This is a genomic window from Georgenia alba (assembly GCF_042665525.1).
GTDB classification, from domain to species: Bacteria; Actinomycetota; Actinomycetes; order Actinomycetales; family Actinomycetaceae; genus Allobogoriella; species Allobogoriella alba.
The window spans coordinates 229,110-285,284 of the sequence record NZ_JBHTCQ010000003.1; the positions used below are offsets into that span (position 1 = coordinate 229,110).

At 73.6% G+C, this 56,175-nt stretch carries 54 protein-coding genes (2 of these 54 running past the window's edge); 13 read left to right on the forward strand and 41 right to left on the reverse strand.

The annotated features are described in order from the left end of the window. From ACFQQL_RS14965 to ACFQQL_RS14980, 4 genes are all read right to left on the reverse strand, one after another. Nucleotides 1–1,355 carry the beginning of a PD-(D/E)XK nuclease family protein gene (locus ACFQQL_RS14965; RefSeq protein WP_382395797.1) on the reverse strand. The gene continues 1,840 nt to the left of window position 1, outside the view, so only the first 1,355 of its 3,195 coding nucleotides appear in the window; it begins with the start codon at nt 1,353–1,355; its stop codon lies off the left edge, out of view. Between the two features lie 87 nt (nt 1,356–1,442). Further along, nucleotides 1,443–2,474: an RNA polymerase subunit sigma-70 gene (locus tag ACFQQL_RS14970; protein WP_382395799.1), complete on the reverse strand. Its 1,032-nt coding sequence runs from the start codon at nt 2,472–2,474 to the stop codon at nt 1,443–1,445. After that, nucleotides 2,471–3,007 (reverse strand): dihydrofolate reductase family protein, encoded by a 537-nt coding sequence (locus ACFQQL_RS14975; RefSeq protein ID WP_382395801.1) that lies wholly within the window; start codon nt 3,005–3,007, stop codon nt 2,471–2,473. Before ACFQQL_RS14975 ends, ACFQQL_RS14970 begins: the two co-directional genes overlap by 4 nt. A gap of 121 nt (nt 3,008–3,128) precedes the next feature. Next, the gene (locus ACFQQL_RS14980) at nt 3,129–4,001 is read right to left on the reverse strand and encodes a DUF3152 domain-containing protein (protein WP_382395803.1); all 873 of its coding nucleotides are present in this window, start codon (nt 3,999–4,001) and stop codon (nt 3,129–3,131) included. A gap of 130 nt (nt 4,002–4,131) precedes the next feature. Here ACFQQL_RS14980 and ACFQQL_RS14985 point away from each other — a divergent pair, with 130 nt between their 5' ends. Beyond that, nucleotides 4,132–4,380: a DUF3107 domain-containing protein gene (locus tag ACFQQL_RS14985; protein WP_382395805.1), complete on the forward strand. Its 249-nt coding sequence runs from the start codon at nt 4,132–4,134 to the stop codon at nt 4,378–4,380. Between the two features lie 237 nt (nt 4,381–4,617). Then, on the forward strand, nt 4,618–6,189 hold the full coding sequence (locus ACFQQL_RS14990; protein ID WP_382395807.1) for a DEAD/DEAH box helicase: 1,572 nt from the start codon (nt 4,618–4,620) through the stop codon (nt 6,187–6,189). A 38-nt stretch (nt 6,190–6,227) separates the two neighbouring features. Here ACFQQL_RS14990 and ACFQQL_RS14995 read toward each other — a convergent pair whose 3' ends face one another. The 3 genes from ACFQQL_RS14995 to ACFQQL_RS15005 form a co-directional block, all read right to left on the reverse strand. Beyond that, entirely contained in the window at nt 6,228–7,460 is a 1,233-nt protein-coding gene (locus ACFQQL_RS14995) for an aminotransferase family protein (RefSeq protein WP_382395809.1), read from the reverse strand. A 184-nt stretch (nt 7,461–7,644) separates the two neighbouring features. Then, a complete protein-coding gene (locus ACFQQL_RS15000) occupies nt 7,645–8,274 on the reverse strand; it encodes a MarC family protein (protein WP_382395811.1) in 630 nt (209 codons plus the stop codon). Continuing rightward, entirely contained in the window at nt 8,271–9,122 is an 852-nt protein-coding gene (locus ACFQQL_RS15005) for a PHP domain-containing protein (RefSeq protein WP_382395813.1), read from the reverse strand. The genes ACFQQL_RS15000 and ACFQQL_RS15005 overlap by 4 nt, the downstream gene beginning before the upstream one ends. 163 nt (nt 9,123–9,285) lie before the next feature. Between ACFQQL_RS15005 and ACFQQL_RS15010 the strand changes: the two genes are divergently transcribed. After that, nucleotides 9,286–10,830 (forward strand): aminopeptidase P family protein, encoded by a 1,545-nt coding sequence (locus ACFQQL_RS15010; RefSeq protein WP_382395815.1) that lies wholly within the window; start codon nt 9,286–9,288, stop codon nt 10,828–10,830. A 22-nt stretch (nt 10,831–10,852) separates the two neighbouring features. Here the strand turns inward: ACFQQL_RS15010 and ACFQQL_RS15015 are convergent, their stop codons facing one another. After that, nucleotides 10,853–11,704: a sugar phosphate isomerase/epimerase family protein gene (locus ACFQQL_RS15015; protein WP_382395817.1), complete on the reverse strand. Its 852-nt coding sequence runs from the start codon at nt 11,702–11,704 to the stop codon at nt 10,853–10,855. Further along, nucleotides 11,701–12,450 carry a YflT domain-containing protein gene (locus ACFQQL_RS15020; RefSeq protein ID WP_382395819.1) on the reverse strand — a complete coding sequence of 250 codons (750 nt, stop codon included), beginning with the start codon at nt 12,448–12,450 and terminating at the stop codon, nt 11,701–11,703. The genes ACFQQL_RS15015 and ACFQQL_RS15020 overlap by 4 nt, the downstream gene beginning before the upstream one ends. 173 nt (nt 12,451–12,623) lie before the next feature. Here ACFQQL_RS15020 and ACFQQL_RS15025 point away from each other — a divergent pair, with 173 nt between their 5' ends. The 3 genes from ACFQQL_RS15025 to ACFQQL_RS15035 are packed head-to-tail and all read left to right on the forward strand — an operon-like array spanning nt 12,624 to nt 15,650. Beyond that, nucleotides 12,624–13,925, forward strand: coding sequence for a magnesium transporter MgtE N-terminal domain-containing protein (locus tag ACFQQL_RS15025; RefSeq protein WP_382395821.1), 1,302 nt, complete (start codon nt 12,624–12,626; stop codon nt 13,923–13,925). Beyond that, nucleotides 13,918–14,523 (forward strand): DUF1003 domain-containing protein, encoded by a 606-nt coding sequence (locus tag ACFQQL_RS15030; protein WP_382395823.1) that lies wholly within the window; start codon nt 13,918–13,920, stop codon nt 14,521–14,523. The genes ACFQQL_RS15025 and ACFQQL_RS15030 overlap by 8 nt, the downstream gene beginning before the upstream one ends. Beyond that, nucleotides 14,520–15,650, forward strand: a complete 1,131-nt coding sequence (locus ACFQQL_RS15035) for a P-loop NTPase (RefSeq protein ID WP_382395825.1) — start codon at nt 14,520–14,522, stop codon at nt 15,648–15,650. Before ACFQQL_RS15030 ends, ACFQQL_RS15035 begins: the two co-directional genes overlap by 4 nt. A gap of 82 nt (nt 15,651–15,732) precedes the next feature. On the opposite strand, the gene ACFQQL_RS15040 is transcribed toward ACFQQL_RS15035, so the two are convergent. Together ACFQQL_RS15040 and ACFQQL_RS15045 are read right to left on the reverse strand one after the other, a co-directional pair. After that, nucleotides 15,733–16,839 carry a C45 family autoproteolytic acyltransferase/hydolase gene (locus ACFQQL_RS15040; protein WP_382395827.1) on the reverse strand — a complete coding sequence of 369 codons (1,107 nt, stop codon included), beginning with the start codon at nt 16,837–16,839 and terminating at the stop codon, nt 15,733–15,735. Nucleotides 16,840–16,849: 10 nt separating this feature from the next. Next, nucleotides 16,850–17,374, reverse strand: a complete 525-nt coding sequence (locus tag ACFQQL_RS15045) for a VOC family protein (RefSeq protein ID WP_382395829.1) — start codon at nt 17,372–17,374, stop codon at nt 16,850–16,852. 27 nt (nt 17,375–17,401) lie between these two features. On the opposite strand from ACFQQL_RS15045, the gene ACFQQL_RS15050 reads away from it, so the two are divergent. Further along, a complete protein-coding gene (locus tag ACFQQL_RS15050) occupies nt 17,402–18,271 on the forward strand; it encodes a helix-turn-helix domain-containing protein (protein ID WP_382395831.1) in 870 nt (289 codons plus the stop codon). A 3-nt stretch (nt 18,272–18,274) separates the two neighbouring features. Here the strand turns inward: ACFQQL_RS15050 and ACFQQL_RS15055 are convergent, their stop codons facing one another. From ACFQQL_RS15055 to sigE, 4 genes are all read right to left on the reverse strand, one after another. Further along, entirely contained in the window at nt 18,275–19,021 is a 747-nt protein-coding gene (locus ACFQQL_RS15055) for a twin-arginine translocase TatA/TatE family subunit (protein ID WP_382395833.1), read from the reverse strand. Nucleotides 19,022–19,085: 64 nt separating this feature from the next. Beyond that, nucleotides 19,086–20,432, reverse strand: a complete 1,347-nt coding sequence (locus ACFQQL_RS15060) for a S1C family serine protease (protein WP_382395835.1) — start codon at nt 20,430–20,432, stop codon at nt 19,086–19,088. A 28-nt stretch (nt 20,433–20,460) separates the two neighbouring features. After that, nucleotides 20,461–21,387 carry an anti-sigma factor family protein gene (locus tag ACFQQL_RS15065; protein WP_382395837.1) on the reverse strand — a complete coding sequence of 309 codons (927 nt, stop codon included), beginning with the start codon at nt 21,385–21,387 and terminating at the stop codon, nt 20,461–20,463. Further along, nucleotides 21,384–22,007 (reverse strand): RNA polymerase sigma factor SigE, encoded by a 624-nt coding sequence (gene sigE / locus ACFQQL_RS15070; protein ID WP_382395839.1) that lies wholly within the window; start codon nt 22,005–22,007, stop codon nt 21,384–21,386. The genes ACFQQL_RS15065 and sigE overlap by 4 nt, the downstream gene beginning before the upstream one ends. 130 nt (nt 22,008–22,137) lie before the next feature. Between sigE and ACFQQL_RS15075 the strand changes: the two genes are divergently transcribed. Next, on the forward strand, nt 22,138–22,770 hold the full coding sequence (locus ACFQQL_RS15075) for an O-methyltransferase (protein ID WP_465254065.1): 633 nt from the start codon (nt 22,138–22,140) through the stop codon (nt 22,768–22,770). A gap of 16 nt (nt 22,771–22,786) precedes the next feature. Here ACFQQL_RS15075 and ACFQQL_RS15080 read toward each other — a convergent pair whose 3' ends face one another. From ACFQQL_RS15080 to ACFQQL_RS15140, 13 genes are all read right to left on the reverse strand, one after another. Further along, nucleotides 22,787–24,349, reverse strand: coding sequence for a leucyl aminopeptidase family protein (locus tag ACFQQL_RS15080; protein WP_382395843.1), 1,563 nt, complete (start codon nt 24,347–24,349; stop codon nt 22,787–22,789). A 105-nt stretch (nt 24,350–24,454) separates the two neighbouring features. Continuing rightward, complete coding sequence (locus tag ACFQQL_RS15085; protein WP_193314316.1) at nt 24,455–24,622, reverse strand: DUF3117 domain-containing protein; 168 nt, start codon at nt 24,620–24,622, stop codon at nt 24,455–24,457. 92 nt (nt 24,623–24,714) lie between these two features. Then, a complete protein-coding gene (locus tag ACFQQL_RS15090) occupies nt 24,715–25,548 on the reverse strand; it encodes an LOG family protein (RefSeq protein ID WP_465254062.1) in 834 nt (277 codons plus the stop codon). Nucleotides 25,549–25,564: 16 nt separating this feature from the next. Next, on the reverse strand, nt 25,565–26,659 hold the full coding sequence (gene dapE / locus ACFQQL_RS15095; protein WP_382395847.1) for a succinyl-diaminopimelate desuccinylase: 1,095 nt from the start codon (nt 26,657–26,659) through the stop codon (nt 25,565–25,567). 141 nt (nt 26,660–26,800) lie between these two features. Next, on the reverse strand, nt 26,801–28,264 hold the full coding sequence (locus tag ACFQQL_RS15100; RefSeq protein WP_382396151.1) for an NAD(P)H-quinone dehydrogenase: 1,464 nt from the start codon (nt 28,262–28,264) through the stop codon (nt 26,801–26,803). A gap of 100 nt (nt 28,265–28,364) precedes the next feature. After that, complete coding sequence (locus ACFQQL_RS15105) at nt 28,365–28,739, reverse strand: hypothetical protein (protein WP_382395849.1); 375 nt, start codon at nt 28,737–28,739, stop codon at nt 28,365–28,367. A 7-nt stretch (nt 28,740–28,746) separates the two neighbouring features. Then, entirely contained in the window at nt 28,747–29,502 is a 756-nt protein-coding gene (locus tag ACFQQL_RS15110; protein WP_382395851.1) for a glycerophosphodiester phosphodiesterase, read from the reverse strand. Continuing rightward, complete coding sequence (locus ACFQQL_RS15115; RefSeq protein WP_382395853.1) at nt 29,499–30,896, reverse strand: ABC transporter substrate-binding protein; 1,398 nt, start codon at nt 30,894–30,896, stop codon at nt 29,499–29,501. The genes ACFQQL_RS15110 and ACFQQL_RS15115 overlap by 4 nt, the downstream gene beginning before the upstream one ends. Nucleotides 30,897–30,963: 67 nt before the next feature. Continuing rightward, on the reverse strand, nt 30,964–31,872 hold the full coding sequence (locus ACFQQL_RS15120; protein WP_382395855.1) for a carbohydrate ABC transporter permease: 909 nt from the start codon (nt 31,870–31,872) through the stop codon (nt 30,964–30,966). Further along, nucleotides 31,869–32,807, reverse strand: a complete 939-nt coding sequence (locus ACFQQL_RS15125) for a carbohydrate ABC transporter permease (RefSeq protein WP_382395857.1) — start codon at nt 32,805–32,807, stop codon at nt 31,869–31,871. The genes ACFQQL_RS15120 and ACFQQL_RS15125 overlap by 4 nt, the downstream gene beginning before the upstream one ends. 252 nt (nt 32,808–33,059) lie before the next feature. Continuing rightward, complete coding sequence (locus ACFQQL_RS15130; RefSeq protein WP_382395859.1) at nt 33,060–33,809, reverse strand: IclR family transcriptional regulator domain-containing protein; 750 nt, start codon at nt 33,807–33,809, stop codon at nt 33,060–33,062. A 2-nt stretch (nt 33,810–33,811) separates the two neighbouring features. After that, the gene (locus ACFQQL_RS15135) at nt 33,812–34,816 is read right to left on the reverse strand and encodes an ABC transporter substrate-binding protein (protein ID WP_382395861.1); all 1,005 of its coding nucleotides are present in this window, start codon (nt 34,814–34,816) and stop codon (nt 33,812–33,814) included. A gap of 8 nt (nt 34,817–34,824) precedes the next feature. Beyond that, nucleotides 34,825–36,000 (reverse strand): FAD-dependent monooxygenase, encoded by a 1,176-nt coding sequence (locus ACFQQL_RS15140; protein WP_382396152.1) that lies wholly within the window; start codon nt 35,998–36,000, stop codon nt 34,825–34,827. 136 nt (nt 36,001–36,136) lie between these two features. Here ACFQQL_RS15140 and ACFQQL_RS15145 point away from each other — a divergent pair, with 136 nt between their 5' ends. After that, nucleotides 36,137–36,967, forward strand: a complete 831-nt coding sequence (locus ACFQQL_RS15145; RefSeq protein WP_382395863.1) for a purine-nucleoside phosphorylase — start codon at nt 36,137–36,139, stop codon at nt 36,965–36,967. A gap of 11 nt (nt 36,968–36,978) precedes the next feature. Further along, nucleotides 36,979–38,748 carry a phospho-sugar mutase gene (locus tag ACFQQL_RS15150; protein WP_382395865.1) on the forward strand — a complete coding sequence of 590 codons (1,770 nt, stop codon included), beginning with the start codon at nt 36,979–36,981 and terminating at the stop codon, nt 38,746–38,748. A gap of 60 nt (nt 38,749–38,808) precedes the next feature. Here ACFQQL_RS15150 and ACFQQL_RS15155 read toward each other — a convergent pair whose 3' ends face one another. From ACFQQL_RS15155 to ACFQQL_RS15210, 12 genes are all read right to left on the reverse strand, one after another. Further along, nucleotides 38,809–39,048: a hypothetical protein gene (locus ACFQQL_RS15155; RefSeq protein ID WP_382395867.1), complete on the reverse strand. Its 240-nt coding sequence runs from the start codon at nt 39,046–39,048 to the stop codon at nt 38,809–38,811. Next, nucleotides 39,045–40,019, reverse strand: a complete 975-nt coding sequence (locus ACFQQL_RS15160) for a hypothetical protein (protein WP_382395869.1) — start codon at nt 40,017–40,019, stop codon at nt 39,045–39,047. Before ACFQQL_RS15160 ends, ACFQQL_RS15155 begins: the two co-directional genes overlap by 4 nt. Before the next feature lie 60 nt (nt 40,020–40,079). Then, a complete protein-coding gene (locus ACFQQL_RS15165; RefSeq protein ID WP_382395871.1) occupies nt 40,080–41,375 on the reverse strand; it encodes a thymidine phosphorylase in 1,296 nt (431 codons plus the stop codon). A 26-nt stretch (nt 41,376–41,401) separates the two neighbouring features. Then, the gene (locus tag ACFQQL_RS15170; protein ID WP_382395873.1) at nt 41,402–41,812 is read right to left on the reverse strand and encodes a cytidine deaminase; all 411 of its coding nucleotides are present in this window, start codon (nt 41,810–41,812) and stop codon (nt 41,402–41,404) included. Nucleotides 41,813–41,825: 13 nt separating this feature from the next. Continuing rightward, nucleotides 41,826–43,103, reverse strand: coding sequence for an ABC transporter permease (locus ACFQQL_RS15175; RefSeq protein ID WP_382395875.1), 1,278 nt, complete (start codon nt 43,101–43,103; stop codon nt 41,826–41,828). Next, nucleotides 43,100–44,401, reverse strand: a complete 1,302-nt coding sequence (locus ACFQQL_RS15180; RefSeq protein ID WP_382395877.1) for an ABC transporter permease — start codon at nt 44,399–44,401, stop codon at nt 43,100–43,102. Before ACFQQL_RS15180 ends, ACFQQL_RS15175 begins: the two co-directional genes overlap by 4 nt. Before the next feature lie 16 nt (nt 44,402–44,417). After that, nucleotides 44,418–45,998, reverse strand: coding sequence for an ABC transporter ATP-binding protein (locus tag ACFQQL_RS15185; RefSeq protein WP_382395879.1), 1,581 nt, complete (start codon nt 45,996–45,998; stop codon nt 44,418–44,420). Nucleotides 45,999–46,111: 113 nt separating this feature from the next. After that, nucleotides 46,112–47,203: a BMP family lipoprotein gene (locus tag ACFQQL_RS15190; RefSeq protein WP_382395881.1), complete on the reverse strand. Its 1,092-nt coding sequence runs from the start codon at nt 47,201–47,203 to the stop codon at nt 46,112–46,114. Between the two features lie 229 nt (nt 47,204–47,432). Then, the gene (locus tag ACFQQL_RS15195) at nt 47,433–48,665 is read right to left on the reverse strand and encodes an amidohydrolase (protein WP_382395883.1); all 1,233 of its coding nucleotides are present in this window, start codon (nt 48,663–48,665) and stop codon (nt 47,433–47,435) included. 50 nt (nt 48,666–48,715) lie between these two features. Next, nucleotides 48,716–49,819, reverse strand: coding sequence for a mannose-1-phosphate guanylyltransferase (locus ACFQQL_RS15200; protein ID WP_382395885.1), 1,104 nt, complete (start codon nt 49,817–49,819; stop codon nt 48,716–48,718). A 120-nt stretch (nt 49,820–49,939) separates the two neighbouring features. Then, nucleotides 49,940–51,172: a YihY/virulence factor BrkB family protein gene (locus ACFQQL_RS15205; RefSeq protein ID WP_382395887.1), complete on the reverse strand. Its 1,233-nt coding sequence runs from the start codon at nt 51,170–51,172 to the stop codon at nt 49,940–49,942. Between the two features lie 104 nt (nt 51,173–51,276). Then, a complete protein-coding gene (locus ACFQQL_RS15210) occupies nt 51,277–51,849 on the reverse strand; it encodes a 2'-5' RNA ligase family protein (RefSeq protein ID WP_382395889.1) in 573 nt (190 codons plus the stop codon). A 182-nt stretch (nt 51,850–52,031) separates the two neighbouring features. On the opposite strand from ACFQQL_RS15210, the gene galK reads away from it, so the two are divergent. Both galK and ACFQQL_RS15220 read left to right on the forward strand, forming a co-directional pair. Next, on the forward strand, nt 52,032–53,342 hold the full coding sequence (galK, locus tag ACFQQL_RS15215) for a galactokinase (RefSeq protein WP_382395891.1): 1,311 nt from the start codon (nt 52,032–52,034) through the stop codon (nt 53,340–53,342). 193 nt (nt 53,343–53,535) lie between these two features. Next, complete coding sequence (locus ACFQQL_RS15220; RefSeq protein ID WP_382395893.1) at nt 53,536–53,910, forward strand: ClpX C4-type zinc finger protein; 375 nt, start codon at nt 53,536–53,538, stop codon at nt 53,908–53,910. Nucleotides 53,911–53,918: 8 nt separating this feature from the next. On the opposite strand, the gene ACFQQL_RS15225 is transcribed toward ACFQQL_RS15220, so the two are convergent. After that, nucleotides 53,919–54,635, reverse strand: a complete 717-nt coding sequence (locus ACFQQL_RS15225) for a PIG-L deacetylase family protein (RefSeq protein WP_382395895.1) — start codon at nt 54,633–54,635, stop codon at nt 53,919–53,921. A 334-nt stretch (nt 54,636–54,969) separates the two neighbouring features. Here ACFQQL_RS15225 and ACFQQL_RS15230 point away from each other — a divergent pair, with 334 nt between their 5' ends. Next, nucleotides 54,970–56,175, forward strand: partial view of a DUF222 domain-containing protein gene (locus ACFQQL_RS15230; protein ID WP_382395897.1) — the 5' portion only. The gene runs 165 nt beyond the window's last position; 1,206 of the gene's 1,371 nt are visible here — the first part of the coding sequence; its start codon is at nt 54,970–54,972; the stop codon falls past the right edge of the window.

Below are 56,175 nucleotides of genomic sequence, written 5' to 3' on the forward strand. Positions count from 1 at the left end.
CGGACCGCGGGCTCCTCCCGCAGCACGCCGGGCGAGGACTGCCCGCCGGCGGGCACCCGCCATGCCCTCAGGGCGCGCTGGAGCTCCCGCACATGGCCGGCCGAGCGGGCCACGACCGCCATCTGCGACCAGGCCGTCCCGTGCCGCAGGTGCTCCTCACGCAGGCGACGGGCGATCCACGCCCCCTCCTGGGGTCGGGAGCGCAGCACGGTGGCCTCCAGACCGCCGGGCGCGGTTCCGTCCGGCACGGTTCCGTCGGCCGCAGGGCGCCCGGCGACGGCGCGGCGCTGCCCGGCCGTCCCGGTCGTCGAGATCGCCGCGGTCACGGTCATCGTCACGGCACGCAGCGCCTCGTCCTGCCGGTGCGCGGTGCCCAGCTCGATGCGGCCGGCACCGAAGCCGCCGAGCGACTCCCGGGTCTCGGCGAGCCCGACCAGCGCCGGGGTGCCGCCACGGAAGCCCTGGACGCCGGCATCGGGGTCGCCGTGGAGCAGCAGCTGCGCACCGTCGTCGGCGAGCACGCGCAGCAGCCGCGCCGTGGCCAGCGTGGAGTCCTGGTGGTCGTCCACCACGACGGTGCTCCAGCGCGGCCGGGGGTGGTCGGGGACCTCCGCCTCCCAGCTGCGCAGGGCGGCCGTCGCCTCGTCGACGATGCGTGCGGCGTCGAGCCGGGCACCCCGGTCCGGGGTGAGCTCGCCGAGGGCGGTGACCTGCTGGTACTCCTCGAGGAGGACGGCGGCGGCCACCCACTCCGGCCGATCGTGCCGGTGTCCGCGGTCGGCCAGCTCCTCGGGCCCGAGGCCCAGCTCGGCGGCCCGCATGAACAGGTCCCGGACCTCGTCCCGGAAGGCGCTCATCGCCAGGGTCTCGGCCCCGATCGACGCGGGCCAGCGCACCGGCGCGCCGAGGCCGGCGCGGTGGCCTTCGAGCAGCTCGGCGATCACCTGGTCCTGCTCGGGACCGGTGATGAGGGTGGGCGGGGGCTCGCCGAGCAGGGTGGCTCGCATCCGCAGGACCGAGTAGGCGAAGGAAGCGGGCGTGCGCACGAGCACGCCGGTGGTGGTCCGGCCCAGCCGCGCGGCCACGGCGTCCCGTACCCGGGCCGCACCGCGCCGAGTGGGCACGAGCAGCAGCGTGCCCTCGTCCGAGGTGGCCGCGGCGCGCGCGAGGAACGACTCCACGGCCGCCGTCGTCTTGCCGGTCCCGGGGGCGCCGACCACGAGCAGGTGGCCCGCGTCGGCCGGCCAGGTGACCGCCTCAGCCTGCCGCGGGTCGAGGTCGGGCGGCGCCGGCGGGGCCTCGGGCAGGGCGAGGCGCATCGTCGTGCGCGTCCGCTCGCCGAGGCTCTCTGCCATGACCCGATCGCATCACGTCCTACCCACACCGCGCTCGACGCCGCGCGGGCGGGGCAGGCGGCACCGGTCGCGCTCGCGCCCCACCGGTCACACCGTCATCGTCCGCAACGGCAGCCCGAACGCCTCGAACAGCTCCGCGCCGAAGGTCGAGATCTCCCGCACGAGGCCGTCGCGGACGGTGAGCGCGTCCAGGGCGAACGCCTCCCACTCCCCCGTGCTGCCCGGCTCCCGGATCCAGACCGCGATGCCGACGTCCCCGTTCATCGCGACCGGGCGCATCGCCATGGCCTGCCGGCTGCGCTCGTCGTGCAGGATCGGCGCCCACCCCTCGAGCACCGTGGCCACGCCGGCGTACCAGGCGACGTCGTCCGTCGTGTTGCCACCCGCGCCCGGCGCGTGGCTGACCCGGATCTCCTCGTGCAGGAGCCGGGCGATGCGGGTGTCGTCGGCAGACTCGACGGCGGCGATGTACTCCGCGACGAGCGGCCCGGCATCGGAATCGTCGTCCTGCCAGCGGTCCGGGTCGACGTCGAGCACGTCCCGCATGGTGGCCCGCGCGCGCTGCAGCGCGGAGTTCACCGACGCCGAGGACGACTCCAGCGCCTCGGCGCACCGCCGGACCGGCCAGCCCAGACCGTCCCGCAGCAGCATGGCGGCGCGCTGCCGTGGTGGCAGGTACTGGACGGCCGCGACGAAAGCGAGGCGGAGCGTGTCGCGGGAGACCGCCTGCTCCTCGGGGCCGGGCCCCGGCTCGGGTGTCGCCGTGGCGACGGCGTCGACGTCCCCCGGGTGGTCGGCGTAGGGCTGGAGCCACGGCACCGCCACCTGGGCCGGGACCTGCGGGAACTCGGCAGCCGGGACGCGTGGTCGGCGTTCCCGGGCACGACGGCGCAGGTGGTCCAGGCACACGTTGGTGGCGATCTGGAACAGCCAGGTCACCAGCGACGACTCTCCCGCGAAGGACCCCAGGTGGCGCCAGGCGCGCAGCGACGCCTCCTGGGTGAGGTCGTCGGCGTCGTCGAGCGAGCCGACCATCCGGTAGCAGTGCAGCCGCAGCCGCGCCCGCTGCCGCGTGAGCTCCGCCTCGAAGGTGGCCGGGTCGGTCGCCGCGGGGCTCATCGTGCCGGCCTGCGGTAGGTGAGGTGGACGACGCCGTGCGGCAGCTCCCGCGTGCCCGTCAGCGTCAGCCGGGTCTGCCCGACGTCGCCGTCGAAGAGCCGCTCACCCGTACCGAGCACCACCGGGTCGAGGAAGAGCTGCATCTCGTCGACGGCGTCGGCGGCCAGCAGCGCCCGGGTGAGCCGCGTGGCGCCGGGGACCCCGACCGCCAGGCCCCGCCGGTTGACCTCGCGGACCGCGGTGGCGACGTCCGCGGCGATCACCTCCGCCGGCTGGTAGCCGACCTCGTCGCGCGAGGAGACCACGAGCTTGTGCAGGCCGTTCGTCTCCCGCGCCAGCGGGACGTCGTCGCCCTGCTGCGGCCAGTAGGCCGCGAACTCCTCGTAGGTCCGCCGCCCGAGAAGCAGCGCGTCGAGCCCGGCCAGCTGGTCGCGCAGGGCGTCGATCTGCTCGTCGGAGTCGAACGAGGTGTGCCACTGCTCCGGGGCCTGGACCACGCCGTCGAGGGTGATGAAGTGGCTGGTGAGGATCATCGGTCTCGTCCCTTCCGTCCGGGGCCGCCGATCGGCCCGTCAGAGTCTTGGACGTCGATGCGACCGCTCTGTCATCGGTCGCGGGCGAGGCCCGGCCTCACCAGCCCTCGGTGGCTGTGCGTCAGTGGGCCACGGACGGCCAGCCGTTGGGCTTGCAACCGCCCAGGCTGATCGACTGCTGGACCATGATCTGGGCGTCGTCGCCGCTGCCGCTGCACTCCACGTGCGGATGGCCGAGCAGGTGCCCGACCTCGTGGTTGACGAGGTACTCGCGGTAGCCGGTCATGGTGCCGCCGCCCTCGAGGAACGGGTCGGCACCCTCGGACCAGCGCACGGCGTTGAGCACGGCGCGGCCGTTCCGGCCGCAGGAGTACTCCCCGGCGGTGTCGAGCGGCACGCACAGCTCGTCGGTGAGGTCCGGGGACGCGAGCACGACGTCGATGTCCGCCGAAGGGCTGCTCGTCCGCTCGAAGCGGACCGACCCGTCGTACCCCCAGCCCCGCTCGTCGTTCAGGGTGTCCATGACGAAGCGGCCGAAGGCCTGGCCGTCGACCTCGAGGCCGCGCTCGACCCTCACCCGCACGGTCCGCACCTCCGCGGCGTCGACGGCCTGCTCCGCCCGCACCTGCGCGTCCTCGCCGGAGGCCCCGTCTCCGCGCGCACGGACGGTCTGCAGCTCGCCGGAGGCACGCTGCGGCATGGGCTCGGTGGACGGCAGGCCGGCCTTCGCGCGCAGGTCGAGCGCCAGCTCCTCCAGCGTCTGGCTCAGCCACGGGAGCCCGACCCGTTCTTCCGACACCCCGGCCTCGTCCTCGAGCACGTCCTCGCGGTCCTGGGGCGAGCGCGGGCCCGTCCCGCCGTCGCCAGGGTCCTCGGCGTCGTCCGGGACACCCGGGGCCTGCGGGACAGGCACGGCAGGCAACATCGCCACTGCGGGCACGGGCAGGAGCACGCCGAGCAGCACGGCGAGCGCGGCGATGACGGAGCGACGCACGTACGCCATTGTGTCACCACCGGTCGTCCGAGCGCTCCGTGGGTCCCCGGTGTGCGCGGCGACACACCGTCCGCACCACCTACGATGACGTCAGCACCACAGGGCCCGCCGTGCGGAGCCCGGACCGAGCGTGAGAGAGCAGGAGGCCACCAAGGTGGACATCACCATCGGAGTCAAGCACGTCGCCCGCGAGCTGACGCTGGAGTCCGAGCAGAGCCCCGAGGAGGTCCAGTCCGCGGTGGACAAGGCCATCTCCGAGGGGACCTCGCTCGTGCTGAAGGACGACAAGGGGCGCCAGGTCGTCGTGCCCTCCGAGTCCCTCGCCTACGTCGAGCTCGGCCCGTCGGAGCAGCGCCGCGTCGGCTTCGGCATCGTCTGAGCTGGCGCGCGGCACTCCCGGACGTCCGCCGGCGCGTGGTGAGCCTGCTCACCCCTGGGTGCGCCGCGCCCACCAGCCGCTATCCTGGCCGCGTACACGGTTGCCCGGTCGTCTCGTAGCAGCCCTTCCGCGTGACGCACGCGGCGAACTTCACGATCGGCTGCCGAGAAGGATGCGCGACGTCGCCGCACCGGATCCGGTGCCCACGCCGGCACGCGCCCCGAGACGAAGGTTCGTATGTCTGACACCAGCACGGGCGTGCTCGACACGAGCAACGCCGCAGTCCCCGCCGACACCACCGACGCGACCCCCGACATCACCGACGAGGTCACCGCCGCGGACCTCGAGCAGAAGACGTTCGCCGACTTCGACGTCGAGGAGGCGATCGTCGGGTCGCTGCGCGACGTCGGGATCACCCACCCCTTCCCGATCCAGGCCCTGACGCTGCCGGTCGCGCTGAGCCGGCACGACATCATCGGGCAGGCCAAGACCGGCACCGGCAAGACGCTCGGCTTCGGCATCCCCCTGCTGCAGAACGTCACCGGTCCCGGCGAGCAGGGCTGGGAGGAGCTGGACGACGCCGGCAGGCCCCAGGCGATCGTCGTCGTCCCCACGCGTGAGCTCGCCAAGCAGGTCGCGGACGACCTCACGGCCGCCTCGCGCCGCCGGAAGGTCCGGATCGTCCAGGTCTACGGCGGCCGCGCCTACGAGCCGCAGATCGAGGCGCTCGCCAAGGGCGCGGAGGTCGTGGTCGGCACACCTGGCCGCATGATCGACCTCATGAAGCAGCACGTCCTGGACCTGCGCCAGGTGCGCACGGTGGTCCTGGACGAGGCGGACGAGATGCTCGACCTGGGCTTCCTGCCCGACGTCGAGACCATCCTGGCCGGCACACCCGCCTCCCGGCACACCATGCTGTTCTCCGCCACCATGCCGGGCCCCGTCGTGGCGATGGCGCGCCGTTACATGACGCGCCCGACGCACATCCGTGCGCAGGACCCCGACGACACCGGCGCCACCGTCAAGGAGACCCGTCAGGTCGTCTACCGGGCGCACGCGCTGAACAAGATCGAGATGCTCGCCCGGATCCTCCAGGCCGAGGGCCGGGGTCTGACCATCGTCTTCACCCGGACCAAGCGCACCGCGGCCCGCGTCGCCGACGACCTCGCCGAGCGGGGCTTCGCGGCCGCGGCGATCCACGGCGACCTCGGGCAGGGGGCGCGCGAGCAGGCCCTGCGCGCCTTCCGCACCGGCAAGGTGGACGTCCTGGTCGCCACCGACGTCGCCGCCCGCGGCATCGACGTCGACGACGTCACGCACGTGGTGAACTACCAGTGCCCCGAGGACGAGAAGATCTACCTGCACCGCATCGGGCGGACCGGCCGGGCGGGCAACGCGGGCACCGCGATCACGTTCGTGGACTGGGACGACATGCCGCGCTGGGCGCTGATCGACAGGACGCTCGGCCTCGGTGTCGCGGAGCCGGTGGAGACCTACCACACCTCTGCGCACCTCTACACCGACCTCGGCATCCCCGAGGGGACCGGTGGCCGGCTGCCCCGCTCGGCGCGGACCCGGGCAGGCCTGGACGCCGAGGAGATCGAGGACCTCGGCGAGACCGGCAAGAAGCACTCCCCCCGGGGCGGACGCCGCGACGGCGGACGGGGTCGTGGCCCGCGCGACGGCGGGTCGCGTGAGGGCGGTCAGCGTGAGGGCCGGCGCAGCGAGGGTGGCGAGCGTCCGCGCCGGCGGCGGCGCCGTCGCACCCGTGGCGGCCGGCCGTCCGAGGGCGGCGGCACCCAGTCCTGACCGGGCCGAGTCGTCACTCGGCCCGGCACGCGACGGGCTCAGAGCCGGGCGATACCCGCCCGCAGCCCGTCCGCGAGCTCACGCACCTGCGCGTCGGTCATGACGAACGCCGGTGAGATCTGGACCGCGCCGGCACCGACCGCGCGGGTCGCCACGCCGGCCGCACGCAGCGCCAGTACCAGTCGCGGCGCCAGCGCGGGCTCCACGAGCTGCACCGCGGCGAGCGCGCCGGTGCCGCACCGGACCTCCGCGACGGCGTCGAGGTCGGCCAGCGGCCCGAGCTCGCGGGCGATCGTGGCCTCGAGCCGCGCCGCCTCCTGGACCAGGTTCTCCCGCTCCAGGATGTCGAGGTTCGCCAGGGCGACGGCGGCCGCCACGGCGTGGCCGGAGTACGTGTACCCGTGGCGCAGCCAGGTGCCGGGCTCGCGGAAGAACGGCTCGGCCACCCGCGGCGCGACGAAGACCGCGCCCATCGGGACGTATCCGGAGGTCAGGCCCTTGGCCGTGGTGACCATGTCCGGCTCGAGGCCGAAACGGGTCGAGGCGAACCACGAGCCGCCGATGCGGCCGTAGCCGGTGACCACCTCGTCCGCGACGAAGAGGATGTCGTACTCGGTGCAGACCTTGCGCACCTCGGTCAGGTAGCCCTCGGGCGGCGGGTAGACCCCTCCGGCACCGATCACCGGCTCGCAGAAGAACGCCGCGATCTTCTCCGGCCCGACCCGCTCGACGGTCTCCCGCAGCGCCTCGGCCGAGTCCCAGCCGACCGTCTCGGTGCGCGGCCCGAGGTCGCCGTACCCCTCGCGGTTGCCGGGGATCCCGGCCAGAGCCGTCCCGGCCACATGCATGCCGTGGTAGGCCTTCTGGCGCCCGACGACGACGGTCTTCTCCGGCCGTCCCGCCTCCACCCAGTACCGGCGGGCGAGCTTCGCGGCGGTGTCGACCGAGTCCGAGCCGCCGGAGGTGAGGAAGATGCGGCTGCCTGGCACCGGCGCGAGACCGACGAGCCGCTCGGCCAGGTCGAGCGCCGGACGGCTGGCGTTGTCCCCGAACGTCGAGTAGTGCGCGAGCGACGACATCTGCCGCGCCGCCACCTCGGCCAGCTCGGTGCGGCCGTGGCCCACGTTCGTGAACCACAGACCCGCGGTGGCGTCGAGGTACCGGGTGCCCGCCTCGTCCCACACGTACGCGCCCTCGCCGCGCGCCAGCACGAACTCACCGTCCCGCTCGACCGCCGCCATGTCCGAGAAGGGATGCCACAACGCGCCCATGGGCCGCCTTTCGTGTCGCTGGCTCGCTCGCCTGGAACCCTACCGGCGAACCATTGCCCGGCCGTGCCGCCGTCCGGCGCCTGCTCGACGTGCTCGCCTGGAAACAAGGTCTTGAACAACGAGACGTATGTTCCAGGCGAGCGGGCAGCGACGTTGCGGCACCTGATAACGGGCCCCGGTCGCCTCATGCACCCTGCTCGACGAACGCGAACACGGCGTCGGCCATGAGCTGGACCGCAATGGCGGCCAGCAGCAGACCGGCGAGCCTGGTGACCAGCGTGGTGCCGCTGTCACCGAGGACGCGGTGGAGCACCACGGAGAACCGCATGGCGAGCCACAGGCACACGTGCACGGCCACGAGGGCGACGCCGATCGCCACCCAGCCCGCGACGTCGCCGCCCCCGTCCTGGACCGCGAGCATCGCCGCGACGATCGCGCCCGGTCCGGCGAGCAGCGGCGTGCCCAGCGGGACGAGCGCGACGTTCACGGGTGCGCCGCCCTCCGCCGGCTCGGGCTGCTTGCCCCACCCCATGAGCAGCTCCATGGCCACGAGGAGCAGGAGCAGCCCGCCGGACAGCTGCAGGGCCGGCAGCGAGATCTGCAGGAAGTTCAGGATGTACTGCCCGAACACGGAGAAGACGAGGATGACGCCGAAGGCGACGGCGGTGGCCTGCAGCGCGGCGCGGCGCCGCTGCGCCGCCGTCATGCGCGAGGTCAGCGCGAGGAACACCGGGACCGTGCCGAGCGGGTCCATGATGACGAAGAGCGTGAAGAACGTCGTCGCCAGCAGGCTCAGGTCCACGACGCCGCTCATGGACGCACCACCGGGAGGCGGCCCTCGTCCTCGAGCCGCTCGAGCACCTCGGCGGCCGTGAGGTGCTCCCCCAACCGGTTGTGCTTGCCCGTGCCGTGGTAGTCGCTGGCTCCCGTGCGTTCCAGGCCCAGCCGTCGTGCGAGCGTCGCGAGCTCAGCCACGGCGGCGTCCGTGTGGTCGCGGTGGTCGATCTCGAGCCCGAACAGCCCGGCGTCGACCATCGACGCGATCGTGGCCTCGGTGACCACGCGGCCGCGGCTGGCGGCCCGCGGGTGCGCCAGCACGGGCACCCCGCCGGCCGCGCGGATCCTCGCCACCATCTCGACGGCGTCCGGCGCGCGGTAGCGCACGTAGTACGGCCCGGAGGCGGCGAGGATCGTCCGGAAGGCCTCCGTGCGGTCGGCGACGACGCCCGCCTCGACGAGCGCGTCGGCGATGTGCGGCCGGCCGATCGTGGCCTCGTCGGTGGCCTGCGCGCGTACCGACTCCCAGGTGATCGGGTAGTCCCCGGCGAGGCGCTCGACCATCGTCTCGGCCCTGCCGAGCCGGGCGTGCCGCGAGCGCTCCAGCTCCTCCAGCAGCGCCGGCTCCGCCGGGTCGTGCAGGTAGCTCAGCAGATGGACCGAGACACCGTCCGCGCGGCAGGAGATCTCCGCGCCCCGCACCAGTGCAACCCCTGTCTCGGGCACGACGGCGGACGCCGCCTCCCAGCCCCGCACCGTGTCGTGGTCGGTCAGCCCGACCGCCGCCAGGCCGGCGCGGCCGGCCGCCCGCAGCAGCTCGGCCGGGGCGTCGGTGCCGTCGGATGCGTCGGAGTGGGTGTGGAGATCGATGCGAGGGCCCGGCACAGGCTCAGCGTACGGTTCGCGCCGCCGGCCGAGACGGGGTCGCGGCGTGACGTTGACGACTCGGCGCGGGCGTGACCTCGGCGGCTCGGCACGGGCCGGGAAGCCCCGTCCGCCCGGCGACGGCGTTGTCTCGAGGTGCCTGCGGCGGTGCGAGGATGAGCACATGACGGACCCGCAGGCCACGACCCACGACCAGCCCCTCGAGGACCGGGTGAACAACCGGTCCCAACGCCCCTCGAGCCGAGCGTTCCGGGAGTTCATCGCGGACGGCTGGGCACCGCGGCCCGACGCGCTGCCGGACCGTTCGCCCGCCGCAGACCACGCCGCCGAGCGGCGGGCGGCCGTCGGGCGCCTGTTCCCCGGCGAGCGCCTGGTCGTCCCGGCCGGACAGCTCGTCACCCGGAGCAACGACACCGACTACCGGTTCCGCCCGCACTCGGCGTTCGCGCACCTGACAGGCACCGGGACCGACTTCGAGCCCGACGCCGTCCTCGTGCTGCACCCGGTGGCGGCCGGCGGCGAGGGCCACGGGGAGGACGGGCCGACCCACGAGGCCGTCCTGTACTTCCGGCCGCGGGCCGGGAAGGACACCGAGGAGTTCTACGCCGACGCCCGCTACGGGGAGCTGTGGGTGGGCGAGCGGCCGTCGCTCGAGGAGGTCGCCGCGCAGACCGGCCTGCGCACCGAGCACATCGAGAACCTCGGGGACGCCCTGGCCAAGGACGCCGGCGCCGGCCAGGTGCAGCTGCGCGTCGTGCCCCAGTCGGACTCCGCCGTCGAGGCGCAGGTCGCCCAGGTCCGGTCGGCCGCGCAGCTGACCGAGGGCGCCGCCGAGGCGGACGCAGGCCTCGCCGAGGCACTCTCGGAGCTCCGGCTGCGGAAGGACCCCTACGAGATCGAGCAGCTGCGTGCGGCGGTGGCGGCAACGGCCCGCGGGTTCGAGGACATCGTCCGCTCCCTGCCCCGGGCGGTGGAGCACCCTCGGGGCGAGCGCGTGATCGAGGGGGCCTTCGGGTCCCGCGCCCGCGAGGACGGCAACGGCATCGGGTACGACACGATCGCCGCGGCAGGCAACCACGCGAACACGTTGCACTGGATCGGCAACGACGGCGAGGTCCGGCGGGGGGACCTGGTGCTGATCGACGCCGGCGTCGAGGTCGACTCCCTCTACACCGCGGACGTGACGCGCACCATCCCGGTCGACGGCGTCTTCACGCCCGCCCAGCGCCAGGTGTACTCGGCCGTGCTGGAGGCCGCCGACGCCGCGTTCGCCCGTGCCGGACGGCCGGGGACGCGGTTCCGGGAGGTGCACGCCGCCGCCATGAAGGTCATCGCGCGGCGGCTCGCCGAGTGGGGCATGCTGCCCGGTTCGGCGGAGGAGTCGCTGGACGCCGAGGGCCAGTACCACCGGCGGTGGATGGTGCACGGCACCAGCCACCACCTGGGGCTCGACGTGCACGACTGCGCGCAGGCCCGGCGCGAGATGTACCTCGATGCCGAGCTGCAGCCCGGCATGGTCTTCACGATCGAGCCGGGCCTGTACTTCCGGGCGGACGACCTGAAGGTCCCGGAGGAGCTGCGCGGCATCGGCGTGCGGATCGAGGACGACGTGCTCGTGCGCGAGGACGGCTCGGTGGAGAACCTCTCCGCCGGCCTCCCGCGCACCCCCGAGGACATCGAGGCCTGGATGGCACGCCTGCGGGGCTGACCCGACTCCCGACCCGGCGAGGCTAGGACTCCTCGGGGACCTCGACCAGCTGACGGGAGCGGGTGCGCAGCCCGGCCTGCAGGTGCTCGCGGGCGAAGTGCAGCGAGTCGGCGAGCGCGGAGCGCCGCCCGACGGCGGACATCTTCCGGGTGTTGACCTCCACGACCACCGAACCGGCGTAGGCCTGGCTGCCCAGCATCTGCAGCACCTCGGCGCAGGGCTGGTCACCGGCACCGGGGATCAGGTGCTCGTCCATGAAGCTCGACGTGCCGTCGGCCAGGTGGAGGTGCGCCAACCGGTCGCCGAGCTCGTCCGCCATCGCCAGGGCCGCGTCCCGGTCGAGGCCTGCGGTCGCGGTGTGCGACAGGTCGAGGGTCACCGACCGGTAGTCGTGCTCGAGCGGGTCCCACCCGGGCAGGTAGGCCTGCATCGTGCGCTCCCGCTTCCGGGTCCGGGCCCGCCACGGGAACATGTTCTCCACCGCGAGGCGCATGCCGTCGAGACGTTCCCGTTCGGCGATCGCGCCGACGAAGTGCTCGGCGTAGTTGCGCTGCCACCGGAACGGGGGGTGGAGGACCACCACGTGCGCGCCGACGTCGTGCGCGAGCTCCGTCGCGCGGTCGATCTTGTCCCACGGGTCGTTGCCCCAGACGCCCTGCGTCAGCAGCAGCGTCGGCGCGTGGATCGCCAGCACCGGCAGACCGTGGTCCTCGGAGAGCTGACGCAGCCGGCCCGCGTCCTGGCTCTCGGGGTCGCGCAGCACCATGACCTCGACGCCGTCGTACCCCAGGTCCTGTGCCAGCGCGAAGGTCTCGCCCACGCTGCCCGGGTAGACCGACGAGGTGGACAGCCCGACCGGGATCGACCGCGTCATCCGCGGCTGCCGGCCTCGCCCGAGGCGCCGTCACGGTCGCCTCCCTGGTCCCGCTGGCCGTGATGTCCCTGCTGGCCCTGGACGTCCTCCAGCCGCAGTCCGTACCGCGGCCGCTCGCGCTGCTCGGGCGCCTGCGTCGGCGAGCCCGCCCCGGCGGTCGGGCTTCCGCCCGGCTGCTCGGGCGGCGTCGCGAAGGACGGCTGCTGCGGCGCGTTCGGCTGCTGCGGCGTCGACGGCTGGCCCGCGCTGGGGCGCACCCGCCCGGCGAAGCCGCCCTCGGTGAGGACCTCACCCGCCCGGGAGGCCTCCTCGGGCTCGCAGAGGACGGCGTACCGCGAGGCCACCACCTGGCTCGCGGAGGTGAAGTCGCGACGGCCCCCGGTCAGGGCGTACGAGACCACGCCGGCGAGGATGCCGAACGCGGCACCCATGAGCACTCCGGCGAGGATCGGGAACTGCTGTCCCGACGGCGTGAACAGGAGCAGCAGCAGCGAGATCAGCAGGCCGAACCAGGCGCCGCTCATGGCACCGGCGCCGGCCACGCGCGCGTACGTCAGGCGTCCGGTGATCCGCTCGACGAGCCTCAGGTCGGTGCCGACGATCGTGACCTTCTGGACGGGGAAGGCCTTGTCGGAGAGGTAGTCGACGGCCTTCTGCGCCTCGAGGTAGGTGGAGTAGGACGCCACCTCCACGCCGGTGGGCATGGTCGGGACCGAGGCGCCGGGTGCCTTGCCGCTCAGGGACATGCCTCGATCTTCCTCTGCGGCAGGGCCCCGTGCCAACCAGTGGCGGACGTGCCGCTCGTCACCTGGGCAGACGGGCCGCAGGTCGCACGCGTGCCGCACATCCGCGCGGCCGCGCAGCCGCGGGTACCGCCAGACCCGCGGCCGAGCAGGTCGCACGTGGCTACCCTGGCCTGGTGAGTCAGCCCACGCCCCGCGCCGCGACGACCAGCCGCGTGTACCTCGCGCGGCTCAAGGGCACGCCCGTCTTCGACCCGTTGGGTGACCAGGTCGGACGCGTCCACGACATCGTCGTCGTGATGCGGCTCAAGGGCGCTCCCCGCGTGGTCGGGCTCGTGGTCGAGGTGACCGGCAAGCGGCGGGTGTTCGTCCCCCTCACCCGGGTGACGAGCATCGATCCCGGCGCCGTCATCACCACCGGCCTGCTGAACATCCGCCGGTTCGAGCAGCGTGCGACGGAGACGCTGGTGGTCGCCGAGCTGCTCGACCGCCAGGTCACCTTCCGCGACGGGTCGGGCACCGGCACGGTCAAGGACGTCGCGATGGAGCTGCAGCGCAATCGCGACTGGGACCTCACGAAGGTCTTCGTGCGCCGCGGCGGGCGCGGCGGCCTCATGGGGCGCCGGCGCGGCGAGGGCGTCGTCGTCGACATCCAGGACGTCACCGGCCTCGCCCGCACGGCCGCCCAGCAGGGGGCGACGTCGCTGCTCGCCACGCTCGAGGACCTCAAGCCGGCCGACCTCGCCGACGTCCTGCACGACCTGCCGGACGCCCGGCGCCTGGAGGTGGCCGCCAGCCTGCCGGACGAGCGGCTCGCGGACGTGCTCGAGGAGCTCGGGGAGGACGACCGCGTCGCCATCGTCTCCGCGCTCGACGCCGAGCGGGCCGCCGACGTGCTCGACGCCATGGAGCCCGACGACGCGGCAGACCTGATCGGCGAGCTGCCGGAGGCCAAGGCCGCCGAGCTGCTGGAGCGGATGGAGCCGGACGAGGCGGAGGACGTCCGCCGGCTCCTGGAGTACGAGCAGTACACGGCCGGCGGCCTGATGACCACCGAGCCACTGATCCTCCCGCCGGAGGCCACCGTCGCGACGGCGCTCGCGCACGCCCGCAAGGAGGACGTCACGCCGGCGCTGGCGGCCATGATCTTCGTCGTGCGGCCACCGCTGGAGACCCCGACCGGGCGGCTGCTCGGCGTCGTCCACCTGCAGCGCGCGCTGCGCGAGCCGCCGCACGAGCTCATCGGCGCCATCCTGGACAAGGACATCGAGCAGCTGCTGGCCGAGGACGACATCGGCAAGGCGACGCGGCTGCTCGCGACCTACAACCTCACCGCGCTGCCGGTCGTGGACGAGGACCGGCGCCTCCTCGGCGCCGTGTCGGTGGACGACGTCCTGGACAACCTCCTCCCGGACGACTGGCGGGGGGCCGACGAGGAGGTCACCGACGAGGCGATGACGAGGACGGCGCATGGCTGAGCGGCTCGACACCCCGTCCGAGGGGGGACGGTTCCGCCGACCGCGCGTGGACCCCGAGTTCTTCGGCCGTGTCTCCGAGGCCATCGCCCGGTTCATCGGCACCCCGCGCTTCCTCTTCTACCTCACCGTCTTCTGCGTGACGTGGATGCTGTGGAACACCCTGGCGCCGGAGCAGCTGCGGTTCGACACCGCCGACCTCGGGTTCATCGCGCTGACCCTCATGCTCTCCCTGCAGGCCTCCTACGCCGCCCCGCTGATCCTGCTGGCGCAGAACCGGCAGGACGACCGGGACCGCGTCAGCGCCGAGCAGGACCGGCAGCGCGCCGAGCGCAACCTGGCCGACACCGAGTACCTCGCCCGGGAGATGGCGTCCGTGCGGCTGGCCCTCGGCGAGGTCGCGACCCGCGACTTCGTCCGCTCCGAGCTCCGCGGCCTGCTCGAGGACCTCGTCGAGGAGCGTGAGCAGCGCATCCGGGAGCTCGAGCTGGAGATCGCGCAGATGACCCGGGACCACCAGGGCGAAGGTTCCCGCGACGACGGCGGGGACGCGAGGCCGCCCCGCGACGATGCCGGTTCGCCACCTACGATGGGGGCATGAGCGCTCCCACCGTCGAGGCCGTGCAGGCCGAGCTGGTCAACGTCATCGACCCCGAGATCCGCCGCCCGATCACGGAGCTGAAGATGGTGCGGTCGGTCGAGATCGAACCCGGCGGCCGGGTGGTGGTCGGCGTCGACCTGACGACGGCGGGCTGCCCCCTGAAGGACACCATCACCAAGGACGTGACCGACGTCGTCGGCGCGCTCGACGGCGTCTCCGAGGTGCACGTCGAGATGGGCGTCATGACCGAGGAGCAGCGCAAGGAGCTGCGGTCCATGCTGCGCGGCGGCATGGGCGAGCCGGAGATCCCGTTCACCAAGCCGGGCTCGTTGACCCGGATCTACGCCGTCACCTCCGGCAAGGGCGGTGTCGGCAAGTCCTCCGTCACGGCGAACCTGGCGGCCGCGATGGCGGCGGACGGGATGAAGGTCGGCGTGGTCGACGCCGACATCTACGGCTTCTCCATCCCGCGCATGCTGGGTGTGGAGCTGCCGCCGACCAAGGTCGACGACATGATCATGCCGCCGGTGGCCAAGGACGTGAAGGTCATCTCGATCGGCATGTTCACCCAGGACGGCCGCCCGGTGGTCTGGCGCGGCCCCATGCTGCACCGTGCCCTGCAGCAGTTCCTCTCGGACGTCTTCTGGGGTGACCTGGACGTGCTGCTGCTCGACCTGCCCCCGGGCACCGGCGACATCGCCATCTCGGTCGCCCAGATGCTGCCGAACTCCGAGATCCTCGTGGTCACCACCCCGCAGGTCGCCGCCGCCGAGGTGGCCCAGCGCGCGGGCATCATCGCCGAGCAGACGAACCAGCGGGTGGTCGGCGTCGTGGAGAACATGTCGTGGCTGGCCCAGCCGGACGGGTCCCGCGTGGAGCTGTTCGGCTCCGGCGGCGGCGAGCGGGTCTCGGCCGAGCTGAGCAAGGGTCTGGGCTACGAGGTGCCGCTGCTGGCGCAGGTCCCGATCGAGCAGGTGCTGCGCGAGGCGAGCGACACGGGCACCCCGCTCGTCCTGCGCGACGAGGACACCCCCGCCAAGCAGGCGCTGGAGTCCCTCTCCCGCTCGCTCTCGCACCGCTCGCGCGGACTGGCGGGCCGGTCCCTGGGCATCAGCCCCGTCGGCTGAGCCCGGCGTACCCGCACCGGCATCCGGTGAGGGTGCCGGCCCCTGGTGGCCGGGAACCGACCGGTGGCGTTGCCGTGCCGCGTCAGCGGCTCGTCGCGGCCGCTCCGACCGGCGCCGCGACGCGGTGCCAGCCCTCGGCGGTGACGTCGGCCGGCGCGCCGGGGTGGTACTCGACGGCGTGACGTGCGACGTCGAGCGCGATCGTCAGCTTCGTCTCCGACCTCCGGTGGCGGGGCAGGGTCGGGTCCGGCCGCACGGAGACCGGCGCGTCCGGCACCGCTCCGAGGGCGAGCGCACGCTCGAGCGGATCGGCGATCGCGACCAGCCCGGCGTGCTCCCGGAGGCATTCCATCCGCCGGTAGGTGGTGCTGTCCGCCGCCACGGCCTCGCCGCGGGCGAGGTCGGGGTCGAGGAAGTGGTTGGCGTGCACCAGCGTCTCGCCGGGCACGGCCGTCACCACGCCGACGCCCGCCGGGGAGATCTCGACGCACGCGGCGGCGGGCTCGGCGGTCGCGACGGTCAGGACGGTGGAGGCGCTGACCGGCACCGATCGGGCGATGCGCACGGCGTGCCCGAGGTCCTCCGCCTGCTCGAGGATCATCCGGGCCACCACGTGCACCGGCACCCCGCCGCCGGCCCCGTCCGAGGCGTGGTTGAGGATGTTCAGGTGCACGCCGACGCCGCGGCTGCTCACCCCGATCTTGGCCGCCTGCCCAGGCTCGCCGAACACGGCGAGCCGTGTCCCGTCGGACGTCCGGAACGTGCGCACCACCCCCTCCCGGCCGACCCCGACGTTCCAGTCCCACGTCTGGAGCGTCCGGGGAGCGCGGCCCGCAGACGTCCCGTCGTCGTGCGGGACGTGCACCGCGGTCGAGCACTCCGTGGCCCCGGCGCGTGCCACGGCGAGGATCTCGGTGCGGGCGTTGAGCGCGGCGACCCACCAGGGCTCCAGCCCGCTCCCCCGCGCCACGCCGTCGAGCTCGGCCGCGACGCCGGGTGCGTGGCGGGCGACGTCGACGGCCGAGGCCTCGGCGAGCTCCCGCACCCGCGTCGGCGCCAGCCCGTGGGCGGCGAACAGGTCGTGGTACTCGCGGGTGGCGCCGACGAGCTGCTGCGCCCAGCGGGCGCCGTAGGCCTCGCCGTGCCGGCCCGGGTCGACCTCGTCGGTGGACCAGGTGTGCACCTTCACCCGGTCGACGCTACCGCGCCGCGTCTTGCCCCATGGAGTCCCGCCACTGGTCGAGCGCCCGCTGGATCTGGGCGTCGGAGCGGTTGACGGTCCGGCTCATCACCGTCCAGCGGCGCCCGAACGGGTCCTGGATCGAGGAGTACCGGTCACCGGTGACCTCGAAGTCCGCCGGTTCCTCACGGATCCGGGCGCCGAGCGCCCGCGCCCGCTCGGTGACGGCGTCGACGTCGGCCAGGTAGACCGCGATCGAGGAGCTGACCTCGTCCGTCGCCGGGTCCGACGCGACCACATGGAACTGCGGGTTCGGGTCCATGAGCTGCAGGCGTCCGGTCCCGAAGTCCAGCTCGCAGTGCCAGACGCGGCCGTCCGGCCCGTCCATCCTCGTGGTGGGCGTGGCACCGAAGACCTGCTGGTAGAAGGTGATCGCCTCGCGGGCGGGCTCGACGACGATCAGCGGCGTGAGGCTGGTGAAGCCCTGCGGGCGGTAGCGGGTGGCGGTCGCGTGCGGTGTCTCGTGCTGCTGTGTCTCGTTCATGTCCCCCAGGCTCTCTACGCTCCGGGTGTGGGGCTTGCACATTCGCGACAGCCTCGGGCGGTACGTCGTCCGGCGGGCGTGCTGTGGCCTGCGCAGGGCGCCGACGTCTACCGCGCCGACCGGGCGGCCGTGACCGGCCCCGCGGCGCTCGTGGTGGACCACTACTGGTCGGTCGTCTGGCGCTGTGAGCGGGTGACGCCCTACCGCGCCCAGGTGCTCGGCGACCCGGTCGCGCACCTGACGGTGGAGGACGCCGAGGGAGCGATGCACGGGCACCCGATGCCGTCGGCGCTGGTGCACGGCGTGGTCACCGAGGTCTTCACGGTCGACCTGCCCGTCGCGGGGCGCGTCGCCGGGCTCGCGTTCCGTCCCGGCGGGCTGGCCGCCCTGCTCGAGACGGGCATCGGTGACCTGACCGGCCGCGTGGTCGGCGCCTCCGACCTCTTCGGCGCGGACGTCCGCGAGGTCCGGGACGCCGTCCTCGCCGAGCCCGCGGAGCAGGTCCGGCAGCGGATCCTCGTCGACTACGTCGCCGACCGGCTCCTCCCGCGGGCCCAGCGGGTGGCGGAGGATCGGGACTACGCCACGGTACGCACCGCCGTCGAGCTCATGCGGGCGCGGGAGCAGGTCACACTCGCTCCGGTCGCCGCGGCCGTGAACGTCTCGCCGCGGACGCTGCAGCGGCTGTTCAGGCGCTACGTGGGGGTGTCCCCCACGTGGGTCCTGCGCCGGTACCGGCTGCAGGACGCCGCCCGCGCCATCGACAGCGGCCAGGGCGAGGATCTCGCCGCCCTGGCGGCGTCCCTCGGGTTCGCCGACCAGGCACACTTCACGCGCGCCTTCACCACGGTCATCGGGGTGCCGCCGTCGCGCTACCGGACCGGCCGGGCGCCGTAGGCCTTACGTTGCCTCGTCGTCGTACGGGACGGTGTACAGCTCGGCGGGCACCGTCTCGCCGCCGGGCGCCTTCTCGCCGCCGGGCTCGGCCTCGGCCTGCTGCTCCTCGGCCTGCTGCTCCTCGGGCCGCTCGACGGCGACGGCCGTGGCGGCCGCACGGGTCTGGGTCTCCGCGGCGCCGGCGTCGCCGACCTGGCTGTCCTGCGGGGCACCCGTCGTGGCAGTCCCGGCTGCGGGGGCGGGACCGGGACCTGAGCCGGTCGGTTCTGCCGGCGCGGCGCCGGAGCCGGTTCCGTCCTCGGTCGCGTCTGCCCGAGGGGCGTCCGCCTCCGGCGGCGGTGACGTGGTGGTGGCCGCGGCGGCCCCGGCGCCCGCGGCGGTCGCAGCGGCGGTCTCGCCGGTGCCGGACGCCTCGGTCGTGCTGCCGGGGCTCGTCGACCTCGGCGTGGAGCGCGGCGTCGGTCGGCGCGCGGCTCGTGGCTTCGGCCGGGGCTTGGGCTGCTCGTCCTCCATGAGCGCCTCACGCACGATCCGGCGGGGGTCGTACTGGCGCGGGTCGAGCGCGGCGAGGTCGTCGAACTCGGGACCGAGCTCCTCGCGGACCTTCTCGCGCGCCCCGACGGCGATCCGCTTGACCTCGCGGGTCACCCGTGCGAGCTGCTGCGCCAGCTCGGGCAGCCGCTCCGGCCCGATGAGGAGGAACGCGAGGATGGCGAGCACCACCAGCTCACCACCGTTGATCCCGAACACGTGGCCCAGGATACGGGCCGGCGCCAGGTCCCGGTGCCGCGCGGCCGGATCGTCCGTCCGCCGCTCAGTCGCTGGTCTCCTCGCCGAGCGTCACGGTGACGTCCTCGACGGCGCCGCCCCGGCGGACCCCGAGGACGATCTCGTCGCCCGGGGCCCGCGCACGGATCGCCACGATGAGCTCGTCGGGCGTCGTGACCGGGCGGCCGTCGATGCTGACGATGACCTCACCGGGCCGGATGCCGGCCTGGTCGGCGGGACCGTCGGCGGTGATGGCCTCGTTGCCGTCGACGTCCCCCTGCAGCACCTGGACGCCCTCGCCGTCGTACGTGGCGTCCAGCGTGGCTCCGATGATCGGGTAGGTGGCCTCACCTGTCGCGATGATCTGCTCGGTGGTCCGGCGGACCTGGTTCGCCGGGATCGCGAACCCGAGGCCGATGCTGCCCGCCGGGCCGCCGGTGCCGCTCGCCTGTGCGATCGCGGTGTTGATCCCGACGACCTCGCCGTTGCCGTCCACGAGCGGCCCGCCGGAGTTGCCCGGGTTGATCGCCGCGTCGGTCTGGAGCGCGTTGATGAAGGTGGGCGCCTGCCCGGACCCGGCCGTCACGGGCCGGTTCAGCGCGCTGATGATGCCGGTCGTCACCGTGCCCTCCAGGCCCAGTGGCGCCCCGACGGCGACCACCGGGTCACCGACGACGACGCCGTCGGAGTCGGCCAGCACGAGGGGCTCCAGCCCGCCGCGGTCCACCCGCAGCACGGCGAGGTCGTAGTCGGACGTGCGGCCGACGACCTCGGCCTCCTCCTCGCTGCCGTCCTGGAAGCCGACCGTGATCGTCCCGTCCTCCGCCGCGGCGGCGACGACGTGGTTGTTGGTGACGAGGTAGCCGTCCTCGCGGAGCACGACGCCCGTACCGGAGGTCGCGTCCTGGCCGCCGCTGGCCTCGATGTAGACGGTCGAGGGCAGCACGGACTCCGCGATCCCGGCGACCGAGTCAGGCGGCCGGCCGGAGCCGGACGTCGGCAGCGTGGTGGGTACGGCGTCGGCCTGCTCCTCACCGGGCAGGTACCGCGAGCCGACGCCGCCGAGGATGGTTCCGGCGAGCAGGGAGACGATCATGAGGAGCACGACGACGCCGAACGGGACGCCGCGGCGCCTCGGGCGCGGCGGGGTCTCCTGAGCGCGCTCGGGTTCGGGCGCGGACATCATCGGCGACGACGACGCCGGGTAGCCGTCGTGGCCCGTCCCGCCGCCGGCGCCGTAGCCCCACGAGGTGTCCGCGGGGTAGGCGGGCGGCGTGGGCGCGGACTGCTGGCCGGCCTGCCAGGCCGTCGGCCGTGACCAGCCCTCGTCCGGCGCCTGCCCTTTGCGTGCGGGATCCGGCGATGTCCCGTAACCGGGGGTGTTCGTGCTCATGCTGGCTCCTCGCCGCGACCTGCGCGGGTCACGGGGTCTGCAGGAGGAGGTCCGTCCACCCGACCACGGTGTCCCACCCCTGGTCGAGGCGGTCGGCCATGCCCGGTCCGGGCTCCGTGGCGGGCAGCGCCGCCGCGATGCTCCGCACGAGCTCGGGGTCGTCGCTGCTCGTCACCAGCACCGTCGTCCCGGCGCACTCGAGCACCACGGCGTCGCCCGGGCCGGGGAGTCGGTGCCCCTGGTGCGCGCCGAGGTCGATCCGCTCCAGACCGGTGAGCTCCTCCACGTCCAGGACGCCGCGCTGCTCGAGGAGGGTCGCGGTGCGGCCGAACCGGGTGAACTCGACGACGAGCACCTCCTCCTCGTCCTCGCCCACCGTGCCGACCAGGTTGATCGTGGCGTCCGACGGCAGGGCCTCGGGCGCCGCCCAGCCGTTCTCGCGCAGCCAGGACAGCGCCGACTCGGTCCGGTCGCTCTGCTGCGCCACGGCGGCGGCGGGCTCCGCCGTCGTCATGACGTTCAGGGTGCCGTGGGACGGGCCGGAGACCTCGTCGAGCATCATGACCGGGTCACCGGTGCGCTGGTAGAGCGCCCCGACGATGAGCAGGATCCCCAGGATGCCGAAGGCGCCGGTCATCACCAGCGAGCCGCCGGCCACCATCCGGCGCCGCCCGGAGGCGTAGGTCAGCGGGCCCCACACCCGGTCCACGAGGGCGCGCGGACCGGTCGGCGACTCGGGTACGGGCATGCCCTCGAGCCGCATGAGCCGGTCGGTCAGGTCCTCGCTGGGCCGCACGTCGCGGGCCTGTGCGAGGCGGCGCCGGAACGCCCGCTCCGCGGCGAGCAGCTGGGCGCAGCCCTCGCACGCCACGACGTGCTCGAGCGCGGCCTCCGCCTCCTCGGGTGGGAGCTGCCCGTCGACGAGCGCACTGATCTCGCCGCGCAGGTGGCTCATCGGACCTCCTGCGCCTGAGGGACGCGGGGGCGGCGGTGCTCGAGCTGGTCCCGCAGCATGGCGCGCGCCCGGTGGATCCGCGAGCGCACGGTGCCCATCTTGACGCCGAGCGTCGCCGCGATCTCCTCGTAGGACAGGCCCTCGATGTCGCACAGGACCACGACGGCACGGTACTTCGGCGGCAGCGAGTCCAGCGCCGCCTGGACGTCGACGTCGAGGTTGCCGTGCTCGAACCCGCGCTCCGGCTCACCGGCGTCGTGCGCGGCCGGGAGCCGCTCCCCCGCCTCGCCGAGCGGGTCCATGCGCAGCCGCGACCGGCGGCGGGCCATGTCGAGGAACAGGTTGGTGGTGATGCGGTGCAGCCAGCCCTCGAAGTTGCCGGGCTGGTAGGAGTGGAGTGAGCGGAAGACCCGGACGAACGTCTCCTGCGTGAGGTCCTCGGCGTCCGCGACGTTGCCGGTCAGCCGGTAGGCGAGGCGGTACACCCGCGGCGAGTGCTCCCGGACTATGTCCTCCCAGGACGGCGGCGCCCAGACCGGCTGCTGCTCGGGCGCGACAGGGTCCGCGCCGTCCGCGTGCGGCGCGTCGACACCCCGGCCCGGGTCCCCTCCTGCGTTCATCCCCGCCCATGGTACGCAGGGTTCCTGGACGTCACCTGGGTACGAGCGCCGGCTCCGGCCGGGCCCGCGACGCTCACCGGTACGATCACCAGGCAAGACACGTGCGGGTGCCGGTCACGGGAGGTCCACCATCAGTGCCGACAAGGCCCAGTCCTGGGCCTACACCGAAGAGTTCGTCCCCGAGGACGACGCCATGGCCGAGGCACGCGCCCGCGCCGAGGAGCTCGGCGTCGCGCCGATCTCCGCCGGCGTCGGTGCCACGCTGCGGGTCCTCGCCTCGGCGATCCGGGCCAAGGCCGTCGCGGAGGTGGGGACCGGGACCGGCGTCTCGGGCCTGTGGCTGCTCGGCGGGATGGTCCCCGACGGCGTGCTGACCACCATCGACATCGAGCCCGAGCACCAGCGTGCCGCCCGGGAGGCCTTCTCCGCGGCAGGGCTGCGGCCGGCCCGTACCCGCCTCATCGGCGGCGGCGCGCTCGACGTCCTGCCGCGTCTGGCCGACGGCGTCTACGACCTGGTGCTGCTCGACGGCGATCCTGCCGAGGCGGTCGACGACCTCGCGCTGGCTGTCCGGCTGCTGCGGCCGGGCGGGGTCCTGGCCGTCAACGGCGCGCTGTGGCACGACCGCGTAGCCGACCCGGCCCGGCGCGACGAGGACACGGTCGCCGTCCGCGAGCTGGGCAAGCAGGTGCGCGACGACGAGAACCTGCTCAGCACGCTGCTGCCGAGCGGTGACGGCCTGCTGCTCGCCGTCCACCGCTGAGGCCGCGGCCGGGCTGCTAGGCCAGCGACTCCAGCCAGCTCAGCAGCAGGCGGGCGCCGTAGCCGGTGGGTGCCTGCGCCGGGACCTCGCCGTCCGCCTTGCCGGCCCGTCCCACTCCGGCGATGTCCAGGTGCGCCCACCGTCTTCCGCCGGCGAAGCGCTGCAGGAACAGCGCCGCGACGATCGACCCGCCGCCGACGGACGCGTCGTGCGCCACGTGGCCGACGTCCGCGACGGGGGACTCCAGCGCCGGGCGGTAGTCCGCGACCAACGGCATCCGCCAGGCGTCCTCCCCGGCGCGGGTCCCCGCCTGCAGGAGGGCGGTGGCCAGGTCGTCGTCCGGGGCGTAGAGGGCCGCGTGGTGGCGCCCGAGCCCCAACGTGGCCGCGCCGGTGAGCGTGGCGACGTCGACGATGTCGTCCGCGTCGAGCGTCGCGACGCTCCAGCCGAGCGCGTCGGCCAGGACCATGCGGCCCTCGGCATCCGTGTTGGCGATCTCCACCGTGGTGCCGTCGAAGGTGCGGACCACGTCACCGGGCCGGTACGAGCCGCCGCCCATGGCGTTCTCGGCCAGCGGCAGCACCGCGGTCACCCGCACCGGGAGTCCCAGCTCGGCGGCCGCGAGCACGGTCGCCAGCACGGTGGCGGCGCCGGCCATGTCGGTCTTCATCGCGGCCATCGGCTCGCGGGGCTTGAGCGAGAGCCCGCCGGTGTCGAACGTGATGCCCTTCCCGACCAGCGCGACCGACCGGCGCACGTCCTCCGGCTCCCACGTCACGACGACGAGGCGCGGCGGGGTCGCCGAGCCCGAGCCGACCGCGAGGATCGCCTCCATACCGTTCCGCTCGAGCCACGCCTCGTCGTGCACCTCGACGGCGAGCCGTCCACCGCGCATCGGGGCGTCCGAGGCGAGCGCGGTCGCCTGGCGGGCCACCCACTCCGGGTTCTTCACCGACGACGGCGTCGCCGCCAGCAGCCGGGTGAGCCACGTCGCCCGCGCCGCGGCGCGGGCCTCGGCCAGAGCGTCCTCGGCACCGTCGACGCGGCCGACCACGTGCAGCGCGGTCGCCGGCGGTCTGCCGGGACCGGCCGTCCGCCCGGTCCGCGGCATCCGGTAGCCGGCGAGCAGGAAGCCCTCGGCGAGGCACCGCAGGTCCTCGGCGCACAGGACGTCGCCGACGGGCAGCGCGACGTCGCCCAGCCCGGCGACGGCACGTCCGAGGGACAGACCCGCCGCGCGGGTGGCGGCGGCACCGCCGTCGCCGATGCCGAGGAGGACCAGGGTCTCGGGCAGACCCGCCCAGGGGAGCTCGGGCGTCCCGGGCAGCGGGCGCGGCAGCCGCACGGGCGCCGTCGTGCCCGCGGCGCCGGACAGCCCCTGGCGCTCCGCCTCGGCGAGCAGGTCGATGCCGTACAGGGCGGCCACGGCCTCGCCGGGACCGGCGAGGCGGGGTCCGTCCGCGAGGACGGGGACGGCGATCGCGGCCGGGCCGGCGCTGAGCCAGCGGGCGGACGCGGCCACCGGTTCGTCGGCGAGCGTGATCTCGGCGAGAGCGATCCGGGGCAGCGTGTCAGTCACCTGGCATCTCCATCGGGCCGGGGGCGGGCCTCGTCACGACGTGACGGCGGCGGGCATGCCGACGGCCGGCGGGCGCTTGGCCGGCCGGCCGTCGTCGGCGGGGGTTCAGCTCGCGACTGCGCTGAGGGCCTCGCTCAGCTCGCCGGCCTCGGCCGGGGTGAGCTCGACGACCAGGCGGCCGCCGCCCTCGAGCGGCACGCGCATGACGATGCCGCGCCCCTCCTTGGTCACCTCGAGCGGCCCGTCTCCGGTCCTCGGCTTCATCGCGGCCATGTGGTGTACCCCTCTTCTCATGGATCCTCGACCGCCCCTCCGCAGGGGCGGACGCCGCCGCACGGCGGGGCGATCGCTGGGTCCAGTCTAGTTCACTCGGGGGCGCCGCCCGCCTCGTCCACCGCTGCGGCCTGGGCCTCCGCCTCCTCGCGGAGCCGTGCCATGCCGCTCAGGACGGCGTCGACCGCGGCCTCCGCGGTGTCGACGACGGGGAGCAGGTCGAGGTCGGCCTCGGCGATGGTTCCTCGGCTCAGCATCGTGCCGCGGAGCCACTCGACGAGCCCGCCCCAGTAGTCGGAGCCGACGAGGACGATCGGGAAGGAGGAGACCTTCTGGGTCTGCACGAGGGTCAGCGCCTCGAACAGCTCGTCCATGGTGCCGAACCCGCCGGGCAGGACGACGAAGCCCTGGGAGTACTTCAGGAACATCGTCTTGCGGGCGAAGAAGTAGCGGAAGTTGACGCCCAGGTCGACCCACTCGTTCATGCCCTGCTCGAAGGGCAGCTCGATGCCGAGCCCGACCGAGACGCCGTCGGCCTCGACGGCTCCCTTGTTGGCGGCCTCCATGATGCCCGGGCCGCCGCCGGTCACGACGGCGTAGCCGGCCGCGACCAGCCGGCGCCCCACCTCCTCCGCCAGGGCGTACTCGGGTTCCCCGGCCCGGACCCGGGCAGACCCGAAGACCGAGATGGCGGGTCCGAGGTCGGCGAGCGCCCCGAACCCCTCGACGAACTCCGCCTGGATGCGCAGTACCCGCCACGGATCCTGGTGCAGCCACTCGAAGTCCTGCTCCGGCGCGAGCAGGCGCGCGTCGGTCGTCTCCCGCGGGATCTTGCCGCGGCGCAGGAGGACGGGCCCGCGGCGGTACGAGCGGGAGTCGTTGTCGCGGGTGCTGCGGCCCTGAGGTGTCATGCCGTCATTGTCCATCGTCGTGGCCGGCCGTTCAGGCCAGCCAGGCGTGCAGCGCCTGCGCGCAGGTCCGGATCTGCTCGACCGGGCAGTGTTCGTCGTCCGCGTGGGCGAGCATCGGGTCGCCGGGACCGAAGTTCACCGCAGGCACCCCGAGCTCGGCGAACCGTGCCACGTCGGTCCAGCCGTACTTCGGTCCGGGTCGCCCCCCGGTGACGCCGGTGACGGCGGTGACGAAGCCCTGGACGAGCGGGTCGTCCAGGCCGGGCCGTGCGCCGCCGGCCAGGTCGGTGACCTCCACGTCGAAGCCGTCGAACAGCTGCCGCACGTGGGCGACGGCGTCCTCGGGGGTCAGCGAGGGGGCGAACCGGTAGTTGACGGTCACCACGCACCGGTCGGGGATCATGTTCGAGGCGATCCCGCCGGTGATGCCGACGGCGTTCATTCCCTCGCGGTAGACGAGCCCGTCGACGTCGACATCGCGCGGGGTGTAGGTGTTCAGCCGTTGCAGGATCTCGCCGGCGGCGTGGATCGCGTTGACGCCGCGCCAGGCCCGTGCCGAGTGCGCGGTCCGGCCGGCCGTGGACACCTCGGCCCGGAGGGTGCCGTTGCAGCCGCCCTCGATCCCGCCCGCCGTGGGCTCGCCGAGGATCGCCAGGTCACCGGCGAGCCAGTCCGGATGGTTGCGGACCAGGCGGCCGAGCCCGTTGGCCTCCGACGCCACCTCCTCGTGGTCGTAGAAGACCCATGTGACGTCCCAGCGGGGCTCGGTGAGCACCGCCGCGAGGTGCAGGGCGACCGCGACCCCGCCCTTCATGTCGACGGTGCCGCGTCCCCACAGCTCCTCGGTGCCGTCGAGGGCGTGCTCACGCCAGGTGGGCACGTTGGACACGATCGGGACGGTGTCGATGTGCCCGGCGATGACCACCCGCCGGTCGCGGCCGAGGCTGGTCCTGGCCACGACGGCGTCGCCGTCGCGCAGCACCTCGAGGTGCGTCAGCGGGGTGAGGGCTGCCTCGATGGCGTCGGCCAGCCGGGCCTCGTCCTCCGAGACCGAGGGGATGTCGCAGACGGCGGCGGTGAGGGCGACGACGTCGCCGGTGAGCTCGGGCAGTGCACTGGTGGCCATGCGACGACCCTATTGCCGCTCCCTGCCCCTTCCGCCGACTCGTCAACTCCGTGCCGACTCTGTGCCGACTCGTCAACCTGGTGCACCCGCTCGCCTGTCCGCGACCTGCCGCCCCGCCCTCGAGGCGACCTCGGCCACACCTCAGGCGCGGTGGAGCGTGCGGGCCGCCTCGGAGATGGAGCCGGTCAGGGAGGGGTAGATCGTGAAGACGTTCGCCACCTGGTCCACCGTGAGCCGCTGCGTGACGGCGATGGCGATCGGATAGATGAGCTCGCTGGCCCGCGGCGCGACGATGACGCCGCCGACCACGACGCCCGCGCCGTCGCAGAAGAGCTTGACGAAGCCCTCGGTGATGCCGAGCATCTTGGCGCGCGCGTTGCGGGCGATCGGCAGGTGCGTGACGTCGCCCTCGACCTCCCCGCTCTCGATCTGCTTCTGGGTGACACCGATCGTGGCGATCTCGGGCGCGGTGAAGATGTTCGCGGCGACGGCGGAGAGGTCCAGCGGCGCGACGGCGTCGCCGAGCGCGTGCCACATGGCGATGCGGCCCTGCATGGCGGCGACGGACGCGAGCGGCAGGACCCCGGTGCAGTCGCCGGCGGCATAGATGCGGTAGGCCCGGGTCCGGGAGACCCGGTCGACCTCGATGTGCCCGGACTCCGAGAGCTGCACCCCGGCCTCCTCGAGACCCATCCCGGCGGTCGCCGGGACCCCGCCGACGGCGACGAGGCAGTGCGACCCCGTGACGACGCGGCCGTCGGTCAGCTCGACCTCGACGCCGTCGTCGGTGCGCCGCACCGCGGCGGCGCGGGACCGGGCCAGGACCTGCATACCGCGGCGCCGGAAGACGGCCTCGATGAGCTCGGCGGCGTCCTCGTCCTCCCCGGGCAGGACCCGGTCCCGGGAGGAGACGAGCGTGACGGCCGCGCCGAGGGCGTTGTAGGCGCCGGCGAACTCGGCACCCGTGACCCCGGAGCCGACCACGACCAGGTGCTCGGGGATCTCGGTGAGGTTGTACATCTGCGCCCAGGTGAGGATGCGCTCGCCATCCGGCTCGGCGGTCGGCAGGATCCGCGGGGTGGCGCCGGTGGCCAGGAGGATGATGTCCGCCTCGAGCGTGCGATCCTGCCCCTCGTCGGTCGTGACGTGGACCAGGCGGCTGCCCGCGGAGCTGATGGTCGGCGCGACCCGGCCGGTGCCGGGCACGATGCCGATGCCCTCGCGCTCGAGCCTGGTGCGGATGTCGTCGGACTGGTTCTTGGCGAGCCGGACGACCCTGCCGTCCACCACGCCGAGATCGGCACGGAGGGTGCCGGCGTCGCCGTCGGGACCGCCGTCGGAGCTGATGCCGAGCTCGGGTGCCTGCTCGGTGACGGTGAGCCACTCGGCGGTGGCGATGAGCGTCTTGGAGGGCACGACGTCGGTGAGCACCGCCGAGCCGCCCATCCCCTGCCGTTCGACCACGTGCACCTCGGCGCCGAGCTGGCGCGCCACCAGGGCGGCCTCGTAGCCGCCGGGCCCGCCGCCGATGATGACGACCCGCGAACCCTCCCGGACGGGTGAGGCACCGGCCGCGTGCTCGCGGCGGACCTCGTCGGAGGCGATTGGGGACTCGCTGACCGGGGGGACGGTGGGCTCGTTGCTCACCGGACGCATTGTGCCGAACTCGGACCGCCGGGGCACGGCGCGCACCGGGTGCGCCTGCTCACTGGAGCTCGATGAGGAGCAGGACCGCCACGACGGCGAGGGGCATGAGCACCGCCTCGACGATCGCGACGACGCGCAGCACCTTCCGGCCCCGCGCCAGGATCGCGGCGACGATCGGCACGACGACGCCGCACAGCGCCGCCGACCCGAGGAACAGCCGCGACCGGGTCACCTCCGCCGGCGACGGCTGCTCGCCCCACAGCGCCACGCCCTCCCAGAAGCCGATCCACGCAAGGACCGGCCAGGCCAGCCAGAGGACGAGCAGCACGACGATGACGACGTCGGTCAGCAGCGACCGGTCGCGCTGTCCCGGCCGTCCCGGTCCGGTCCCGGGAGGTGCGCCCGGCCGGGTGGGGACGGAGGGCTCGGTCACCCGGTCGTCATGCCGAAGGTCCGGGCTGCCGGGCGTCGAGCCAGCCCAGCAGCCGGTCCGGCCGGTCGGTGATGATGCCGTCCACGCCGGCGGCGGCGGCCGCCGCCCAGTGCTCGGCCTCGTTGAGGGTCCACACCATGAGCTGGATGTCGCGCCGATGCAGCGTCTCGACGAGGTCGGGATGCTCGAGCAGCAGCCGGCCGTGGGGGTTGCAGGCCATGACGCCCAGCTCCTCGCAGACGTCGAGCACGCCGGGGTCGTACCGGCCGATCAGCAGGCCGCGGCGGACATCCGGCGCCAGGTCGCGCACCAGGGCCATGGTCTCCACGGACGCGCTCTGGACGACCACGCGGTCGGTGAGGCCGTCGAGCGTGCCGAGCAGGTCCCGCGCCGGCTCCGTCGGCCAGGTGCCCTTGAGCTCGAGCAGGAGCTCGAGCGCGGGGTGACGACGCAGGACGTCCAGGACGTCCCCGAGCAGCGGCACGCCCGTGCCGGCGTAGGCGGGTTCGAACCACGACCCCGCGTCGAGGTGCGCCACCTCGTCGACGTCCAGGTCGGCCACGAGCCCCGACCCGTCCGTGGTCCGCTCGACGGTGTCGTCGTGGATGACCACGCCCGCGCCGTCGCCGGCGACCTGGACGTCGATCTCGATCATGTCCGCGCCGGCCAGCGCGGCCGAGACGAAAGCCGGGACCGTGTTCTCCGGCGCCACCGCAGAGTTCCCGCGATGGGCGATGACGCGCGGGTGTGCCGCGGCCGTCACAGGTAGGCCTCCACGTTCTCCTCGTAGGCCCGCTGCAGCTCGCTGGTGACGTTCGGGAAGACGTCCTCGGCGTTCGCGCCCTCCAGCACGATGCGCTCGAGGCCGTCGGTGATGATCTGGTCCCCGCCCGGGGTGAAGACCCGGACGAAGTCCTGCACGCGGGTCTTCTCCTGCAGCTGGTTGACGGACGTGCGGAACTGGGGCGTCTCCTCGTACAGGGCGCTCATCGTCTCGCCCTCGATGGCCGAGGTCCGCACCGGCATGTACCCGGTGGTCTCGGAGAACAACGCGGTGTTCTCGGTGTCGGTGATGAACTTCAGGAACATCGCGGCCGCGAGCTGGCGCTCGGGCTCCTTGTCGGCGATCGCGATGCCGGTGCCGCCGGTGGGCACGTTGGGCCCGGCCACCGGACCGTCGGGCAGGTAGGCCGTGCCCAGCTCGAAGGGGGCAGCCTCCAGCAGCCCCGTCAGCGAGCCCGTCGAGGCGATCAGGGACGCGTACAGGCCACCGGCGAAGTCCGCGTTGGTGTCGGCGCCGAAGCCGGCGAAGGCGTTCTCGCCGTTGTACATGTCCCGCACGAAGTTGCCGGCCGCGAGCGCCTCCGGGGTGTCCAGCGTGATCGTCCACTCCTCGCTCATGGCCCCGCCCTGGCCCCAGATGATGTTGGAGAACCACCAGGCGGACCACGACGGGCCGATGCCGTTGCCGAGCGGCGCGCCGTCGCCCGGGACCACGTCACGCAGGGCCGGCGCCCACTCCTGCAGCTCCTCCCAGGTCTCGGGCCCGCGGTCGGGCAGGCCGGCCTGGGACCAGAGCTCCTTGTTGTAGTAGAAGAGGGGCGTCGAGCGGGCGTACGGCGCGGCGTAGTGCTGCCCGTCGTACACGTAGTCGCTGTAGAGGGTCTCGACGTAGTCGTCGGTGTCGACCTCGAGATGGGCGAACAGGTCGTCGACGGGGACGATCTGCCGGTTGACCATGTAGCGGAACCACCACACGTCCGAGGCGATGACCAGGTCGGGGATCTCGTCGGTGCCGGAGGCCGCCTGGAACCGCTGGGCGACCTCGTCGTAGTTGGCGCCGGCGGTCACGAGGCTGACATTGATGCCGGTCTCCTCGGTGAAGGCGGCGATGTACTCCTCCTCCAGGTCTTTGGTGCTGCCCGGGTGGTTGGACCAGAAGACGAGGTCGGTGGCGGGCTCGACGCCCGCCCAGTCGGTGGCCGCCCCGGTCTCCTCCTCGCCGCCGCCACCACCACCGCCGGCGAGGGACGGACCGCCGCACGCGGCGAGGACTCCCGCGCCGAGTCCGAGGCCGCCGAGCGTCAGGACGCTGCGGCGCGAGGGAAGGCGCATCGATCGGCTGGGGACGACGAGACGGCGGTCGACGGGTCGCATGGGTGCTCCTGGGGTTCTCGGTTCGACAGGTACGGGTGGTGCGCGGGTGGAGCCGGTGACGCGGGCCTCATCCGGTCACCGCACCGGCGGTGAGGCCGGCGACGAGCCGGCGCTGCAGGACGAGGAAGAAGATGAGCATCGGCAGGGTCACCACGACGGTGGCGGCCATGAGGACGCCCCAGTTCTGCATGCCGTCGATGTCCTGCAGCAGGGTGAGACCGACCGGCAGCGTCATGGTGCGGGTGTTGTCGGTGACGAGCATCGGCCAGAGGTACTCGTTCCAGTCGTTCACCAGGGACACCAGCGTGACCGCGGCGATCGTGGGTGTGGACATCGGGACCACGAAGCGCCACAGCCGCCGCCAGTGCCCGGCGCCGTCGAGCTCGGCGGCCTCGAGCACCGAGACCGGCAGGGACCGGAAGTGCTGCCGGAACAGGAAGGTGCCGAAGGCGCTGGCCAGACCGGGCACGACGATCCCGTGGTACGTGTTGAGCCACCCGAGCTCGGCGACGAGCGTGTAGTTCGGGATGATCGTGATCTGGCCCGGGATGAGCAGCGCGAAGATGACGATGACGAAGGCGGCGTTGCGGAACGGCACGTCGACGAAGACGACGGCGTAGGCGCAGCACAGGCCCAGGAAGACCTTCAGGCCGGCGCCGATGAGGGTCACGCCGAGGCTGTTGAGGAACATGCGGCCGATCGGGATGGCCTCGGCGACCCGCTGGTAGTTGTCGGGCAGGAAGGCCTCGGGCAGCCACTGCAGGGGCAGGTTCGCCAGCTCGGCGTTCGTCTTGAAGCTCGCCAGCACCATCCAGATGAGCGGGACGGACATGACCAGGACGGCGAGGACCAGTCCCACGTACAGGCCCGCGTCGAGGGCGACGGCGCGTGGTCTGCGGCGGCGCCGGGTGCGCGCTACGGCGGCACGCGGCGGGGCCGGCGAGGTGGTCCGCGGGGTGTCGGTGGCCGTGGTCACGAGTAGTGCACCCGCTTCTCCATGACCTTCAGCTGCACGGCCGTGATGGCCAGCAGGATGACGAACAGGACGGTGGCGCTGGCCGAGGCGTAGCCGGCCCGGCCGGTCTGGAAGCCCTCGACGTAGATCTGGTACATGAGCGTGGTCGTCGAGCCCAGCGGGCCGCCGTCCGTCATGGCGCGGATGAGGTCGAAGGACTGCAACGCGCTGAGCATGGTGGTGATGAGCAGGAAGAACGTCACCGGGCCGAGCAGCGGGAGGATGATCGAGCGGAAGGTGCGCCACCAGCTGGCACCGTCCAGCGCGGCCGCGTCCTTGAGGTCCTGCGGGATGGACTGCAGGCCTGCCAGGTAGATGAGCGCCACGTACCCGACGTGCTTCCACAGGTACACGATGATGATCATCATCAGCGCCCACGGGGACTGCGTGTACCACTGGGGCGACTCGACGCCGAACCAGCCCAGGACGGTCGCGAGGAGGCCGTAGCGGGGGTCGAAGATGTACAGCCAGAGCATGCCGACGGCGATGCCGGAGAGCACGTACGGCGCGAAGGAGACGGTGCGGACGAGGCCGCGGCCGAAGAGCTTGCGGTTCAGCGCCAGGGCGAGCGCCAGGCCGAGGACGAGCGACCCGCCGACCGAGACGATCCCGAAGACCGCCGTCGTCCCCACCACGGTGGGGGTGCTCGGGTCCGTCAGCCACTGCACGTAGTTGCCGAGCCCGACGAACCGTGCCACCGAGGAGCCGAGGTTCCACTGCAGCGTCGAGTAGTAGAAGCTCAGCAGGAGGGGCCGGTAGACGAAGACGAGCAGCAGCGCGACGTTCGGCCCCGCGAGCAGCAGGAAGACCAGCAGGTTGCGCGCCAGCTTGCGACGGCGCGCGGCGCGGCGACCGTGATCGCGCACACCGGTCTCCGCGCGGGTGATCGAGCTCATCGAGGGCAGGTTCCGATCGGTCAGACAGCCTTGTCCGGATCGAAGACTAGACCCGGGACGACGGCCGGAAGGCGTTCGGCACGAGATTAGGAGCGCCGGGACCGGAATCGGCGGGAACTGCCCCGATGTCACCATGGCTTCGGCAACTGTTCACCGGCCGTAGGCCAAAGACAGGTCGAGCTGCCCCCAAAGAGCGTCCAGTCGGTGAACGGCGGCCGACGGCAGCCGGTCGCTGCCCGGCCGTCCGGCAGCTCAGAGCTGTTTGCCGAGCCGGTCGGCGTGCGCGTGCAGCAGCGGCAGGATCCGCTCGTGGGTCTCCGTCTCGGTGACCCGGGCGGCGAGCACCGCAGTGCTCATCGCGGCGCGGGTGCGACCGGCCGCGTCCCGGACCGGGACCGACACGGTGCGGATCCCCAGCTCGAGCTCCTCGTCGGTGTAGCCGTACCCGTCCTCGCGGGTCTGGGCGATGCGGGCGAGGACGTCCTCGAGGTCGACCAGGGTGTTCGGCGTCGTCGCCGCCAGCTCCGCGTCCGCGAGGAGGTCCCGGACCTGCTGCTCGGGCAGGTCCGCGAGCAGCACGCGACCCGACGCCGAGGCCCAGGCGGGCAGCCGGGTGCCCAGCCGGACGGCGGCGGTGACGAGGCGCTGGACCTCCACCCGGACCACGAACAGCGCGTCGGTACCGTCGAGGACGGCCACCGAGACCGACTCGCCGATCTCGTCCCGGGCGGCCGTCGCGTGCGGCTGGGCGAGGACCGGTAGCGGTGCCGTGTCGAGATAGGCGGTGCCGAGCCGGACCATGCGCGGTGTCGGCCGGTAGAACTTGCCGTCGAAGGCGAGGTAGCCGAGGTCCACGAGGGTCAGCAGGCACCGGCGGGCCGTGGCCGGCCACATCCCGGTGAGGTTGGCGGCGTCGGTGACGCTCATCTGCGCCCGTCCCGGGCCGAATGCCTCGATGATCGCCAACCCCTTGGCGAGACCGGCCATCCCCTCGCTCGGCACACCTACTCCCCGGGCAGCTCGTCGGCGTCAACCACCATGGCCTCGAGGTCGAGGCCCTCCTCGATGATGCCCTGCTGGACCATGAGGTCGGCGAGCATGTCCATGTCGGACAGGTCCGAGGTGACCGACAGCCCGGGCGGCTGGAGCCGGCCCGCGAGCTCCGGGCTGATCGAGGTGTAGGTCGGGATGATCTCGGCGATCCGCTCCGGCTGCTCCTCGGCGACCCGCATCCCCTCGTCCATGGCACGCACGAACGCCGCGACGGTCCCCGGGTTCTCCTGCACGTACTGCTCGGTGGCGCTCCATCCGGCCACCGGGAGGTCCTCCGTGGGCCCCTCGAAGGCGCTGACCACACGGACGGCGCCGAGGTCCTCGGAGGCCTGGGTGAGGAAGGGCTCGACGAGCCAGGCGGCGTCGACGTGGCCCTGGGACAGGGCCGCGGGCATGTCCTGGGGAGGCATCTCGACGACCTCGAAGCCGTCCCTGGGCACGCCGTGCGACTCGAGCACGGCTCGTGCCGTCAGCTCCTGGACGTTGCCGAGGCTGTTGACGGCGATCGTGGTGCCCTCGAGGTCGCCGGGCGCGGCGATCCCGCTGTCCGGCATCGCGTAGATGCCCTGGGGCCCGGAGCGGTTGTTCTCGCGGACCAGCTGCAGCGGCAGGCCCTGTGCCCGCGCCTCGAGCACCGAGACGTGGTTGGAGAAGGTGATGTCGATGTCCCCGGCGACCATGGCGGCGATCTGCGCCGCCCCGCCGGAGGCCTGGTTGATCTCGACCGTCAGTCCTTCGTCCTCGAAGAAGCCCTCCTCGACGGCGATGTAGAACGGGGCGAGGTCGGCGAGCGGCAGGACGCCGACCACGAGCTCGGTGTCCTCCGGCGTGCCGGGCTGGGCCGGGCCGTCGCCGCCCCCGGGCGAGTCCTGGCCGCCGCACGCGGCGAGCAGGGCGGCGGCCGTGAGGCCGGCGAGTGCGGTGACGGTCCGTCGCGCGACGGTGCGCTGGGTCATCTCTCTCCTCAGTGTCGAAGCTCGGCCGCCGCGGCCTGCGCGGGGACGAGGGCGTCGTGGTCGTAGATCCAGCGCCGCAGCTCCGCCGTCGCGGCGAGCTCGGCGTCCCGGACGGCGAGGTCGTCGTAGCCGGAGTCGTACCGCAGCCCGTTGGCCCGGGCCCCGGCCTGCACGGCGGAGGTGCGCTCGCGCCGCAGGCGCTCGTAGGCGCGCAGCGCCGCGGGGGCCGTGGCCGGGTCGGTGCCGTCGAGCAGCACGGCGAGGGTCGCGGCGTCCTCGATGGCCTGGTTCACGCCCTGGCCGAGGTGCGGGAGCATCGGGTGCGCGGCGTCCCCGAGCAGCGTGAGACGTCCCGCGGTCCACCGCGGCAGCGGCTCGCGGTCGTAAAGACCCCACCAGAAGCACGAGGTGACCTGCGCCAGGAGTCGCTCGACGGCCGGGTCCCAGCCCGCGAACGCGGCACGCAGCGCGTCCGGGTCACCCTGCGCGGACCACGACTCGCGCTGCTGCTCGCCGGTGGGCACGAAGCCGACGTAGTTGACCATCTCGCCGCCGCGCACGGGGAACACGAGCACATGCTTGCCCTCCCCCATCCACAGCAGGAAGCGGTCGGTCGGCCAGTCCGGGACCTGCGCGTGCGGGACCAGCCCGCGGTAGGCGATCGAGCCGGAGAACACCGGTTCGGACGGCGGGACCACGTGGTGCTGCAGCGTCGAGTGGATGCCGTCGGCCGCGACGACGACGTCCGCCTCCGCCGTCGGGCCGCCCGCGAACGTGAGGCGGGCTCCGTCGTCGTCCTGCTCGATGCCGGTGCAGCGGTGGCCGGTGCGGACGGTGCCGTCCGGGAGGTTGGCCGCGAGGATGTCCACGAGGTCCGCGCGGTGCATGCCGAAGAGCGCACCCCAGCCGCTGGAGTCGGCGGTCACGACCGGGGCGACCGGCGTCCCGTCCTGGCGGTGGTACCGCGAGCCCGCGCCCAGGTGCGCCCCGGCGCGGACCACCGCGTCCCACAGTCCCCAGCGCCGGAGCTGCCGGGCGCCGTTCGGGGCGAGCTGGACGCCGGCGCCGACCTCGCCCAGCGCCGGTGCCTGCTCGTACACGGACACCTCGATGCCCCGCGCCGCGAGCGCGTTGGCTGCCGCCAGGCCACCCAGACCGCCGCCCACCACCGCCACCCGCAGCATCGCCACCTCGCGATCTTTTCGATAATCGAAACTTGTTTCAGAACCACGGTGAGAGTAGGCGGCGGCACGAGAACGGGTCAACACGAGCCCGGTGTCGCCCGGCGACGGACGGGCTCGGCGCGGTATTTTCCGACGTATGACCCCTGCCCCGGATCTGGACGACCCTGCCGTCGACCCGTTCGCCGTCGCCCGCGTCGCGGCCGAGGCCATCGCGGAGCGGACGGGGGTCGAGCGGCACGACGTCGCGCTCGTCCTCGGCTCCGGGTGGGGTGGCGCCGCGGACCTGCTCGGCGAGACCGTCGCCGAGGTGCGCGCGGCCGAGCTGCCCGGGTTCACCGCGCCGGCCGTGGTCGGGCACGGCGGCACCGTCCGTTCGGTGCGGGTCGGCGACACCGGCCGGCACGCGCTGGTCCTCGGTGCCCGCACCCACCACTACGAGGGCAAGGGGGTCCGCCGGGTGGCGCACGGCGTCCGGGTGGCCGCCGCGACCGGGGCGTCGACGCTGGTCCTCACCAACGGGTGCGGCGGGCTCGAGCCGGACTGGACGGCCGGCAGCCCGGTGCTCATCAGCGACCACATCAACCTCACGGGGACCTCGCCGCTCGAGGGCGCCACGTTCGTCGACCTCACCGACCTGTACTCGGCGCGGCTGCGGGCGTTGGCCCGCCAGGTCGACCCGACGCTCGCCGAGGGCGTCTACGTGCAGTTCCCCGGCCCGCACTACGAGACGCCGGCCGAGGTGCAGATGGCCAAGCGCATGGGCGGCCATCTGGTCGGGATGTCGACGGCGCTCGAGGCCATCGCCGCACGGCACGCCGGCCTGGAGGTGCTGGGCATCTCGCTCGTGACGAACCAGGCGGCCGGCATCTCGCCCGTCCCGCTGTCCCACGAGGAGGTGCTCGCCGCGGGCGCCGAGGCCGCCCCGCGCATCTCGCACCTGCTCGCCGACATCGTCGCCCGCATCTGAGGAGATCACCGATGACGGTCAGCACCGAGCAGGTCCGGGCCTGGATCGAGGCCGACCCGGACGAGGGCACCCGCGCCGAGCTGACGGAGCTGCTGGGGCGGGCGTCCGGCGAGGGCGAGGACGCCGCTGCGGCCCGCGCGGACCTCGAGGATCGCTTCGCCGGCCCGCTGGAGTTCGGCACGGCCGGCCTCCGGGGCGCGGTCGGCGCCGGCCCGCACCGGATGAACCGCGCGGTGGTGCTGCGTGCGGCGGCGGGGTTGTGCGCCTACCTCACCGATCTCATCGAGCACGTGGACACGCCTGGCGACGAGCACGAGCGAGGAACGAGCGGAGAGCGAGGAGCCGGGCACATCGACACGACCGGGGACGGCTTCCGGGTCGTGATCGGCTACGACGCCCGGTACGGGTCCGAGGCGTTCGCCCGCGACACGGCCGCCGTGGTGACCGCGGCCGGCGGTCGCGCCTCGCTCCTGCCTGCGGCCGGCCCCACCCCGCTGCTGGCGTTCGCCGTGCGGCACCTCGACGCCGACGCCGGCGTCATGGTCACCGCCTCGCACAACCCGCCGCAGGACAACGGCTACAAGGTCTACCTCGGCGGCCGTGCGGTGACCGGCGCGGGGCAGGGCGCGCAGATCGTCCCGCCGCACGACGTCGAGATCGCCCGCCGCATCGACGCCGCGCCGCGCGCGGTCGACGTCCCGACGGCGGAGGGCTGGGAGGTCCTCGGCGACGAGGTGCGCGAGGCGTACCTGCAGCGCGTCGTGGCGCTGGTGCCCCCGCGGCACACGCGTGCCGTGCGGATCGTGCTGACCTCCCTGCACGGCGTCGGCGGGCCCACCCTGGTCACGGCGCTGGAGCGGGCGGGCTTCACGGACGTCCACGTCGTGCCCGAGCAGGCCGATCCGGACCCCGACTTCCCCACGGTGGACTTCCCGAACCCGGAGGAGGACGGGGCGCTGGACCTCGCGCTCGGTCTCGCCCGGTCGGTCGACGCCGACCTGGTCCTCGCCAACGACCCGGACGCCGACCGGTGCTCGGCCGCCGTTCCGGACCCGACGGCGGACGGCGGGTGGCGCCAGCTGACCGGTGACGAGATCGGCGCGCTGCTGGGCGACCAGGCGGCGGCCGCCGCGGCCTTCGGTGGCCGCGGCGTGCTGGCGTCCTCGGTGGTCTCCTCCCGGATGCTGGGGCGGATCGCGCACGGGCACGGCCTGCAGCACCGCACCACGCTGACCGGGTTCAAGTGGATTGCCCGCACCGACGGCCTCGTCTTCGGCTACGAAGAGGCGATCGGGTACTGCGTCGACCCGGCGGCGGTGCGGGACAAGGACGGGATCTCGGCGGCCGTCCGGCTCGCCTACCTCGTGGCCCAGCTGATGGACCGCGGGCAGACGGTGCCGGGTGCGCTCGACGAGCTCGCCGAGCGGCACGGAGTGCACGAGACCGCCCAGATCGCGGTCCGGGTGGCCGACCTGCGCCTCATCACGGACGCGATGGCTCGCCTGCGCTCCGCGCCGCCCACGACCCTGGTGGGCTCGGACGTGCGGACGACGGACCTCGCCGAGGGCGCGGCCGACCTTCCCCCGACCGACGGCCTGGTGTTCGAGACCGCGGCCGGGGACCGGGTGATCGTGCGGCCGTCCGGCACGGAACCGAAGCTCAAGTGCTACCTGGAGGTCGTCGAGCCTGCCGGCACGGACGTGTCGCTCGCGCGGCACGCGGCCGGCCTGCGCATGGCGCGGCTGCGGGCCGAGATCACCGATCTGCTCGGCGTCGGCTGACGCCCTGCCGAGTCCTAGCCGTCGCACGGCGCGAGGGCGCGACCGTGAGGACTCGAAGGGTCAGGCCGGGTAGTCCTCGCCTTCGTCGTCCTCCTCGCCGTCGTCGACGAGCTCGGGGACCTCCTCGAGCTGCTCCGCGACGTCGGCCGGGTCGGCCTCACGGGTCGGGGACTCCAGCTCGGGCTCGGGGAGGTACTCCTCCGGCGTGGGCTCACCGTCGGCGTGGTGCTCCTCGCCCACGATCTCGGGATCCAGCTCGACGGCGGTGGGTTCCGGGTGGCCTGGCAGCTGCGGACTCACGGCTCCTCCTTCTCACTGGATCGGCGGTCCTCCCCAGCCTGCCCCCGGCCCCGGGCGGACGCAACCGCCTCGACGGCCGCACCGCCCGAGCGGCGACGCGGCAGCAGGACCCAGGCGACGTGGCTCCAGCCGCCGAGCGCCGGATGCGGCTCCGACCGGCCGAGAAGGTCCGCGATCGGGACCTGGTGGACGTGCCCGCCGGACGGCTCGTACAGGTGCAGGACGGGGTTGCCGGTACCGTCCCGGCCGCGGTGCGGCGCCGCGGCGGGGGGCGGCACCGCGAGCACCACGTGCCGCGGCACGGCCGTCGCCACACCCCTGCCGAGGTCACCGCCCGCGTACAGCGGGACCGGGGTTCCGGCCAGCGTCGCGGCGTGCGTGGCCGCCAGCAGTGGTGCGGTGCCAGGGGCCGCATCGTCCAGCGGCAGGTGCTGGTACCGCACACCGGGGAAGCGTGCCTCGCGGGCCGCGGTCCAGGGCGGGGTGCCGAGCCCGGCGGGCCACGGCAGCAGGCCGAGTGCGCGTGCGACGGTACGCGCCTTGATGTGCTGCTGCGCCGCGGCCATCCGTTCGGCAGCACCGTGCGGGCGGGCCGGCCTCAGCTCGCCGTCGCGCGGGATCTCCGGCGGGACCCGGTGCGGTGGCAGGTCCGCGGGGAGTTCACCGGTCTCGAGCCAGCGGGCGAGCACGGGGTCGCCGGTCGCGGCGAGCATCAGCAGCACGGTCGATCCGCAGGTCGTCTGGTCCACCTGGACCACCCGGGCGCCGCCGAGGGTCACCGGCTGGGGCGGCACGGGGCGGCTACGGCGGCCTCCGGAGCCCGGATCCTCGGCACGATCCCCGGACGTGCCGAGCGCCGCGGTCGCGGGGCCGGGCCGCGTGCTCCCGTGCTCCGCCGTCGGGCCGGGTCCGGCGACCGGACGGGCGAGCGGGGCGAGGAGTGCGGCGAGGGAGAGTCGACGCCAGTCCATGCGGACAGCCTGCCGGAGCCGGGGTCTGCGTGCTACTCCCACCCGACTCGCAATGGCCGGCTACTGCGCGATGCGGTCGAGGACGACCTCGCGCGTCCGGGCCGCGGACGCGCCGTCGGCGTCGACGCGGATCGCGCCCTCGAGGGCCTCCCGCGCCCGCGCGAACCGGTCCGGGGTGGCCGTGTGCAGGGTGAGCACCGGGTCGCCTGCCCGGACGCTCTCCCCCGGGCGGGCGTGGATCTCGACGCCCGCCACCGCCTGGACCGTGTCCTCCTTGCGCGCCCGGCCGGCTCCGAGCCGCCAGGCCGCCACCCCGACGGCGTAGGCGTCCAGGGCGGTGACCACACCGCCGGTCGGGGCGGTCACGGTCTCGGTGTGCTCGGCCACGGGCAACGGTGCGTCCGGGTCGCCGTCCTGGGCGGCGACCATGCGGCGCCAGACGTCCATCGCCCGGCCGTCCGCGAGGGCGTCCGCGGGGTCCACGTCCTCGCGCCCGGCGGCGGCGAGCATCTCCCGGGCGAGCGCGAGGGTGAGCTCCACGACGTCCTCGGGTCCGCCGCCGGCGAGGACCTCCACCGACTCGCGGACCTCGAGGGCGTTGCCGACGGTGCGGCCGAGCGGCGTCGACATGTCGGTGATCAGGGCGGTGGTGCGGACCCCGGCATCGCTGCCGAGCCCGACCATGGTGCGGGCCAGCTCGCGGGCGTCGTCGAGGTTCTTCATGAAGGCGCCGGAGCCGACCTTGACGTCGAGCACGAGCGCCCCGGTCCCCTCGGCGATCTTCTTGCTCATGATCGAGGAGGCGACCAGCGGGATCGACTCGACGGTGCCGGTGGTGTCCCGGAGGGCGTACAGCTTCTTGTCGGCCGGGGCGAGTCCCGCGCCGGCGGCGCACACGACGGCTCCGACGTCGTCCAGCTGGGCGAGCATCTCGGCGTTGCTGAGCGCGGCGCGCCAGCCCGGGATCGACTCGAGCTTGTCGAGGGTGCCGCCGGTGTGGCCCAACCCGCGGCCGGACAGCTGCGGCACGGCGACGCCGCAAGCGGCAACCAGCGGCGCGAGCGGCAGGGTGATCTTGTCCCCCACCCCTCCCGTGGAGTGCTTGTCGGCGGTGGGGCGGCGCAGCGTGGAGAAGTCCATCCGCTCGCCGGAAGCGATCATCGCGGCGGTCCAGCGGGCGATCTCCTCGCGGTCCATGCCGTTGAGCAGGATCGCCATCGCCAGGGCGCTCATCTGCTCGTCGGCGACCACGCCGCGGGTGTAGGCGTCCAGCACCCAGGCGATCTGCTCGTCGCTCAGCCTGCCGCCGTCCCGCTTGGTCCGGATGACGTCGACGGCGTCGAAGGGCTCGCCCATCGGCTCTCCTCCCCGGCCCTGCGGGCCTAGCTCTCGAGGTGGTCCGGCCCGAACGCCTCGGGGAGGACCTCGGACATCCGACGCACCCCGGACCCGAGCAGCACCTCCAGGTCCGGTCCGCCGTGCTCCCACAGCAGCTGGCGGCAGCGTCCGCACGGGGTGGTGAGCGCCCCGTCGGTGTCGACGCACAGGAACGCGGTGAGACGCCCCCCGCCGGAGCGGACCAGGTCCGAGACGAGGCCGCACTCCGCGCACAGGGTCACGCCGTAGGCGGCGTTCTCGACGTTGCAGCCGCTCACCGTCCGGCCGTCCTCGACCATGGCGGCGGCGCCGACGTGGTAGCCGGAGTACGGGGCGTAGGCCCGCGTCATCGCCTCGGTGGCGAGGTCCCGGAGCAGCGCCCAGGTGGCCTCGTCGGTGCTCGTGCGCTCGACCATCGTCACCAGCCTCTCACTTGATGTACGGCTGGTTCTCGGCGGCAGGCGGCCGGACCCGGCCCACGAAGCCGGCGACGGCGAGAATCGTCACGGCGTACGGCAGCATGAGCAGCAGGTCCGAGGAGATCCCGGCACCGATGCCCGAGAGCATGTTGACCAGGCTCTTGGAGAACCCGAACAGGAGCGCGGCGGCGACCGCGCCCTTCGGGTTCCACCGGCCCAGGATCATCGCGGCGAGCGCGATGTACCCCTGACCGGCGGACATGTCCGTGCCGAACGCGAGCCCGGACCCGACCGTGAAGAACGCCCCGCCGAGTCCGGCGATCGCACCGCCGAGGATCGTGTTGACGACGCGGGTCCGCCCGACCTTGATGCCGACCGTGTCCGCCGCCTTCGGGTGCTCGCCGACGGCGCGCGTGCGCAGGCCCCAGCGGCTGCGGAAGAGGAAGATCTGCAGCACGATCACGACGGCGTACATGAGGTAGACCAGCAGGGACTGCCGGAACAGCACCGGTCCGAGGACCGGGATCGACGCCAGCAGCGGGATCGGGAGGTCCGGCATCGACTGTCGGGTGTTGAGCAGCTCGGCGTTCTCGGTGAGCACGGTCGAGAAGAGGAAGCCGGTCAGGCCGAGCACGAGGACGTTCAGCACCACGCCGACGATGATCTGGTCGACCCAGTACCGCACCGCGAAGAAGGCGAGCAGGACGCCGACGAGGGCGCCGGCGACGGGCGCAGCCATCATGCCCAGGTAGGCGCTCGCGGTCAGGGAGCCGACGACGGCGGCCAGGAACGCGCCACTGAGGAGCTGCCCCTCGATCGCGATGTTGATGATGCCGGACCGCTCGCAGACCACGCCGGAGAGGGCCCCGAAGACCAGCGGTACCGACAGCGCCAGCGCACCGGCCAGCAGCGTGGTGAGCGGGATGACGGTGCTTCGTCCGGCGCCCACCCAGGTGAGGAACGCGAGCACGAAGGCGATGCCGAACGCCGCCGGGACCCACCAGCCGATCGGGGCGCGGCGCACCGCGGCGAGCGTCGCGGCCGCGGTGGCCGCGGCCATGACGAGGACGAGGACGACGTTGGTCGCCAGGGAGGGCAGGATGAGGTCGGGGATCTCGAGGAAGTCGCCGGCGCGCGCGACCCGGTAGGTCGTGGCGCCGTCGCGGACGCGGAGGAAGACGAGCAGGGCGACCACGGTGAAGACCGCGTACATGACGGGCCACCGCCACGCGATGGGCGCGAGCGCGCGTTCCTCGGTGCGCGGCTCCACGGTGCTGGCGGCGCTCATGCCGTCACCTCCTTCGCGGTGCGGACCGACGCGCGGCGGCGCGGGCGCGCACCCGGGCTCGGGAGCCGGAAGATCGCACGCACCAGCGGTGGGGCGGCGATGAGCAGCACGATGATCGACTGCACGACGAGGATGATGTCGATGGACGTCTCGGACTGCATGAGGACGCCACCGGCGCGCAGCGCGCCGAAGAGCAGCCCGGCGAGGAACGTCCCGACGGGCCTGGACCGCCCCAGGAGCGCCACCGTGATGGCGTCGAAGCCGTAGCTGGCGGCGACCCCGCCGGTCAGCACGTGCTCCGTGCCGAGGACCTGCGCGGACCCGGCCAGGCCGCACAGCGCGCCGGAGACGATCATGGTGAGCACCACGACCCGCTCCACGGAGATCCCGGCGGTACGGGCCGCGTGGGGATTCGCGCCGGCCGCGCGGATCTCGAACCCGAGGGTGGAGCGGTCCAGCAGCCACCACACGACGACGGTCGCGGCGATGGCCAGGAAGAACCCGGCGTGCAGCCGGAACGGTGGCTCCAGGAGCAGCGGGTAGGCGGCCGTCTCGGTGCTGATCTGCGGCGAGATGGGGTTGGGCGAGCCCGGGATGCGGAACGCGGGCGTGGTGAGCAGGTACGCGACGAGGTAGAGGCCGATGTTGTTGAGCATGATCGTGACGATCACCTCGTTGGCGCCCGTCCTCGCCTTCAGGACGCCGGCGATCCCGGCCCACAGCGCGCCGCCGAGCGCCGCCCCGAGCACCGCCACCACGACGTGCAGCACCACCGGGAGCTGGAAGGTGAACCCGATGAACGCACCGAAGATCCCACCGAGGATGATCTGGCCCTGCCCGCCGATGTTCAGCAGGCCGGCGCGGAAGCCGACGGCGAGGCCGAGACCCGCGAGGATCAGCGGGGTGGCGAAGACCAGCGACTCGGTGATCGGCCGGACCGCCCGCGTGAGCGAGGTCGCCTCGAAGTCGTAGATCGCCCCGCGGAACAGCGCCTCGTAGGCCGCGTAGACGGCGTTCCAGATCGCCGAGAACGTGTCGCCCGGACGCGCGAGGAAGTACTGGGCGGCCTCCTGGACGTCGCTGTCGGCCACCGCGATGAGCACGGCGCCCGCGAGCAGGGCCAGCACGATCGCCAGCAGCGAGACGAGCCAGGAGCCGGAGAGCAGGTCGCGGACCAGCTCGCCGGTGCGGCTCTCTCGCGGCGCATCGCCCCGGGTGGGCGCCCGCTCTCCCGCCACCTGCTCGGCCTGCGCGCCCGGGTCACCGGGGGCGACCGGGCGCGGCGTCTCCTCGCTCATCGTGCCCCTCCCGGCCTCACAGCGTCTCCTCCTGCTCGGCGGCCGCGTCGGCCTCGGCGAGCGCCGTGTGGTGCGTCGCGGCCTGGGCCTGCGCCTCCTCGAGCGGCACGCCCGCCATCATCAGGCCCAGGACGTCGCGGTCGGTGTCACCCGGCACGACGCCGACCACACGGCCGCGGTACATCACGGCCACCCGGTCGGCGAGCGCGTACACCTCGTCCAGCTCGGTGGAGACGATGAGCACCGGGGTGCCCTTGTCCCGCTCCTCGACGATCCGCTTGTGCATGAACTCGATCGACCCGACGTCGACGCCACGGGTCGGCTGCGACGCCACCAGGGCCCGCAACGGCCGGGACATCTCGCGGGCGATGACGACCTTCTGCTGGTTGCCGCCCGAGAGGGTGGAGATCGGATCGTCCGGGGAGCCGAGGCGGATGTCGAACTCGGCGATGCGCTGCTCGGCGTTCTGCCGGACGGCGGCCGGGCTCAGTGCGACGCCCGAGGCGAACGGCTCGCGGTCGTACAGGTCGAGCATGAGGTTCTCCGCGACCGAGAAGGACGCGATGACGCCGTCGGTGCTGCGGTCCTCGGGGACGAAGCCGAGCCCGGCGCGCAGGCGTTCCTTGACCGGCCTGCCCACCAGCTCCTTGCCGTCGAGCGTGATCGAGCCGGTCACCGGCTCGGTCAGCCCCAGGATGGTCTCGGTCAGCTCGGTCTGGCCGTTGCCCTGGACCCCGGCCACCGCCATCACCTCGCCCGCCCGGACGCTCAGGTCCACGTGGTCGAGGACCACCGTGCCGGCCGGGTCGAGCACGGTGAGGTCGGAGATGACGAAGACGTGCTCCCCGCCCCGCTTGGCCTGCTTCTCGACCCGCAGCTGGACGGACCGGCCGACCATGAGGGAGGCGAACTCGCTCTCGGAGGTCTCGGGGCTCGCCTCGCCCACCACCGTGCCGCGGCGGATGACCGTCACGCGGTCAGCGATGGCCCGCACCTCGCGAAGCTTGTGGGTGATGAAGACGATGGAGGTGCCGGCCGCCTTGAGCTCCCGCATGATCTGGATGAGCTCGTCCGTCTCCTGCGGCGTGAGCACGGCGGTGGGCTCGTCGAGGATGAGGACCCGGGCGTTGCGGGACAGCGCCTTGATGATCTCGACCCGCTGCTGCGCGCCGACCGGCAGGTCCTCGATGACGGCGTCGGGGTCGATGTCGAAGCCGAACCGGTCGGAGATCTCGCGGACGCGCCGTCGCGCCGCCTCCAGGTCGAGGATGCCGGCCCGGCCGGCCGGCTCGTAGCCCAGGGCGAGGGACTCGGCGACGGTGAAGACCGGCACGAGCATGAAGTGCTGGTGGACCATCCCGATACCGGCGGCGACCGCGTCGCCCGGGCCGTCGAAGGTCACCGGACGGTCGTCGAGGAGGATCTCCCCCTCGTCGGGGTCGTAGAGGCCGTAGAGCACGTTCATCAGCGTGCTCTTCCCGGCTCCGTTCTCACCCAGCAGGGCGTGGATCTCGCCGGGTTGCACGACGAGATCGATGTGGTCGTTCGCGACCAGGGACCCGAAGACCTTCGTGATCCCCCGTAGTTCGAGCTTCATGGGTTCCGTCCATGTGGCGTGGCATCCGGCGTCAACGTACCGGAGCGCGTGACGGCCCGGCCCCGGGTCGGGCCGGGCCGTCACCGGCGCGAGCTCCCGCGCCGTGGCAGAGATCAGGGAGCGTTCGGGCTCTCGATCGTGAGCTCGCCCGAGATGATCTGCTCCTCGAGGTCGGCGACCGCGTCCTTGACCTCCTGCGGAACCTCGTCGTCGAAGTCGTGGAACGGGGCAAGGCCGACGCCGTCGTTCTCCAGGGTCCCGACGTACGGCTCGTTGGTGAAGCCGCCCTCGACGGTCTGGGCGATGGTGTCCTGAACGGCGGGGCCGATCTGCTTCATCACCGAGGTGAGGATGATCTCGCCGTACTCGCTGGACTCGTACCAGTCGGAGTCGACGCCGATGATCCGCACGTCGCCGGCCTCCTCGGCGGCCGCGGCGGCACCGAGGCCGACCGGCCCGGCGACCGGCATGATGATGTCGGCGCCCTGGGCGATGAACTGCTCGGCCTGCTGCTGGCCGTTCGCCTGGTTCTCGAAGTCACCGGTGAAGGCGCCCTGCTGCGCCTCCTTGTCCCAGCCGAGGAGCTGGACGTCGCCGTCGTTCTCCTCGTTGTAGTGGGCGATGCCGTCGGCGAAGCCGTCCATGAAGATCGAGACGGACGGGATCTGCTGGCCGCCGAAGGTGGCGACCGTCCCCGACTCGGTGGTCGCGGCGGCGACGTAGCCGGCGAGGAACGCCGCCTCGGCCGTGTTGAACAGGATCGGCTTGCCGTTGTCGAGCTCGACCGGGTTGAAGTCGGCGTCGGTGAAGGAGGAGTCGATGAGCGCGAAGTTCCGGTCCGGGTTGCCCTCGGCGGCGGACTGGATGGCGTCCTCCAGGAGGAACCCGACGCCGAACGTCAGGTTGCAGCCCTGCTGCACCATGGAGTCGACGTTGGGCCCGAACTCGGACTCCGACTGGGACTCGGCGGTCTCCTCTCCGACGCCCAGCTCGTCGACGGCCGCCATCAGTCCCTCGTGCGCGGACTGGTTGAAGGACCGGTCGTCCCAGCCCCCCGCGTCGGAGACCAGGCACGCGGTGAAGTCCTCGGCGCCGCCACCCTGGTCACCGCCCCCGCCCGGCTCCTCCTCGGGTGCTGCGCCGCACGCAGCCAGGGCGACGGCGGCCGACGCCATCAGCGTCGTCGCGACGATGCTCTTCTTCACGAGATGTCTCCCCCTGAAGGTCGGTGGCCAGTCGGGTGGCTGGACCAGGTTCTCCGCTCGGATCCGGATCACGGCCGAGTGTGTGACAGACGGACCTTATGCTGCCGACGGGCGCGCTGAACCACCAGGGCGGTGCTGCCGCGAAAGCGTTACCGAACTGTTTCAGAGCCGAAACGCGGCGTCGAGGGCCCCTGCGGAAAGCCTGCTCGTGCAGGGCCGGCAGGTGCCGTCAGGAGGCCCGCACCTCGCCGTCCACCGCCAGCAGCGCGGTGCGGGCCAGCAGCCGCGCGCCGACCCCGATCGCCCGCTCGTCGAACACGATGTCGCCGCGGTGCAGGTCGAACGCGGGGCCGCCGGGCGTGCGGGTACCCAGCCGGATCAGGGCGCCCGGGACATGGGTGAGGTACCAGGCGAAGTCCTCCCCGCCCAGGGACTGCTCGGTGAGCTCGACGGCCTCGGGGCCGATGACGTCCTTGGCGGCGGCGTCGGCGACGCGCACCTCCCGCTCGGTGTTCACGACCGGCGGGATGCCACGCACGTAGCGCACGTCCACCTCCACCCCGTACGGGGCGGCGACGTGCCGGGCCGCCTCCTCCACGATCCGGCCGACGCGCCGCCACTCCTGGGCATCGAGGGTCCTCACGGTGCCGGTGATGCTGCCCGTGGTGGGGATCGCGTTGGCGGCGTTGCCGGCGTGCACCGCACCCCACGTGAGGTTGACGCCGGAGCGGGGGTCGGTCCGCCGGCCGAGCACCGCGGGCAGGGCGGTCGCGAGCTGCCCGAGGGCGAAGACGACGTCGCCGGTCAGGTGCGGCCGGGAGGTGTGCCCGCCCTCGGCGCTGACGGTCACGGTCACGTGGTCCGAGGCCGCCGTGATCGGGCCGATCCGCGAGCCCACCCGGCCGACCTCGACCTTGGGGTCGCAGTGGAGCGCATAGATGGCCTCGACGCCGTCGAGCACGCCCTTGTCGATCGCGTCGCTCGCGCCGCCCGGCTGGACCTCCTCGGCCGGCTGGAAGATGCAGCGGATCCCGCCCGGGAGGTCCCCGGCGTCGTCGAGCCGCTTGAGGGTCAGGGCGGCGCCCACCAGCGCCGCGGTGTGCACGTCGTGCCCGCAGGCGTGGCAGTAGCCCTCACGGGTGGAGGCGAACGGCAGGCCCGAGGTCTCGGTCAGCGGCAGCGCGTCGAGGTCGGCCCGCAGGCGGACCCTGCGGCGCCCCGCGGTCCGCTGGTCGGCCCCGATGTCGACCACGAGACCGGTGGCGCCCAGCGGTCGGGGCTGCAGGCCGGCCTCCTGCAGCGTCGTGCGGACGTGCGCCGTCGTGCCGATCTCGGCCCAGGCGGGCTCCGGGTGGGCGTGCACGTGCCGGCGCAGCTCGATCAGCTGGTCCTCGAGGTCGGCGACGGCGACGTTGACACGGCGGGCGAGCGGGGAGTCGGTCGGGGCAGGGACGGGACGCACGGCCTCGACATTACTTCGCCCGGTGGGACGGGCGCCGACCCGTCCGGTGTTCAGCGGAGGTGCTCGCGCTCCGTGCCGAGCGACTCGACGACGTGCTTGACGCGCTGCGCGTGCTCCCGGGTCGTCACGAGCAGTGCGTCCGGGGTGTCGACCACCACGAGGCCGGGTACGCCCACGACGGCGACGGTCCGGCCGGACCCGACGACGAACGATCCCGGCGCACCGTCCGCGAGCACGTCCGCGTCGCCGAGGACGTGCACCCCTTCGGCGTCCGCGGGGAGCAGCTCGGCCAGCCCGTCGAAGTCACCCACGTCGTCCCACCCCATGGCGGCGGGGACGACGGCGACGCCGCCCTGGGCGGCGACGGGCTCGGCGATCGCGTGGTCGATGGCGATCTTCTCGAGGGTCGGCCAGACCCGGGCGAGGATCTCCTCGCGCGCCGGGGTGTCCCACGCCTCGGCGATCTGGGCGACGCCGGCCGCGAGGTCGGGCTTCTGTGCGGCGAGGTGCTCCAGGAGGACACCGGCACGCACGACGAACATGCCGGCGTTCCAGCGGTACTCCCCGGTGGCGAGGTACTCGGTGGCGGTCGCGACGTCGGGCTTCTCCGTGAATCCGACGACGTGGCGCGCGGTGGCCGCGTCGTCGTCGGGGGCGAGGGGCTCGCCGGCGTGGATGTACCCGAACGCGGTCGACGGGTGGCCGGCCTCGATGCCGATGGTGACGACGTAGTCCTCGCGGGCCACGGCGACGGCCTCCCGGACCGCGGCCTCGAACGCGGCACGGTCGGTGATCACGTGGTCGGCCGCGAAGGAGCCGACGACGACGTCGCCGTGCCTCCGCCGCGCGACGGCCGCGGCGAGGGCGATCGCGGCCATGGAGTCGCGCGGGCTGGGCTCGGCGAGCAGGCTCTGCTCACCGAGCTCGGGGAGCTGCCCGAGGACCGCCGGAGCATGCACGGCGCCGGTGACGACCGAGATGCTGCCGCCGTCGGTGAGCGGTGCGAGCCGGTCGACGGTCTGCTGCAGCAACGTGCGGCCCGATCCGGTCAGGTCGAGGAGGAACTTCGGGGCCGCGCGCCGCGAGAGGGGCCACAGGCGCGTACCGGCGCCACCGGCAGGGATGATCGCGTGGAGGGGCTCGGTCAGCGGCATAGGCACAGACACTAGGCGGCCGCCGGGCCGTGGCCGAAACCGTTCACCCGCTCGCAACGCGGCGGCAACGCGTGCGCCGCCCGGCGCGGGGCCGGCCCACCGGTGCGGCGAGCGGCGGGATCATGCACGGCGGTCGGCACCGTCGGCTCGGTCGGTGTCGCTCTCGGTGTCGCTCCGGGTCTCGCTCGCGGCGCCGGCGGTGTAGCTCTCCCGCGCGCGGTCCAGCCGCCGTTCGAGCCGGTCGATCCGTCGGCGCCGGAGCCGGCCGGCGATCCCGACCGGCTCCGGGAGCGGTTCCGGCTCGGGCTCGGGCTCCGGTTCCGGCTCCTCCTCCTTGGCGTTGTTCGGGTTCACGGTGCCGGTCAGCGGCTGGTAGTCCCACTCGCGGGTGCTCGGGTCGGACTCGGTGACGTAGTTGGGGCTCTCGTGGAGGTGCACGTCCTCGGCGGTCTCCGGCCTGATCGGTGCCGGCGGATTCGCGGTGAAGGCCGCGACGAGCAGTGCGAGACGGGCCGCCATGTTGACCCACAGCATGAGCGTGACCAGCGCCGCGAACGAGGCGAGCACGGGGTCGTCGACCGCGCCGACCAGTGCCGTACCCATGTAGCGCAGGACGCCGCTGGCGACCGCCCCGAGCAACGCGCCGAGCATGAGGTCACGCCGCGGCGGCCGCACGCCGGCGGTGAAGCGGAACAGCATGATGTACACCGCCCAGTCGACGGCGAGGGCGGCGAGCAGACCGACGATGCGGACCATCCACCGGGCGAGCGGCCCGTCCAGGTCGATGGCACCCAGCACGTAGGAGGCGAGGGTGCTGGCGACCGCGCCGAGCACGGCGGCGAGGACGACGCCGAGCGCGAGCACGAGGAACCCCAGCAGGTCGCGCGCCTTGGAGACGGCGATGTTCTCGGGCGGCGCGACGATCCCGAACATGGCGCGGATCGAGGACTTCAACGCCGTCATCACGCTCAGCGCCGTCCACAGCAGGATGACGACGGCGATGACCGTGCCGATGGTGAACGGCTGGTCGATGATCAGGTCGTTCGGGTTGATGATGCCCTCGTCACCGACTGCGGAGACCAGCAGGCCGGGCAGGGCGTCGTCGATCGCGTCGAGGACGGTGGCACGGATGACCGGGTTCTGGCCGAGCACCGCCATGAAGGCGGTCCAGGAGATCGTGAGCGCGGCACCGATGGAGAACAGCGCGGAGTACGCGATCCCGCCCGCCAGCAGACCGCCGCGAGCGATGCCGTAGCGGTCGAGGGCACGGCCGATCCTGGTTGCCCGCGCTCGCGTGACCAGGGCGTTCGCGCGTTCGATCGCGCTCGGCCGGTCCGCCCCCTGGTCCGTCATGGCCATGAGGGTAGCGCCGCAGGACGCTGACCAGGCCCGACGGCGGGGACCAGGGGCGCCGGGCGCGGCGCGGGCGGCCCGGCGCGCGCCCCGCGCGGAGCCGGTCAGCCGGCCGACGCGGATGACGGCACGGGGCCCTCGGCGGAGAGCACGAGCCGCGCCACGGTGCGCCACACGCCGTCGTCGCCGTGCTCGTAGAGCCGCATGCTGCCCTGGGCGTAGGTCGCCTCGAAGTCCGCGACGAGCGCGGCCGCGCGGTCCAGGACGCTCTCGTCCACATCGTGGGCGACCGTCACGTGCGGGTGGTACGGGAAACGCAGCTCCTGCGCCAGCACACCCCGGCGCACGGCGTCCGCGATCCGCGCGCACTCGGCGGCACCGCGGGCGACGTTCACGAACACCACGGGGCTGACCGGGCGGAACGTGCCGGCCCCGCGCAGTCCCATGACGAACGGGGCGGCAGAACGCGCCACCCCGGCCAGATGCTCGGTCACCTCGTCCAGCTGGTGCTTCTCCACCACCGTCGGCCCGAGCAGCGTGACGTGGGGCGGGATGGCATGCGCCAGCGGGTCACCCACACGTGCCCTTACCGACTGCAGCTCGTTCGAGTACGGCGGCGGGATCTGCAGGGCCACGCCGATACGCACCTGGCCGGGCCGGCGCTCCGGCAGCCGCAACGCTCACCACCCCCTGCCCTCTCGACGCCGACCACGCGCGGCCGCACGGGCCGCGCCGCGATACCGCCACATCCTGGCAGCACACGGCCACCCGGACCACCCCGGGCAGGGCTTGGCGGGCTCCGGCCGGGGCCTCGCGCGGGCCTCACCGGTCCCGGGCGGCTGATGGAAAGATGCTCCGCATGCCGACAGACCTGTCCGACGACGTGCCCGAGAACCGAAACGCCACCACCGAGGTGCTGACCGCGTGGGACGCCACCGAGGGGACTGCGCGGGCCAGCGAGCTGTTCACCACCACATACGGCGGCGCACCGGACGGCGTCTTCTCGGCGCCGGGGCGGGTCAACATCATCGGCGAGCACACCGACTACAACGGCGGCCTGGCGCTGCCCATCGCCCTGCCGCACCGTACGTACGTGGCGGTGGCCCGCCGCGAGGACCGGACGATCCGGCTCGTCTCGAGCGCCGCGGGCGGTGACGTGGTCGAGGTCGATCTCGACGCCGTCGGACCGGCAGGGACACCGTCCGAGGTATCCGGCTGGGCGTCCTACGTGGCGGGGGTCGCGTGGGCGCTCGAGCAGGAAGGGCTTGCCCGTGACCTGCCGGGCCTGGACGTCGCCGTCGTCTCGTGTGTGCCGACCGGTTCCGGGCTCAGCTCCTCCGCGGCGCTCGAGTGCGCCGTCGCGGTGGCGTGGGACGAGGTGGCCGACCTGGGTCTGGCGGGATCGGTCGAGGAGCCGTCGGACGCCGGCCGTTCCCGCCTGGTGTCCGCGTGCGTGCGCGCGGAGAACGAGATCGCCGGTGCGCCGACGGGCGGCATGGACCAGGCCGCGTCCCTGCGGGCGCGAGCCGGCCATGCGCTGCTGCTGGACTGTCGAGACGGCGCGGTCGAGCACGTGCCGCTCGACCTCGCCGCCGCCGGGCTCGAGCTGCTGGTGGTGGACACGCGCGCCGAGCACAGCCACGCCGGCGGGGAGTACGGGCAGCGCCGGGCGACGTGCGAGGCGGCGGCGAGCCGGCTCGGGGTGCCGGACCTGCGAGCGGTCGCCGAGGCGACCATGGCCGGCGAGACGACGCTGGAGGAGATTCTGGCCAGGCTGGCCGACGACGAGCAGCGCGCCCGCGTGCGACACGTGGTGACGGAGATCGAGCGGGTGCGGCGCCTCGTCCGGCGCCTGCGGGACCATCCCGGGACGCAGCTGCGCGGTGAGGCGCTCGACCAGGTCGGCGAGGCGCTGGACGCCTCGCACGACTCGCTCCGGGACGACTACGAGGTCTCCGCCCGCGAGCTCGACCTCGTGGTCGACGTGGCCCGGGCGCACGGCGCGCACGGCGCACGGATGACCGGCGGAGGTTTCGGGGGCTCGGCGATCGCGCTGGTCGAGGCGGACCGTGCGGACGAGGTGACGGCCGCCGTCGCCCGGGCCTTCGACGAAGCCGGGCTGCGGGCTCCAGGCTTCCTCCCCGCGGTGGCGGCCGGACCGGCCGGCTGACGCCTCCCGCCGAGGCGTCGATGTCTCGCGCGCAGTGCGCAGCTTTCGTCGCGACGTCGCGCGTACGCCGCGTATGGCGCGCACGGCGCGCGGCGCGCGCGGCAACTGTCAGCCTTGTCAGGGCCACCCTGACGCACGTAAGGTCTCCCCTGACGCGTCAGGATTTGCCTGACGCCTGACGGAGGGAACCGGAATGTCGACGACCACGGCCACGGCGAAGCAGGTCGCCGTCCACTGCTCCTTCTGCGGGAAGGAGCCCGAGGCGGTCTCGAAGCTGATCGCAGGTCCGGGGATCTACATCTGCGACGGGTGCGTCAGTGCGTGCAACGCCATCCTCGAGACGCACGAGGAGTCCTCGGAGACGCCACCCCCTCCGTGGGAGGCGATGTCCGCCGAGGAGATCCTCGCGGCGCTGCCGAAGATGGCCCGCGTGGGCGACCAGGTCGAGGCCGGACTGCGGCAGTGGATCGGCCGGCTTCGCCAGCAGGGCGTGACGTGGTCCCGCATCGGCGAGTCGCTCGGGATGACGCGACAGTCGGCGTGGGGTCGGTTCTCCGGCGAGGAGTGACCGTCCGGCTAGCCCCCGAAGGTGTACAGCTCGAAGCCGACCGCTCGGTCCGCGGCGAAGCCGTCCAGGGCCGGGGTCGTCCACTCGATCACCTGTCGGGCCTGCTCCTCGACCGGCGTGGCCGGGTCGAGGATCTCGAGGTACCGGCGGTGAGTGGCGAGCGAGGCGACCGCCCGATCCACCTGGTCGGTCACGTCGACGGCGTGCGTGTGGCCGGACGGTGCACCGACGGCCACCCAGCGCGACTGCCAGCGCTCCAGGTGCGCGAGCTCCGGGTGGATCCACTCGTTGTCGGCGTCCGCGACCGCATCGAGCAGCGAACGGCCGAGCGCGCGATGGTCCGCGGAGTTCAGCATGCCGGGCGCCCACGAGTCACCGAAGAACCCGGTGACGACCAGCTCCGGGCGGTGCCGGCGGATCGCGGCGGCGAGATCGCGGCGGAGGTCCAGCCCCTCGACGAGACGCCCGTCGGGATGCCCGAGGAACTCCACCTCGCGCACACCGACGACTGCGGCGGACGCCCGTTCCTCCTCCTCGCGCAGCGGGCCGGACTCGGCCGGCGGCAGGCCGGCGATGCCCGCCTCTCCGCTGGTCGCCAGCACGTACCGCACGTCCTTGCCCTGGTCCGTCCACCGCGCGACGGCGGCAGCGATGCCGTACTCGATGTCATCCGGGTGCGCCGCCACGACGAGCGCACGCTGCCAGTCCTCCGGTAGGGGCTGCATGGCTTGACGGTACTGCCGTGGCGGGCTGCCGGTCACGGGATAGGGCGCCGGTCACGGAATGGGGTACGGGCCACGAGATAGGGGCGCCCGGTCACGGATCTGCGGGTGGGGCGAGTCTCTTGACCTGCGACGCGACGCGACCGTGCGACGCGGTCAGGTGCCGGGGACGCGGTCACGTACCGGGATCGAACGCCTGGCGCGGCGGATCCACAACGACCCCGCACATGACGCCGCGTCCACAAGGCGCGAATATTCGGTTGCCATGTCGAACATGTGTTCGTAGCGTAGGTGTCGACGCGGAGCACTCGACGAGGAGGTGGGCACGTTGTCGGACGTGGTTCAGCACCCCGTGCTCGCCGAGCTTGTCGCGGCGGAGGAGGCAGTGGCCCGTGCGGCGTCGGTCGACCTGCACGACCTCCCGGGCGAGCTCCAGGTGGACGTGCTGAAGCGCGTCGAGCGGCTGCGCCGGCGAACCGAGTCGCTCACCGCGCGGGCACTGGCCACCGTCGAGGCGGACGGCCGGTGGGCCGTCGAGGGCGCCCGGTCGTTCGCCGCGTGGTGGCGTCACCACTCCGGCCGGAACCGCGCCACCGCGTACCGCGAGGTCCACCAGGCGCGGGGCCTGCGAGACCACCTTCCCGCGACGGCCGCGGCCCTGGCCGCGGGCGAGATCACCGGCGACCACGCGGCCGCCATGGCCCGACACGCCACCGACTCACCGGCCCGGCTCGCCCGGCTGGACGACGAGCACGTCGGCGAGGACTTCCTCGTGTCCCAGGCACGGAAGGTGGACGCCGCCCGCTTCGCCGTCCTGGTCCGGCACTGGGCGCTGCGGGCTGATCCGGAGGCGTCGGACCGCACCTACGTCGAGGACAGCGACCGCGAGGAGTTCTACCTGTCCGAGACCATCGACGGGTATGTCCCCGGTGGCCTGCTCTCGCACGCCACGGGAAAGACCCTGCTCACCGCATTGCAGGCACGTATCGGCACCCCGGCCGCGGACGACCGGCGCACACCCGCGCAACGACGCGCGAAGGCGCTCGCCGGTCTCGCGCACCTGGCGCTCGACTCCGGGACCCTGCGGCCGGGCGCGAGGATCCGCCCCCACCTCGCCGTGACGGTCCCGTTCGACACCCTGGAGCGGCTGGCCGAGGCCTCCGCGCCTGCGCACACGCCCGGTTGCCCGGTCGGCGCGGACGCCCCGAGCGACGAGGGCGCCGCGTTCTGCTCGTGCGTATCCGCCCGGCCCGGCACCGCGATCCCGGGCGGGCTCGACTCCACGGCTCTGACCGGCGCCGAGCCCGCCACGTTCGACGACGGCACGCCTGTCGCGCCCGTCCTGCTCGCCCGACTGGCCTGCTCCAGCCACCTCCACCGCGTCGTCTTCGGGCCGGACTCGGGGGTGCTCGACGTCGGTCGGGAAGAACGCCTCTTCACCGCCGCCCAGACGCGCGCGATCGTCGCGCGCGACCGGCAGTGCCGTTTCCCGGGTTGCGACGCGCCACCCGGCGAGGGCGAGATCCACCACAGCCTCTGGTGG

Coding starts and splice junctions, on each gene's coding strand:
- ACFQQL_RS15160 (WP_382395869.1), bottom strand. CDS start 40,019: ATGGACTGGCGTCGACTCTCCCTCGCCGCACTCCTCGCCCCGCTCGCC.
- ACFQQL_RS15045 (WP_382395829.1), bottom strand. CDS start 17,374: ATGAACGAGACACAGCAGCACGAGACACCGCACGCGACCGCCACCCGC.
- ACFQQL_RS15090 (WP_465254062.1), bottom strand. CDS start 25,548: ATGGACAATGACGGCATGACACCTCAGGGCCGCAGCACCCGCGACAAC.
- ACFQQL_RS14975 (WP_382395801.1), bottom strand. CDS start 3,007: ATGATCCTCACCAGCCACTTCATCACCCTCGACGGCGTGGTCCAGGCC.
- ACFQQL_RS15065 (WP_382395837.1), bottom strand. CDS start 21,387: ATGAGCCACCTGCGCGGCGAGATCAGTGCGCTCGTCGACGGGCAGCTC.
- galK (WP_382395891.1), top strand. CDS start 52,032: ATGCCGACAGACCTGTCCGACGACGTGCCCGAGAACCGAAACGCCACC.
- ACFQQL_RS15200 (WP_382395885.1), bottom strand. CDS start 49,819: ATGCCGCTGACCGAGCCCCTCCACGCGATCATCCCTGCCGGTGGCGCC.
- dapE (WP_382395847.1), bottom strand. CDS start 26,659: ATGGCCACCAGTGCACTGCCCGAGCTCACCGGCGACGTCGTCGCCCTC.
- ACFQQL_RS15020 (WP_382395819.1), bottom strand. CDS start 12,450: ATGTCCCTGAGCGGCAAGGCACCCGGCGCCTCGGTCCCGACCATGCCC.
- ACFQQL_RS15205 (WP_382395887.1), bottom strand. CDS start 51,172: ATGACGGACCAGGGGGCGGACCGGCCGAGCGCGATCGAACGCGCGAAC.
- ACFQQL_RS14990 (WP_382395807.1), top strand. CDS start 4,618: ATGTCTGACACCAGCACGGGCGTGCTCGACACGAGCAACGCCGCAGTC.
- ACFQQL_RS15060 (WP_382395835.1), bottom strand. CDS start 20,432: ATGAGCACGAACACCCCCGGTTACGGGACATCGCCGGATCCCGCACGC.
- ACFQQL_RS15145 (WP_382395863.1), top strand. CDS start 36,137: ATGACCCCTGCCCCGGATCTGGACGACCCTGCCGTCGACCCGTTCGCC.
- ACFQQL_RS15165 (WP_382395871.1), bottom strand. CDS start 41,375: ATGGGCGAGCCCTTCGACGCCGTCGACGTCATCCGGACCAAGCGGGAC.
- ACFQQL_RS15010 (WP_382395815.1), top strand. CDS start 9,286: ATGACGGACCCGCAGGCCACGACCCACGACCAGCCCCTCGAGGACCGG.
- ACFQQL_RS15225 (WP_382395895.1), bottom strand. CDS start 54,635: ATGCAGCCCCTACCGGAGGACTGGCAGCGTGCGCTCGTCGTGGCGGCG.
- ACFQQL_RS15220 (WP_382395893.1), top strand. CDS start 53,536: ATGTCGACGACCACGGCCACGGCGAAGCAGGTCGCCGTCCACTGCTCC.
- ACFQQL_RS15135 (WP_382395861.1), bottom strand. CDS start 34,816: ATGACCCAGCGCACCGTCGCGCGACGGACCGTCACCGCACTCGCCGGC.
- ACFQQL_RS15185 (WP_382395879.1), bottom strand. CDS start 45,998: ATGAAGCTCGAACTACGGGGGATCACGAAGGTCTTCGGGTCCCTGGTC.
- ACFQQL_RS15150 (WP_382395865.1), top strand. CDS start 36,979: ATGACGGTCAGCACCGAGCAGGTCCGGGCCTGGATCGAGGCCGACCCG.
- ACFQQL_RS15140 (WP_382396152.1), bottom strand. CDS start 36,000: ATGCTGCGGGTGGCGGTGGTGGGCGGCGGTCTGGGTGGCCTGGCGGCA.
- ACFQQL_RS15030 (WP_382395823.1), top strand. CDS start 13,918: ATGGCTGAGCGGCTCGACACCCCGTCCGAGGGGGGACGGTTCCGCCGA.
- ACFQQL_RS15175 (WP_382395875.1), bottom strand. CDS start 43,103: ATGAGCGCCGCCAGCACCGTGGAGCCGCGCACCGAGGAACGCGCGCTC.
- ACFQQL_RS15015 (WP_382395817.1), bottom strand. CDS start 11,704: ATGACGCGGTCGATCCCGGTCGGGCTGTCCACCTCGTCGGTCTACCCG.
- ACFQQL_RS15170 (WP_382395873.1), bottom strand. CDS start 41,812: ATGGTCGAGCGCACGAGCACCGACGAGGCCACCTGGGCGCTGCTCCGG.
- ACFQQL_RS15000 (WP_382395811.1), bottom strand. CDS start 8,274: ATGAGCGGCGTCGTGGACCTGAGCCTGCTGGCGACGACGTTCTTCACG.
- ACFQQL_RS15125 (WP_382395857.1), bottom strand. CDS start 32,807: ATGAGCTCGATCACCCGCGCGGAGACCGGTGTGCGCGATCACGGTCGC.
- ACFQQL_RS15115 (WP_382395853.1), bottom strand. CDS start 30,896: ATGCGACCCGTCGACCGCCGTCTCGTCGTCCCCAGCCGATCGATGCGC.
- ACFQQL_RS14995 (WP_382395809.1), bottom strand. CDS start 7,460: ATGGGCGCGTTGTGGCATCCCTTCTCGGACATGGCGGCGGTCGAGCGG.
- ACFQQL_RS14970 (WP_382395799.1), bottom strand. CDS start 2,474: ATGAGCCCCGCGGCGACCGACCCGGCCACCTTCGAGGCGGAGCTCACG.
- ACFQQL_RS15085 (WP_193314316.1), bottom strand. CDS start 24,622: ATGGCCGCGATGAAGCCGAGGACCGGAGACGGGCCGCTCGAGGTGACC.
- ACFQQL_RS15035 (WP_382395825.1), top strand. CDS start 14,520: ATGAGCGCTCCCACCGTCGAGGCCGTGCAGGCCGAGCTGGTCAACGTC.
- ACFQQL_RS15180 (WP_382395877.1), bottom strand. CDS start 44,401: ATGAGCGAGGAGACGCCGCGCCCGGTCGCCCCCGGTGACCCGGGCGCG.
- sigE (WP_382395839.1), bottom strand. CDS start 22,007: ATGAACGCAGGAGGGGACCCGGGCCGGGGTGTCGACGCGCCGCACGCG.